Annotated in this window: 46 protein-coding genes and 1 pseudogene (1 of these 47 running past the window's edge); 30 read left to right on the top strand and 17 right to left on the bottom strand. The window is 71.9% G+C overall.

The window, feature by feature from the left end:
• Positions 1-729 carry the 5' portion of an ATP-binding protein gene (locus BUB75_RS38470; RefSeq protein WP_073264770.1) on the bottom strand. It extends 2,376 nt beyond the left edge of the window, so only the first 729 of its 3,105 coding nucleotides appear in the window; its start codon is at positions 727-729; the stop codon falls past the left edge of the window.
• 91 nt (positions 730-820) lie between these two features.
• Here BUB75_RS38470 and BUB75_RS38465 point away from each other — a divergent pair, with 91 nt between their 5' ends.
• Genes BUB75_RS38465 through BUB75_RS38455 form a run of 3 tightly spaced genes read left to right on the top strand, consistent with a single transcriptional unit; the run spans position 821 to position 6,476 of the window.
• Entirely contained in the window at positions 821-1,615 is a 795-nt protein-coding gene (locus BUB75_RS38465) for an SDR family oxidoreductase (RefSeq protein ID WP_073264768.1), read from the top strand.
• Positions 1,616-1,663: 48 nt separating this feature from the next.
• On the top strand, positions 1,664-4,459 hold the full coding sequence (locus BUB75_RS38460) for a DUF4062 domain-containing protein (protein ID WP_073264721.1): 2,796 nt from the start codon (positions 1,664-1,666) through the stop codon (positions 4,457-4,459).
• A 4-nt stretch (positions 4,460-4,463) separates the two neighbouring features.
• Complete coding sequence (locus tag BUB75_RS38455; RefSeq protein WP_073264719.1) at positions 4,464-6,476, top strand: 5'-methylthioadenosine/S-adenosylhomocysteine nucleosidase family protein; 2,013 nt, start codon at positions 4,464-4,466, stop codon at positions 6,474-6,476.
• Here the strand turns inward: BUB75_RS38455 and BUB75_RS38450 are convergent.
• Together BUB75_RS38450 and BUB75_RS38445 are read right to left on the bottom strand one after the other, a co-directional pair.
• Complete coding sequence (locus BUB75_RS38450; RefSeq protein WP_073264717.1) at positions 6,473-7,549, bottom strand: enoyl-CoA hydratase/isomerase family protein; 1,077 nt, start codon at positions 7,547-7,549, stop codon at positions 6,473-6,475. The two genes, BUB75_RS38455 and BUB75_RS38450, sit on opposite strands and share 4 nt — an antisense overlap.
• The gene (locus BUB75_RS38445) at positions 7,546-7,995 is read right to left on the bottom strand and encodes a MarR family winged helix-turn-helix transcriptional regulator (RefSeq protein ID WP_073264766.1); all 450 of its coding nucleotides are present in this window, start codon (positions 7,993-7,995) and stop codon (positions 7,546-7,548) included. Before BUB75_RS38445 ends, BUB75_RS38450 begins: the two co-directional genes overlap by 4 nt.
• A 141-nt stretch (positions 7,996-8,136) precedes the next feature.
• Here BUB75_RS38445 and BUB75_RS38440 point away from each other — a divergent pair, with 141 nt between their 5' ends.
• On the top strand, positions 8,137-9,051 hold the full coding sequence (locus BUB75_RS38440) for an NADP-dependent oxidoreductase (protein ID WP_073264715.1): 915 nt from the start codon (positions 8,137-8,139) through the stop codon (positions 9,049-9,051).
• A 75-nt stretch (positions 9,052-9,126) separates the two neighbouring features.
• Here the strand turns inward: BUB75_RS38440 and BUB75_RS38435 are convergent, their stop codons facing one another.
• The 3 genes from BUB75_RS38435 to BUB75_RS38425 all read right to left on the bottom strand — a co-directional run bounded on the left by BUB75_RS38435 (position 9,127) and on the right by BUB75_RS38425 (position 13,426).
• Positions 9,127-10,605 (bottom strand): amidohydrolase family protein, encoded by a 1,479-nt coding sequence (locus BUB75_RS38435; RefSeq protein WP_073264764.1) that lies wholly within the window; start codon positions 10,603-10,605, stop codon positions 9,127-9,129.
• A 139-nt stretch (positions 10,606-10,744) separates the two neighbouring features.
• Positions 10,745-11,941, bottom strand: coding sequence for a CoA transferase (locus BUB75_RS38430; RefSeq protein WP_073264713.1), 1,197 nt, complete (start codon positions 11,939-11,941; stop codon positions 10,745-10,747).
• An 81-nt stretch (positions 11,942-12,022) separates the two neighbouring features.
• Positions 12,023-13,426, bottom strand: coding sequence for a cation:dicarboxylate symporter family transporter (locus BUB75_RS38425; RefSeq protein WP_084742222.1), 1,404 nt, complete (start codon positions 13,424-13,426; stop codon positions 12,023-12,025).
• Positions 13,427-13,553: 127 nt separating this feature from the next.
• Here BUB75_RS38425 and BUB75_RS38420 point away from each other — a divergent pair, with 127 nt between their 5' ends.
• Positions 13,554-15,128 carry a sensor histidine kinase gene (locus tag BUB75_RS38420; protein ID WP_218618023.1) on the top strand — a complete coding sequence of 525 codons (1,575 nt, stop codon included), beginning with the start codon at positions 13,554-13,556 and terminating at the stop codon, positions 15,126-15,128.
• The gene (locus tag BUB75_RS38415) at positions 15,125-15,799 is read left to right on the top strand and encodes a response regulator (RefSeq protein ID WP_073264711.1); all 675 of its coding nucleotides are present in this window, start codon (positions 15,125-15,127) and stop codon (positions 15,797-15,799) included. The genes BUB75_RS38420 and BUB75_RS38415 overlap by 4 nt, the downstream gene beginning before the upstream one ends.
• Before the next feature lie 7 nt (positions 15,800-15,806).
• On the opposite strand, the gene BUB75_RS38410 is transcribed toward BUB75_RS38415, so the two are convergent.
• Positions 15,807-16,898 (bottom strand): CaiB/BaiF CoA transferase family protein, encoded by a 1,092-nt coding sequence (locus tag BUB75_RS38410; RefSeq protein ID WP_073264709.1) that lies wholly within the window; start codon positions 16,896-16,898, stop codon positions 15,807-15,809.
• A complete protein-coding gene (locus BUB75_RS38405; RefSeq protein WP_073264707.1) occupies positions 16,899-17,663 on the bottom strand; it encodes a crotonase/enoyl-CoA hydratase family protein in 765 nt (254 codons plus the stop codon).
• Between the two features lie 169 nt (positions 17,664-17,832).
• Between BUB75_RS38405 and BUB75_RS38400 the strand changes: the two genes are divergently transcribed.
• Complete coding sequence (locus tag BUB75_RS38400) at positions 17,833-18,648, top strand: acyl-CoA thioesterase (RefSeq protein ID WP_073264705.1); 816 nt, start codon at positions 17,833-17,835, stop codon at positions 18,646-18,648.
• Here the strand turns inward: BUB75_RS38400 and BUB75_RS38395 are convergent.
• Positions 18,645-19,616, bottom strand: coding sequence for an alpha/beta hydrolase (locus BUB75_RS38395; protein WP_073264703.1), 972 nt, complete (start codon positions 19,614-19,616; stop codon positions 18,645-18,647). The two genes, BUB75_RS38400 and BUB75_RS38395, sit on opposite strands and share 4 nt — an antisense overlap.
• A 141-nt stretch (positions 19,617-19,757) precedes the next feature.
• Between BUB75_RS38395 and BUB75_RS38390 the strand changes: the two genes are divergently transcribed.
• From BUB75_RS38390 to BUB75_RS38380, 3 genes are all read left to right on the top strand, one after another.
• Positions 19,758-20,489 carry a beta-phosphoglucomutase family hydrolase gene (locus BUB75_RS38390; RefSeq protein ID WP_073264756.1) on the top strand — a complete coding sequence of 244 codons (732 nt, stop codon included), beginning with the start codon at positions 19,758-19,760 and terminating at the stop codon, positions 20,487-20,489.
• Positions 20,486-22,837: a glycoside hydrolase family 65 protein gene (locus tag BUB75_RS38385; RefSeq protein ID WP_218618021.1), complete on the top strand. Its 2,352-nt coding sequence runs from the start codon at positions 20,486-20,488 to the stop codon at positions 22,835-22,837. Before BUB75_RS38390 ends, BUB75_RS38385 begins: the two co-directional genes overlap by 4 nt.
• 76 nt (positions 22,838-22,913) lie before the next feature.
• Entirely contained in the window at positions 22,914-23,900 is a 987-nt protein-coding gene (locus BUB75_RS38380; protein WP_073264701.1) for a DUF4231 domain-containing protein, read from the top strand.
• 56 nt (positions 23,901-23,956) lie between these two features.
• Here BUB75_RS38380 and BUB75_RS38375 read toward each other — a convergent pair whose 3' ends face one another.
• Genes BUB75_RS38375 through BUB75_RS38365 form a run of 3 tightly spaced genes read right to left on the bottom strand, consistent with a single transcriptional unit; the run spans position 23,957 to position 25,822 of the window.
• The gene (locus BUB75_RS38375) at positions 23,957-24,268 is read right to left on the bottom strand and encodes a DUF3349 domain-containing protein (protein ID WP_073264699.1); all 312 of its coding nucleotides are present in this window, start codon (positions 24,266-24,268) and stop codon (positions 23,957-23,959) included.
• Between the two features lie 4 nt (positions 24,269-24,272).
• Positions 24,273-24,587, bottom strand: coding sequence for a hypothetical protein (locus BUB75_RS38370; RefSeq protein WP_073264697.1), 315 nt, complete (start codon positions 24,585-24,587; stop codon positions 24,273-24,275).
• Positions 24,588-24,601: 14 nt separating this feature from the next.
• Positions 24,602-25,822, bottom strand: a complete 1,221-nt coding sequence (locus BUB75_RS38365) for an inorganic phosphate transporter (RefSeq protein ID WP_073264754.1) — start codon at positions 25,820-25,822, stop codon at positions 24,602-24,604.
• Positions 25,823-26,019: 197 nt separating this feature from the next.
• On the opposite strand from BUB75_RS38365, the gene BUB75_RS38360 reads away from it, so the two are divergent.
• The 6 genes from BUB75_RS38360 to BUB75_RS47930 all read left to right on the top strand — a co-directional run bounded on the left by BUB75_RS38360 (position 26,020) and on the right by BUB75_RS47930 (position 33,879).
• Positions 26,020-27,423, top strand: a complete 1,404-nt coding sequence (locus BUB75_RS38360; RefSeq protein ID WP_073264695.1) for an MFS transporter — start codon at positions 26,020-26,022, stop codon at positions 27,421-27,423.
• Positions 27,424-27,544: 121 nt separating this feature from the next.
• Positions 27,545-28,489: a TIR domain-containing protein gene (locus BUB75_RS38355; RefSeq protein WP_073264693.1), complete on the top strand. Its 945-nt coding sequence runs from the start codon at positions 27,545-27,547 to the stop codon at positions 28,487-28,489.
• Positions 28,486-30,708: an SPFH domain-containing protein gene (locus BUB75_RS38350; RefSeq protein ID WP_143175685.1), complete on the top strand. Its 2,223-nt coding sequence runs from the start codon at positions 28,486-28,488 to the stop codon at positions 30,706-30,708. The genes BUB75_RS38355 and BUB75_RS38350 overlap by 4 nt, the downstream gene beginning before the upstream one ends.
• A gap of 5 nt (positions 30,709-30,713) precedes the next feature.
• Positions 30,714-31,403: a vWA domain-containing protein gene (locus BUB75_RS38345; RefSeq protein WP_073264689.1), complete on the top strand. Its 690-nt coding sequence runs from the start codon at positions 30,714-30,716 to the stop codon at positions 31,401-31,403.
• Positions 31,400-32,299 (top strand): protein phosphatase 2C domain-containing protein, encoded by a 900-nt coding sequence (locus BUB75_RS38340; RefSeq protein ID WP_073264687.1) that lies wholly within the window; start codon positions 31,400-31,402, stop codon positions 32,297-32,299. Before BUB75_RS38345 ends, BUB75_RS38340 begins: the two co-directional genes overlap by 4 nt.
• A complete protein-coding gene (locus tag BUB75_RS47930) occupies positions 32,293-33,879 on the top strand; it encodes a hypothetical protein (protein ID WP_073264685.1) in 1,587 nt (528 codons plus the stop codon). Before BUB75_RS38340 ends, BUB75_RS47930 begins: the two co-directional genes overlap by 7 nt.
• Before the next feature lie 299 nt (positions 33,880-34,178).
• On the opposite strand, the pseudogene BUB75_RS48675 reads toward BUB75_RS47930, so the two are convergent.
• The 5 genes and pseudogenes from BUB75_RS48675 to BUB75_RS38310 all read right to left on the bottom strand — a co-directional run.
• A pseudogene (locus BUB75_RS48675) lies at positions 34,179-34,451 on the bottom strand (RNA polymerase sigma factor); the annotation flags it as partial.
• 50 nt (positions 34,452-34,501) lie between these two features.
• Positions 34,502-35,659, bottom strand: a complete 1,158-nt coding sequence (locus tag BUB75_RS38325) for a sulfotransferase family protein (protein ID WP_073264683.1) — start codon at positions 35,657-35,659, stop codon at positions 34,502-34,504.
• A gap of 61 nt (positions 35,660-35,720) precedes the next feature.
• Positions 35,721-36,503 carry an SDR family oxidoreductase gene (locus tag BUB75_RS38320; protein ID WP_073264681.1) on the bottom strand — a complete coding sequence of 261 codons (783 nt, stop codon included), beginning with the start codon at positions 36,501-36,503 and terminating at the stop codon, positions 35,721-35,723.
• The gene (locus BUB75_RS38315; RefSeq protein ID WP_073264679.1) at positions 36,500-37,669 is read right to left on the bottom strand and encodes a hypothetical protein; all 1,170 of its coding nucleotides are present in this window, start codon (positions 37,667-37,669) and stop codon (positions 36,500-36,502) included. The genes BUB75_RS38320 and BUB75_RS38315 overlap by 4 nt, the downstream gene beginning before the upstream one ends.
• A gap of 57 nt (positions 37,670-37,726) precedes the next feature.
• Positions 37,727-38,230: a nuclear transport factor 2 family protein gene (locus BUB75_RS38310; protein ID WP_073264677.1), complete on the bottom strand. Its 504-nt coding sequence runs from the start codon at positions 38,228-38,230 to the stop codon at positions 37,727-37,729.
• Positions 38,231-38,287: 57 nt separating this feature from the next.
• Between BUB75_RS38310 and cysD the strand changes: the two genes are divergently transcribed.
• The 14 genes from cysD to BUB75_RS45825 all read left to right on the top strand — a co-directional run bounded on the left by cysD (position 38,288) and on the right by BUB75_RS45825 (position 57,664).
• On the top strand, positions 38,288-39,202 hold the full coding sequence (cysD, locus tag BUB75_RS38305; RefSeq protein ID WP_073264675.1) for a sulfate adenylyltransferase subunit CysD: 915 nt from the start codon (positions 38,288-38,290) through the stop codon (positions 39,200-39,202).
• The gene (cysC, locus tag BUB75_RS38300) at positions 39,202-41,025 is read left to right on the top strand and encodes an adenylyl-sulfate kinase (RefSeq protein ID WP_073264673.1); all 1,824 of its coding nucleotides are present in this window, start codon (positions 39,202-39,204) and stop codon (positions 41,023-41,025) included. Before cysD ends, cysC begins: the two co-directional genes overlap by 1 nt.
• A 769-nt stretch (positions 41,026-41,794) precedes the next feature.
• Positions 41,795-42,973: a prenyltransferase/squalene oxidase repeat-containing protein gene (locus BUB75_RS38295; RefSeq protein WP_073264671.1), complete on the top strand. Its 1,179-nt coding sequence runs from the start codon at positions 41,795-41,797 to the stop codon at positions 42,971-42,973.
• Between the two features lie 289 nt (positions 42,974-43,262).
• Positions 43,263-44,546 carry an MFS transporter gene (locus tag BUB75_RS38290; RefSeq protein WP_073264669.1) on the top strand — a complete coding sequence of 428 codons (1,284 nt, stop codon included), beginning with the start codon at positions 43,263-43,265 and terminating at the stop codon, positions 44,544-44,546.
• 108 nt (positions 44,547-44,654) lie between these two features.
• Positions 44,655-45,881, top strand: coding sequence for a formyl-CoA transferase (gene frc / locus BUB75_RS38285; protein WP_073264667.1), 1,227 nt, complete (start codon positions 44,655-44,657; stop codon positions 45,879-45,881).
• Between the two features lie 9 nt (positions 45,882-45,890).
• A complete protein-coding gene (locus BUB75_RS38280; protein WP_073264665.1) occupies positions 45,891-48,029 on the top strand; it encodes an acetate--CoA ligase family protein in 2,139 nt (712 codons plus the stop codon).
• 144 nt (positions 48,030-48,173) lie between these two features.
• Complete coding sequence (locus tag BUB75_RS38275) at positions 48,174-49,550, top strand: MFS transporter (RefSeq protein WP_073264752.1); 1,377 nt, start codon at positions 48,174-48,176, stop codon at positions 49,548-49,550.
• 94 nt (positions 49,551-49,644) lie between these two features.
• On the top strand, positions 49,645-50,625 hold the full coding sequence (locus tag BUB75_RS38270) for a 2-dehydropantoate 2-reductase (protein ID WP_073264663.1): 981 nt from the start codon (positions 49,645-49,647) through the stop codon (positions 50,623-50,625).
• A gap of 8 nt (positions 50,626-50,633) precedes the next feature.
• A complete protein-coding gene (locus tag BUB75_RS38265; RefSeq protein WP_084742219.1) occupies positions 50,634-51,122 on the top strand; it encodes an NAD(P)H-dependent oxidoreductase subunit E in 489 nt (162 codons plus the stop codon).
• The gene (locus tag BUB75_RS38260) at positions 51,119-52,624 is read left to right on the top strand and encodes a formate dehydrogenase beta subunit (RefSeq protein WP_073264661.1); all 1,506 of its coding nucleotides are present in this window, start codon (positions 51,119-51,121) and stop codon (positions 52,622-52,624) included. The genes BUB75_RS38265 and BUB75_RS38260 overlap by 4 nt, the downstream gene beginning before the upstream one ends.
• Positions 52,621-55,401 carry a formate dehydrogenase subunit alpha gene (fdhF, locus tag BUB75_RS38255; RefSeq protein ID WP_073264659.1) on the top strand — a complete coding sequence of 927 codons (2,781 nt, stop codon included), beginning with the start codon at positions 52,621-52,623 and terminating at the stop codon, positions 55,399-55,401. Before BUB75_RS38260 ends, fdhF begins: the two co-directional genes overlap by 4 nt.
• Before the next feature lies 1 nt (position 55,402).
• A complete protein-coding gene (locus BUB75_RS44645; RefSeq protein ID WP_084742218.1) occupies positions 55,403-55,738 on the top strand; it encodes a formate dehydrogenase subunit delta in 336 nt (111 codons plus the stop codon).
• Positions 55,739-55,854: 116 nt separating this feature from the next.
• Positions 55,855-56,583 (top strand): GntR family transcriptional regulator, encoded by a 729-nt coding sequence (locus tag BUB75_RS38245; protein ID WP_073264657.1) that lies wholly within the window; start codon positions 55,855-55,857, stop codon positions 56,581-56,583.
• A 97-nt stretch (positions 56,584-56,680) separates the two neighbouring features.
• Complete coding sequence (locus tag BUB75_RS45825) at positions 56,681-57,664, top strand: hypothetical protein (protein ID WP_143175684.1); 984 nt, start codon at positions 56,681-56,683, stop codon at positions 57,662-57,664.
• Positions 57,665-57,671 lie beyond the last annotated feature (7 nt).

Here is a 57,671-nt window from a genome sequence, read left to right as displayed (position 1 = left end):
CAGCGGGATGCCCCGCCTGACCGTGCCGCGCAGCGTCTGCTGGTGCCAGCGGGTGAGCGCGGGGCCCGGGTTGATGCCCAGCCGGTCCCGGAGCGCCCGGCGGTACGCGTCGTAGCGGGCGAGCGCCGCCGGGACCGGTTCGGTCCGCAGCACCTCCAGCAGCAGTTCCTCGTCCCGGGGCAGCTCGGCGGCGAGCGCGGCCAGCATCGGAGCGGCCTCGGCGGTCCGGCCGAGGCGGGCCAGCGCGAGCGCGCGGGCCCGGGTCAGCACGCGGTACGTGGACGCGCCGGTGGCCCGGAGCGCGTCCAGCGGATCGTGGCCGGCCGGGTGGCGGTCGGGCGCGGCGTCCCAGAGGGCGAGGCCCGCCTCGGCGGCCGCGAGCGCCGCCGCGTGGTCTCCCGCGTCCGCGTGGCGGTCGGCCGCGGTCGCGTGCAGTACGACGGCGGACGCGTCGACGCGCTCCGGAGCGAGCGCCAGCCGGTAGCCGCTCGGGGTGTTGACCAGCACGTCCGGCCCGAGAACCGTCCGGGCCCTGGCGACGAGGACCTGGAGCGCCTTCGCCGGGTGCTCGGGCTGCTCGTCCGGCCACAGACCGTCGACCAGCCGGGCCGTGCTCGCACCGGCACGCAGGTCTGCGGCGAGCACCGCGAGCAGCGTCCGCAGCCGGGGAGCGGTGACCTCCCGGCCCTGCCACGCCACGCGTGACAGCAGCGCCAGGTCGATCGTCACGCTGGAAGCGTAGTGCTGCGTGGCGTGCCGCCCGGAAGGGAAAGACCCTCCCATGAGGGAACACCCATCGATCTTCGCGATCCGTCCGACGATCGCGATCGACCTGTCCGACCGGCGCGCGCTGGTCACCGGCTCGACCCAGGGCATCGGCTACGCGATCGCGGCGGGTCTCGCCGCCGCGGGCGCGCGGGTGCTGGTGAACGGCCGGTCCACCGAGCGGGTGGACGAGGCGGTCAAGGCGATCCGGTACGAGGTGTCCGGCGCCGACGTCCGCGGGATCGTCGCCGACGTGACGACGGCTGCGGGCGCGGACGCCGTCCACGCGGAGACGCCCGAGCTGGACATCCTGGTCAACAACCTCGGGATCTTCGGCGCCAAGCCGGTGCTGGAGATCGACGACGACGAGTGGCGCCGCTACTTCGACGTTAACGTGCTCTCCGGCATCCGGCTCACCCGCACGTACCTGCCCGGGATGATGGAGCGCGAGTGGGGCCGGGTGATGTTCATCAGCAGCGACTCGTCGGTCGTCACGCCGGTGGAGATGGTGCACTACGGGGTCACCAAGACCGCGTTGCTCGCGGTCTCGCGCGGGTTCGCGAAGGCCGCCGCCGGGACCGGCGTGACCGTGAACTCGGTGCTCGCCGGGCCGACGCACACCGGCGGCGTCGAGGACTTCGTGGCCGAGCTGATCGGCGACGACGTGCCCTGGGACGAGGCGCAGCGTCGTTTCATGGCCGAACATCGCCCGCAGTCGCTGCTCCAGCGCCTGATCGAACCGCCCGAGATCGCCCACCTCGTGACGTACCTGGCTTCGGATCTCGCGTCCGCGACGACCGGCGGCGCGGTCCGCGTCGACGGAGGTTATGTCGACGCGATCCTGCCCTAAATTTCCCGGACCGATTCCGTAGGCTGTCGGGCGACGCGGGAGGGGTCGGTGCGGGTCTTCGTCAGCAGTACCTCGGAGGAATCGGCGCGGTACCGGGGAGCCGCGCTCGCGGTCTGCCACCGGCTCGGCCTGCGGCCGGTCGACGCGGCGGGCCTACCCGACCCGGCCGTGCGCCGGGACACCCTCCGACAGTGCGACCTGTTCGTCCTGCTGCTCGGCGCCGAGTTCGGCGACGGCCCGTCCGGCACCCACGCGTCCTACCTGGAACTCGAGTACGAGTGGGCGGCCGCGCGGCAGCGGCCCCGGATCCTCGCGTTCGCGGTCGCCCCGGCCACCGACGAGTCGGTCGACCGGTTCGCGACCGTGCTGCGGACGCGACACGGCCTGACCAGGGTCGAGACCGTGCCCGAGTTCCGGGCCGCGCTGCTGCGCTCGCTCGTCCCGTACGGCGGCGACCCGACCGAGGCGACGCCGGTGGTTCCGGCCCCGCCGGCGTTCCACGCGGTGCCGCCCTACGTCGGCAGCGCGCCGTTCACCGGCCGCGCCGAGGCGCTGGACACGCTCGACGCCTGGGGCCGCTCGGACGACCCGGTGCTCGTCGTGGAGTCGCTCGGCGGCGTCGGGAAGAGCGCGCTGACCTGGGAGTGGGCGCGGAACCACGCGCCGGGCGTCGTCGACGGCCTGCACGGCAGGCTCTGGTGGAGCTTCTACGGCGGTTCCGCGTCGATCACCCGGTTCCTGCGCGAGACGCTCGTTTACGTCTCCGGCCTGCCCCGGGACGAGGTCGGGCGGCTGGGGCGCACCGAGCTCACCGACCAGGTGCTCGCCGCGTTACGCGAGCGTCCGTACCTGCTGGTGCTCGACGGGTTCGAGCGCCTGCTCGCGGCGTTCGGCCGATTCGACCCCTCGAAGCTCCGCGACGAGGACGTCGAGTCGGCACGGCGGTCGCTGATCGAGCCGCACGCGGACGAGGTGATCCGGGCACTGTGCACGGTGGAGCCGTCCAAGGTGCTGGTGAGCACCCGCCTGATGCCGGACGCGCTGGCCGGCCGGTACGGACGCCCGACGCCCGGCGTCGCGCATCTGCGGCTGCCCGGCCTCACCGACGCCGACACGCAGGCGCTGCTCGACCGGCTCGGCACCCCGGGCGACACCGACGCGGTCACCGCGTTTTTCCGGCAGGTCGAGAACCACCCGCTGCTGGTCGGCGTCGTGGCCGGCCTGGCCAGGAACCATCCCGGCGGCCTCGACGGCTGGCTCGCCGATCCCGCGGGCGGTGCCGGGGCTCCGGAGGGCGACCTCTCGTCGCGCCGCGCATACCTGCTGGACGTCGCGCTCAGCGCCACCCCGGCGCCGCACCGCCAGCTGCTCGGCTGGATCTCGGTGCTGCCCGGCGCGGTCGACCGGTCGACGATGGACGCGATCAACCCGTTCCGCCCGGCGAACGCGCGCGGCTGGGACGGGTCCGACGAGGACGTGGAGGCCCGCGTCCGGCTGGACGCCGCGCTCGCCGACCTGGAGGAGCGCGGCCTGCTCTGGTGGGATCGGTCCACCGCGGACAACGCGTATGACCTGCACCCGATCGTGCGCGCCTCAGTACACGACATGTTGGACGCCAGGGAGCGCGTCGCCGCCAACGAACGGATCCGTGACCACTTCCAGAGCCTGCCGCCGGAGGACGTGGCGAGCGCGACCAGCATCGAGGACCTCCGGCAGACGCTCACGCTGTTCTACGCGTTGATCGGTGCCGGGCAGCTCGCGGAGGCGAGCGCGGTCTGGAGCCGGGCGCTCGGCGACCCGCTGCTGATGAACCTCGGCGCCGCGACCACGGTCGTCGACCTGCTGGAACCGCTCGCCGCGGACGGCAGCCGGGCGGTCCGCGCGGACCTCGCGATCGCGTACTTCCTGCTCGGCCAGTACACGGTCGCGGTCGCGCAGGACACCAGCTTGCTCGCGGACGCACTGGTCGCCCAGGACGTCGAGGCGGTGACTCGGAGCCTGGGGCGCCTCGCGGTCGGGTTGGCGGCCACCGGGCGGGAGATCGCGGCCGCGTGGACGATCGACCTGTACGCGATGCTGCGCGACGCGGCAGGCGCCCCCGCGAAAGAGGACCCCTGGCTGCTCGGCGAGCGGGGAATCGGCGCGATCCGGCGCGGACACCTCGACGAAGGACTGGCGCTGCTCGACGAGTCCGCCGCCGCGGCCGCCGCACGGCGGACCGCGCCGCCGCCCGGATTCGAGGCCGACCTCGCGTACTGGCGGTGCATGGCCGGGTTGGCCGCCGGTGACCTGAGCGAGGCCGAGGTAGATGCCGCCGCGGCGCACCCCGGGGACTGGCGGCACCGCCGCCGGGTGGCCGAGCTGCGCGCGGAACGGTTGCTCCGGGCGCAGCGGTACGCGGACGCGCTGACCGCGCAGCACGACGTGGAGCGCGTCGACCGGGACGCCGGCCGGGAGACGATGCCGGCGACCACCGCCTACCTGCTGGCGCGGCTCGACCGGCGCGACGAGGCGTCCGAGGCCCTGGACGACGCCCTCGGCCGGCTCGCGGCGCTGCACCCGGCCGCGCGTCCGCACCACCGGATCGGGCAGGCGCTGCTGGCGCTCGACCGGCGCGACGAAGCGATCGAGCAGGCGCTGCTCGCCTACCGGCGGGCCTGGCGGGACGGGCCACCGTACGCGGCCGCGCTCGACCTGACCGACGCGCGCGAACTGCTGACGGAGCTCGGTGTTCCGGAGCCCTCGCTCGAGGTGACGGACCCGGAGTCCGTCCGGCTTCCGCTCGACCGCGACGTCCGCGCGTTCGTCAGCCGGTGCGAGGAGAACGCCGCACGGACCGGCTGATCTGATGGCCGAGATGTTTTCCCTGCCGGGCGGCGCACTGAGCTTCGCCGAGTGCCGAGCGATCGCGACAGCGGTCCGCGCCTCGCAGCACGGCCGCGAGGCGATCCGTTCGGCCCGCGGCACAGGGACGGGCCGACTGTTCCGGGATCGGGGTCCGCTGCCGCTCATGCTCTACGTGGCGGGGCGGGACGGCTACCTCGCCCGGACCGGCGAGCAGGACGTCGCGCTCGTCCGACCGCCGCTGGGCGCACGCGGGTACCGACTCGGAGGGGGGCCCTGGCTTGCGGTCCTTCGCTTCGCCGACGCGCAGTGGAACCACCTGGCTTCTGGGGGGCCTCCGGCCGTCTTGCTGCTCCTCGCGTTGGCGGCCGGTCTCACCGGCTCGCTACTGGCGACGCTGCTCCTCGTTCTTCTCGCACTCGCCTGGTCGCTCACGAGCATGCTCTCGTTCCTGCTGCCGCAGCTCGGTGGACTCACCCGACGTCTGCCGTTCTGGCGCTCGCCCCCGGGCCCTGACCTCTCCGGTCCCCGTGGCGACAACTGGGTGATGGTCTTGGGACACACGCGGGATCAGGATGCGGAGGACGCGCAGCGCCTCCTGCGGGCCGCCCAGCAGAGGGCCGAGATGCTCGTCGCGGCCTCGATTCAGCGGGCCGCGAGGAGGCAAGGCGGCCGGGTGACCAAGGGGGCCGTCGGTGTTTACCTCGACGTACTCCGCGCCGGTCTCACCAACGACGCTCTGCGCGAAGCGGTGGGCGCGCAGGCGAACCGTGTCGACACGGACGGCACCGACGACTCGATGCACGTGCTGGGCCCCCGTGATCACGGGCCGGGGAAGCCGCACCGGGTCGTCGACGCGGGCGGGTTCTTCTTCCTCTATCTGGCGGCGTGCGTGGTCGCGATCGCGGTTCTCGCGACTCAGATCGCTGAGTTCGAGCGGGCGGCCTGCGGGCAGAGCTGCGCCGACCGGCCCGCGACGTACGGCTCCGCCGTCGAGTGGTCGATCCAGATGTTCCTCGGCTACCCGATGACCGACGTGTCAGCGGCCACCCTACGGGTGCAGGTCTACGGCTATCTCCTCCGCGTGATGTTCCTGGTCGGGATCGCCGTGGCCGTGGCCGCGATCCTCCAAGCGGTCAGGGCCGTCCGGTTTCGACGCGAGGTCAGGGAGACGCAGGAAGCCGTGGCACGTACCCGAAAGCGCGCGTTGCTGCTCGTGACGTCCGACGTCGAGCACAGGGCGGTGCTGGCCGCCGTCCACGCGCGCAACCACCACCGGGGCCAGCTGATCCCGGCCGAACAGGAGGTCCTCGTCGGACTCGGCCACGTCGGGAACATCGAGGTCGTGCTCGGTCGCACCGGCCAGTCGGACGTCGGTGTGCACGGTGCCGGCCTGGTCACCGCGTCGCTGATCGGGAACGTCACCGCCGACTACGTCATCGCGGTCGGGATCTGTTACGGCCTGCGGCCGGATCCGGACGTGTATGCCGACGCGGACCTGGGGGTCACGTCGTACTCCGGCTGGCAGCGCATCGGCGACGTGTGCGTCTCCCAGCAGATCGCGCTGATCGACCATCTCGTTCGTTACCGCGAGGCCGACGGCACGCTCCGGACGCTGAGGCGTGGTGACACGGTGAGTGCCTCGGCCGGATCGCGTCTGCTCTCCGCGGCCAACGCTCTCGGGCCGACGTGGACGCGTGCGGACGTCCGGCCCGGCTTGCTGCTCTCCTCCAGCACGCTGCGAAACGATCCCGAGCAGATCCGGGAACTGCGAAACGAGTTCCCGGACGCGATCGGCGGCGAGATGGAGGCGGCGGGCGTCTACGCCGCAGCGGCCCGGCGGCAGATCGGCTGGCTCGTGGTCAAGGCGATCAGCGACTGGGGATTCGGGCGGGGCCGGGACGAGAAACAGCTCCAGGAGGACCGGCGGCTGGCGGCCGGCAACGCTGCGGAATTCGTCGTCCACCTGCTCGACAGCGGCGCGCTGGATGCTCTGCACTTCGAAAGCAGCGGTTAGCTGGTCTCTCCGGCGGGCCCGATCGCGTCCACCAGGCCCCAGCGCAGAGCGGTGTCGGCGTTGACGCGCTGACCGGACAGGCCGATCCAGGCGGTGCGCTGGCGGCCGATCCGGCGGGGCATGCTCACGGTGCCGCCGGCCCCGGGCACCAGCCCGAGCGACACCTCCGGCAGGCCGATCGACGTGTCCGGCGCGGCGATCACGCGCCCGGCGAACGCCGGCAGCTCGATGCCCGCGCCGAGGCAGGCGCCGTGCAGGTGTGCGGTGGCGCGACCGGCGACGGTGTGCAGCAGCCGGGCGGGGCTGCGCGTGAGGCGGGTGAGGTGCGCCAGTGCGGGGTCGGGCCGGCTGCCGAACTCGTCCAGGTCACCGCCCGCGCAGAATTCCGGGCCCTCGCCGCGGAACTCCAGCGTGGCGTCCGGATCGGCGATCGCCAGCGTGAACGCCTCCGCGAGCGCGTCCCGCATCGCCGCGTCGAGCGCGTTGCGCCGCTGGGGCCGGGTCATCGTGACCCGCAGCGCGTGGCCGTCGCGTTCGACGCGGACTCGGCCGGTGCTCGGGTCGGCGGGCTTGACGGGCCGCCCGGCGCGCCAGCGGACGAACTCCTCGCCCGCCTGCAACGTCGAGTATGTGGCCGACTCGGCCACCAGCCCGGCCGGGACGTCGAGCCCCTCCGCCGAGCGCAGCAGTAACGCGAGTGCGGTGGCCGCGACCGGGTTCGCGGTGGCGATCACGGCCAGCGCGTCCACTCCGGCCGTGCTGCCGCCGGCGGGGGCGACGTACGGGCGGGGTGCGTCCGGGTCGTCGGTGAGCAGGACGTCCCCGAGCATCAGCGGCACGTGCCCGGCTCCGGTGAACACCGCCGGATCCGGCACCACCAGCGCAACGACGCAGGGCAGCGCCCGCACGTCGGCCGCCCACCGTCCGGGGCCCAGCAGCGCGGCGAGCCCCGCCGCCGACGCAGCGTCCGGGACCTCCACCGCGACCAGCGGCACCCCGAGCACCGCGGAGAACGACTCGGCGGCCTTCGGGTCGCCGAGCGCGTCCAGCAACGTCGGCACGTCGAGGTTCACTGCTCGGCCTTCCGCCGGGCCCGCGGCGCCGCCGAGCGGGGCGGGGCCTCACGCATGTGGTCCCGGACGCGACTCAACAGCGCGGTGAGCGCACCCAGGTCGTCCCGGGTGAGCGGGTCCAGCAGCAATCGCCGAACGACGTCCACGTGGCCGGGCAGCACTGCCGCGATCCGTTCCCGGCCCGCGGCGGTGAGGCCGAGCGTCGTGCTGCGCTCGTCGTCGGGGGAGGGGGTGCGGGTGATCAGCCCGGCCTTCTCCAGCAGCCCCGCCTGATAGGTGAGCCCGCTGCGGCTGACGACCAGGCTGTCGGCGAGGTCGGTCATCCGCAGTTGCCCTTCCGGTGCCTCCAGCAGGCTCATCAGGACCTTGAACTGGATGTTCGTGAGCCCGCCCGCGCTGCGGAGCTGCTGCTCGACCGCGTGCTGGAGCAGGCTCGAGACCTCCATCAGCGCGAAGAAGCCACCGAGCTCTGCCGCGTCGAGGCCACCGGGTTGCGTCACCCCGTGAATTCTACTTGCTTCAAATTCAAAGCATGCTACGGTCTAGACGTGCTTCAAGTTCGAAGCAAATTCCAGGAGGAGTGTGTCATGAAGGCTCTGCGGTACGCCGAGTACGGAGACCCGTCGGTGCTGACTCTCGTGGACGTCGAGCGTCCGGTCCCCGGCCCCGGCCAGGTGCTGGTCGAGACCGCGGCGGCGGCGTTCAATCCGGTGGACGCCGCGATCCGCGCCGGGTACCTCCAGCCGATGTTCCCGGGGGCGTTCCCGTACGTCCCGGGCATCGAGCTGGCGGGGCGGGTCGCGGAGATCGGCCCGGACGTCGTCCGCCTCGCCCCCGGCGACGCGGTGATCGGGTTCTTACCGCCGGACGTCGCCGGTGCGTCGGCCGAGTACGTGGTGGCTCCGGCGTCCGCCCTCGCCGCCGCGCCCCGGGGCGTCCCGCTCGCGGACGCCGCCGCGCTCCCGGTCGGCGGTCTCACCGCGTGGCAGGCGCTGTTCGAGCACGCGAAGCTGCGTGCCGGCCAGCGGCTCCTGATCAACGGCGCCGGGGGATCGGTGGGTGGCTACGCGATCCAACTGGCCGCCCGCGCCGGGGCACACGTCATCGCCACCGCGAGCCCACGCACCGCCGACCGCGCCCGCCGGTACGGTGCGGCCGAGGTCATCGACCACACGGTCACTCCGGTTCTGGAAGCTGTCACGGAGCCCGTCGACGTCGTCCTCAACCTCGTGTCGGAGCCGGGCGACCCGCTGCTCGGGCTGGTCGCGTCCGACGGCGTCTACGTCTCGACGATCACCGATCCGCCGACCGACGGCCCGGTGCGGGCGCTGCGCATGTTCGTCCGTCCCGACGCGGAGCAGCTGGCCACGCTGGGAGCGCAGGTCGACGCCGGGGAGCTGGAGATCGACGTCGCCGAGCGGCTGCCGCTGCGCGAGCTGCCGTCGGTGCACGAGCGTGCCGAAGCCGGAACCCTGGCCGGCAAGGTCGTACTGATTCCGTAGTGCGGTGTTCCCTCACGGAACGCCCCGGCGGGCGCGTTGCGCGGCCCGGCGTACCCCACCCCTGTGCCGTTCGGCTCAGGAGAGCACCGCCCGCACGTAGTCGGACGATGGAGCCGCCAACGCAGGAGCCAGCGGGGTGTGCAACAGACACAGGTCGGCCGGGTGGCCGGGGGCGATCCGGCGCCGGCGGCCGGGGCGATCGGGGTCGGCGAGGAACAGGTCCAGCGCCTCGGTGGCGGTGACCCGCTCGTCCGGGCCGAGGACCGCGCCGTCGGGCGTCCGGCGGTCGACCGCAGCGGCGATCGCCACCCACGGGTCGGCCGGTCCGAACGGTGCGTCGGTCGCCGCGGCCACCGGGACACCGGCGGCCCGCAGCGACCGCACCGGGTAGAGCCAGTCCCGTTCCGGCTCCGGGACGTCCCGGCGGTACGCGTCGCCCCGGTCGGCGAGGAAACCCGGGTTCGTCACGACCGCGAGGCCGAGTGCGGCGAGCCGGGCCGCGTACCCGGGCGGCACGATGCCGGCATGTTCGACGCGGTCGCCGGGGGTGCTGTCCGCCTCCTCGATCGCCGCGACGAGCGTCACCAGCTGCTCGGCGGTGACGCAGTGCACGGCGACCGGGGACCCGGCGGCATGGCTCTCCCGAATCGTGGCGGCGAGCTCGGCCACCGGCGGCAGCGTCGCATCGTCGAGCACGAGCTTCTGCGGGCCGAGCGTCACCCGCACGGCGTCGTCGGGCAGGGACAGCCCGGGCGGTGACATCAACACCAGCCGAGGCAGCCCGCCCTCGGCGTGGTCACCCGCGGCGCCCCCGGCCTGGCCCGCGTCGCCTCGGTCCGGACCGAGGCGAGCCGCGTCGGCCCGGTGTGGTTCGGCGGACGGAAGGCCGGTGGTCCAGAGCGCGGCCAGTGCGTTGGTCTCCGTCTGGTCGCGGTCCGGGGTGGCGTCGGTCCAGCGGGTGACGCCCCACTGGGCCGCCTGCCGGGCCAGGTCCGCCAGCGCCACCGGGAACGGGTCGCGGACGGTGGCGGTCCGGTCCCGCAGCCAGTCGTCCGCGCGCCAGAGCCGCCCGGTCGGCTCGCCGGAGGCGTCCCGTTCGATCCCGGCGACCGTGCTGCCCGCGGCCCCGGTGAGGAGGAGCGCCGCGCTGTTCAGGATCCACAGGGCGCCGGTGCGGTGCTGGATCCGGGTCGGACGCCCGCCGGTCAGCGCGTCCAGGCGGTGCCGGTCGAGCGGGCCGCCGGTGCTCTCGTGCCAGCCGACCCCGCGCAGCCAGACATCCGGCGGTGCCACGGCGGCGGCCTCTCGGACGCGGCGGTCGAAGTCGTCCGGACCGTCGGCCCCGGCCAGCCGGACCGACCATCGCGTCGCCGCCCAGGCGCGCAGGTGGACGTGGTGGTCGTGCAGGCCGGGAAGCAGCGCGCCGCCGTGGGCGTCCAGGGCCGGCTCGCCCGGGGAACGGTCGAGCCCGGCTCCGACCGCGACGATCAGCCCGCCCGCGATCCGGACGTCGACCCCGCCGGCGCCGTCGACCTCCGCGCCCCGAATCAGCACGACGCGCTCCAGATCGACCTGCGGCGGTTCTGGGTTGACCTGCGGTGGTCCCGGGCCGACGCGCGGCGGCCCTGGGCCGTGATGCGGCCGCTCGGGGTCGACCTGCGGGCGTTGCGGAACGCCGCCGGGTCGGACCTGGTCATCGCGCGGTGTCCGGATCAGCCGCGGCACCCTCGGGCACGTGGCGCAGTGTGCCGTCGGCACCCCGTCGGTGCAGGTAGGCCGGGCCGTCAGCCGGCCGGTTCACGGCTGCGCAGACGCCGGCCATCGCGACGTCGAGCAGGTGGCCGCCGCCGCTCCGCCGCGACGCCAGCCCGGCCGCCGCCGCGTACAACCCGGTCAGCGGATCGGCGATCGCGTCGCCGCAGAACACCGGCGAGCCGTCCGGTGCGGTGGCGACCAGGCCGCCGGCCACCGCGGCGTCGTCGCCGAACGCCACCCGCTGCGCCGGGTCGTCGCGGCCGTACCCGGTGATCGAGATCCAGGTGCGGCCAGCGCGGGCGGCGAGCCAGTCCTCGGCGACGAGCCCGAGCCGGCGCAGGGCCCGCGGACGGCTGCTCTCCACGACGACGTCCGCCTCGGCGGCGAGCGCGGCCAGCGCGGCGCGCCCCGCCGGCGTGCCGAAGTCGAGGACGACGCTCGCGTGCCCGGCGTGCAGTTCGGCGTAGAACTCCGGCGGACCGAACCGCGCGCCGTCCGGGCGGCGCACGTCCTCGACCTTTACGACATGCGCACCGGCCCGGCCGAGCAAGTGGACGCAGAGCGGTCCGGCCCACATCGCGGACAGGTCCAACACGACGCACGACCCGAGCCGCCCGGCGTCGCCGAGCCGCGGGCCCGGCTCGCCGAGGCGGTGGGTGCGCAGTGGCGCCAACCCGGCCGCGCTTCCGAGCACCGCGGCCGGGATGCCGAGCAACTGCGCGCGGTCGGCGAGCACTTCGGCCGGGCGGGACGCGGCCGCAGCGGCCACCGACCCCCAGTGATCGGAAGAGACCTCGGCCTCGAGCAGCGCGGGCAGCAGGTCCAGATCGGTCGGCCGGGACAGGTTGACCGCGAGCCAGCCGTCCGCGGCCCGCAGCAGCCGGCAACTCCCGTTCGCCGACGTTCGCCCGGCCCGCTTCCAGCCGTGCAGCGCGGCCCGCCCGGCCAGGACGTGGGCCGCGTCGACGTCGAGCGGCGCCAGCGCGGCGACCAGCGCCTCCACCCGCGCGGCCACCGGCGCCGAAGGAGCCCCGGGCGGATCGTCCGGAGCCCCGGTCAAGTCGGCCAGCCCCCACGCGAACCAGGTCTCGACCGCGCACCGCCCCGGGACGTCGCAGCACCGCACGGCGAACACACCCCGAGCCTAGGCCACGAGCGAACCGGACCCACTCGGGCGAGCTATGGCCCGCCCAAGGGGGTCCGGTTCGGGGATGGGTCAGGCTCGGCGTTCGGCTCCGACCAGCTCGGGCTCGGCGGACGGGGCGCCGTGGTCGTCGTCGAGCATCGTGGCCTCGTCGAACGGGGACCGGCCGGCGAGCACCTCGGTGGCGCGCTCCCGGTCGAAACCGTCGGTCCAGACGCCGACCAGCACGGTCGCGACCGCGTTGCCGGCGAAGTTCGTCAGCGCGCGGGCCTCGGACATGAACCGGTCGATGCCGACGATCAGGCCGACGCCGTCGAGCAGCGCGGGCTTGTGCGACTGCAGACCGGCGGCCAGCGTCGCCAGACCCGCGCCGGTCACCCCGGCCGCGCCCTTCGACGCGATGATCATGAACAGCAGCAACCCGATCTGCTCGCCGATCGACAGCGGCTGGTCCAGCGCGTCCGCGATGAACAGCGACGCCATCGTCAGGTAGATCGCGGTGCCGTCGAGGTTGAACGAGTACCCGGTCGGCACCGTGATGCCCACGACCGGACGCGAGACGCCGAAGTGCTCCATCTTCGCGATCAGCCGCGGCAGCGCCGACTCCGAGGACGACGTCGACAGGATCAGCAGGAACTCACGGGCCAGGTACCGGAACAGCGAGAGGATGTTGATCCGCGCGATCGTCCAGAGCAGCAGCCCCAGGATGCCGAACACGAAGATCGCGCACGTGAGGTAGAAGCCGAGCATCACCTGGAGCAGCGCGCTCAACGCGTCCCAGCCGGTCTCGCCGACCACCGCGGCGATCGCACCGAACGCACCGATCGGCGCCAGCCACATGATCATCGCCAGCACCCGGAAGACCAGCTTCTGCAGGTAGCCGACGCCGCGGAGGACCGGTTCGCCGCTCCGCCCCATCGCCTGCAGCGCGAAGCCGACCAGCAGCGCGACGAACAGCGTCTGCAGGACCTTGCCCTCGGTCAGCGACGAGACCAGCGTGGTCGGGATGATGCCGAGCAGGAAGTCGACGGTGCCACCCTCACCCTCGGCGGCCAGCTCCTTGCCGGCGTCGGCGGTGCCTTCCAGGTCGAGCCCGGATCCGGGGTGGATCAGGTTGCCGACGACCAGGCCGATCGCCAGCGCGAACGTCGACATGACCAGGAAGTAGCCGAGCGCGAGGCCGCCGACCTTGCCGACCTTGGCAGCGCTGCGGATCGACCCGATACCCAGGACGATCGTGCAGAAGATGACCGGGCTGATCATCATCTTGATCAGGTCGACGAAGCCGGTGCCCAGCGGTTTCAGCGCCACGCCCCAGTCGGGTTTGACCAGTCCGAGCGTGGCGCCGAGAACAACCGCGACGATGACCGCGATGTAGAGGTAATGGGTCCGATCGCGGCGCGGCGGGGGGTTCTCCGGCGTGGTCTCGTCCGGCGGCGGGGTGGTGTTGCCCGGCGGTGCGGCAGTACTGGACATGAGGGGACGCCTTCTTTCTGCGCGATGTCGTCAACGGCACGGCAGTAACTTGATGCCCAGAATCTCGGCGACAGTGACCTCGGTCACCGTTCTGTACATAACGATCCCCGAGAGGGAGGCCGCCCCGGTGTTACGTCCGCGGGACTGGAGCCTGGCCCGCCAGCTGCTCGCACTGCAGATCGCGGTGGTGACGGTGGTCGTCGCCGCCGGGCTGGGCGCCGCGATCGCGCAGGCAGAGCAGGCCACCGAGGAGAGCGCGGCCACCCGCGCGCTGGCGATCGCCCGCTCCGTCGCCGCGACGCCCGACGTCCGGGCCGCGCTGGAGCTGCCCGACCCCAGCCCGGTGCTGCAACCGCACGCGGAGAACGTGCGCCGGGCCACCGGCACTGACTTCGTCGTCGTGATGAGCGCGGCCGGGATCCGCTACACCCACCCGGACGAGACCCAGATCGGAAAGAAGTTCCTCGGCCACATCGACCGGGCCGTTCGCGGTGAGGCGTTCACCGAGACCTACACCGGGACGCTGGGGCCGTCGGTGCGTGCGGTGGTGCCGGTGATCGCCGACGGCACGGTGCGGGCCCTGGTGTCGGTGGGCATCAAACGCAGCGCGGTCGACCGCACGCTGCAGGGTCAGCTGCCGACGCTCGCGCTGGCCGGTGTCCTCGCGCTGCTGCTGGCCGCGGCCGGGACCTGGCTGGTCAACCGGCGGCTGCGCCGCCAGACCCACGACCTCGGCCCGCGTGAGCTGAGCCGGATGTACGCGTACTACGACGCGGTGCTGCACGCGGTCGGGGAAGGTTTGCTGCTGCTCGACCGGGACGGCCGGGTGCAGCTGGTCAACGACGAGGCCCGCCGGTTGCTCGGACTGCCTTCCGACGCCGCCGGCCAACACGTGGACGCCCTGCCGGTGCCGACGACGCTCGGCGCCGCGCTGGCCGCCGGTGAGCAGCGGGTGGACGAGATCCACCTGACCGGCGACCGCGTCCTGGTCGTGAACCAGCGGCCGGCCGGTGGCGGCAGCGTCGTCACGCTGCGGGACCACACCGACCTGCAGGCGCTCACCGGCGAACTGGACTCGGTGCGCGGCTTCGCCGAGTCGCTCCGCTCGGCGGCGCACGAGGCGTCGAACCGCCTGCACACGGTCGTGTCGCTGATCGGCCTCGGCCGGGTGAGCGAGGCGGTGGAGTTCGCGACCGGCGAGCTCGCGCTGAGCCAGCGGCTGGCCGACCGCGTCGTCGAGGCGGTGGAGGAGCCGGTCCTGGTCGCGTTGCTGCTGGGTAAGGTGGCGCAGGCCGCCGAGCGGGGCGTCGAGCTGGTGCTGGAGCCGGACGCGCAGGTGCCGCCCGGCGTCGCCGACCCGCGGGACCTGGTGACGATCGTCGGCAACCTGATCGACAACGCGGTGGACGCGGCGGTCGCGGCGCCACCGCCGCGCCGGGTCGAGGTGGGTGCGTGGGTCGACGACGACACCCTGGTGTTCCAGGTGACGGACTCCGGGACGGGGCTGGAGGCCGGGCAGGTGGAGCAGGCGTTCGCCCGCGGCTGGTCGACGAAGACCGACGGGCGGCTGATCGGCCGTGGCCTCGGGCTGGCGCTGGTCGGTCAGGCCGTGCACCGGCACGGCGGGCGGATCGACGTCGCCGGTGACGGTGGCGCGGTGTTCACGGTCCGGCTCCCGATGCGGGCCCGGGTGTCGTCATGATCAGGGTTCTGGTCGTGGAGGACGATCCGATCGCCGCGGACGCGCACGCCGCGTACGTCGGGCGGGTGCCGGGGTTCACGGTGGCCGGGGTGGCGCTCAACGCCGCCGACGCGCTCCGCCGGATGAGCCGGACCGACGTCGACCTGGTGCTGCTCGACATGCACCTGCCGGACCTGCACGGCCTGGACGTCTGCCGCCGGATGCGGGCGCACGGCCATCATGCGGACGTCGTCGCGGTGACCTCCGCCCGTGACCTGAACACCGTCCGGTCGGCGGTCTCGCTCGGCATCGTCCAGTACCTGATCAAGCCGTTCGTGTTCGCGACGTTCGCGGAGAAGCTGGAGCAGTACGCCGCCTACCGGTCGCGGGTCGCCGGCGGTGGCGTGATGAGCGGCCAGCACGAGGTCGACCGGGCCCTCGCGGTGCTGCACGGCCGGGGCCAGACCGGCCTGCCGAAGGGCATGAGCCCGGAGTCGCTGGACGCGGTGACGGCGGCGCTGCGCGACACGGCCGCCGCGGTGTCGGCGAGCGAGCTGGCCGAGGACCTGGGCATGTCGCGGATCACCGCCCGGCGGTACCTCGAACACCTCACCGACGCCGGGCTGGCGTCCCGCGCGGCCCGCTACGGCCGCGCGGGACGTCCCGAGCTCGAGTACCGCTGGGTCGGCTGACCCAGGATCAGCCCAGCCAGTCCTTCAGCACCTCGGCGGTGTGCTGACCGGACCCGGGGGGCGGCGTCGGCGTGCCGGGCGGCGTCCGGGAGAACCGGGGTGCCGGTGCGGCCTGCGGGACGCCGTTCTGGTCGACGACCGTGTTCCGGGCGGCGACGTGCGGGTGGTCGGCGGCCTCGGCGAACGTCAGCACCGGCGTGACGCACGCGTCGGTGCCGTCGAAGACCGCGGCCCACTCGTCCCGGGTCTTGGTGGCGAACACCTCGGTGAAGCGTTTGCGGATCGCCGGCCAGTTGCCCCGGTCGTCGCGCGACGGGAGGTCGTCGACGGCGAGGCCGGTCAGCAGCGCGGCCCAGAACTGCGGCTCCAGCGCACCCACGGCCACGTACTGCCCGTCGGCGCACTCGTAGGTGTCGTACCAGGGCGCGCCGCCGTCGAGCAGGTTGACGCCGCGCTCGTCGCTCCAGGCGCCGGCGCCCCGGAACGACCAGAACATCTGGGAGAGCAGCGTGGCGCCGTCGACCATCGCGGCGTCGACGACCTGGCCCCGCCCGGACCGCTCGCGCTCGAACAGCGCGGACAGGATCCCGACCAGCACCAGCATCGAGCCGCCGCCGAAGTCACCGACGTAGTTCAGCGGCGGGACCGGACGCTCACCGGCGCGGCCGATCGCGTGCAGTGCGCCGGTGATCGAGATGTAGTTGATGTCGTGCCCGGCGGTGCGAGCCCACGGGCCGTCCTGGCCCCAGCCGGTCATCCGGGCGTAGATCAGCCGGGGGTTGACCGCGACGCAGTCGTCCGGCCCGAGCCCGAGCCGTTCGGTGACGCCCGGCCGGTAGCCCTCGAGCAGGACGTCCGCCTTCTCGACGAGCGCGAGGAGCTGCGCCTTCTCGTCCGGATCCTTGAGGTTGAGCGCGACCGAGCGGCGTCCGCGCACCAGCTGGTCGGCGGAGCCCGCGGTCGGGTCCAGCCCGGGCACCGGGCGGTCGACCCGGACGACGTCGGCGCCGAGGTCGGCGAGGATCATCGCGGCGTGCGGGCCGGGGCCGATGCCCGCCAGCTCGAGGACTTTCAGCCCGGCGAGTGGTCCGGCGCCCATTCAGCGTCCCTTCCAGACCGGTGCGCGCTTCTCGGCGAACGCCCGAGAGCCTTCCTGGGCGTCCTCGGACCCGAGCACCGGCCCGACGATCGAGCCCTGCTTCTTCCACAGGTCGGCGTCGGCCCAGTCCTGCGACTGCACGATCAGCTGCTTGGACGCCGCGACCGCGAGCGGCCCGTTGGCGGCGACCCGGGCGGCCAGCGCCTTCGCGCCGTCCAGTGCCCCGCCGCTCGGCGTCAGCGTGTTGACCAGGCCGAAGCGGTGGGCGTCGGCGGCCGGGAGCGGATCACCGGTCAGCGCCAGCTCCATCGCGATCGCGGGCGGGATCCGGCGGGGGAGCCGCACCAGCCCACCGGCCGCCGCGACCAGGCCGCGCTTGACCTCGGGAATGCCGAACTTCGCGTCCTCGGCGGCGACGATCAGGTCGCAGGCCAGCGCGATCTCGCAGCCGCCGGCCAGCGCCCAGCCCTCCACCGCGGCGATGACCGGCTTGCGCGGCGGCAGCATCGTGATGCCGCCGAAACCCCGCCGGTCGTCGTTGGGGTTCTCGCCCGCGACGAACGCCTTGAGGTCCATGCCCGCGCAGAACGTGCCGCCGGCCCCGGTGATGATGCCCAGCGTCAGGTCGTCTCGCTCGTCCAGTTCGTCGAGCGCGGCGGCGATGCCCACCGACACCGCGTTGTTCACCGCGTTGCGCGCTTTCGGCCGGTTGATCGTGATGACCGATACGCCGTCGGCGTGCTCGACCTGCACCTCGTCGCTCACGTGAGCAGCCTCCCGCCGTTGGAATCCGCGTTCGTTCGCAACGTATCGGAGCGGCGTCCCCGCGGGAGGAGTTTTTCGGTCAGTCCTGACCGGAAATGTGCTGAGAGAGCGATCACATCACACTCGTCGGACGCCCGGTGGCGCGTCGGGGCCGGGCTACCGTTCGGTCGTGCAGACGACCACGGGCGCTCCGACGATCCTCGATCTCTTCACGTTGGAAGAGGTCGAGCGTGACCTCTACCGGGCGAACACCGTCTTCGACGACCCGTTCCCGCTCTACGGGGGCCAGGTGGCCGGGCAGGCGCTGGCCGCGGCCGGAGCGACGGTTCCCGAGGGGCGTCCGCCGCACTCGCTGCACGGTTACTACCTGCGCGGCGGCGACTCCGCCCAGCCGACGCTGTTCCGCGTCGACCGTGACCGGGACGGCCGCTCGTACTCCGCCCGCCGGGTCACCGCGCTGCAGGGCGACCGCGTGGTGTCCACGATGTCGTGCTCGTTCTCGGTGGAGGAGGACGGTCCGGACGCGGAGGCGTCCGGGATGCCGGACGTCCCGGACCCGACGACGCTCCCGGCGGCGCCGATGCCCCGGCTGTTCTCGATGGAGGGCTCGCTGCCGCCGGCGCCGTACCCGGGCAGCGAGTGGCCGACCCGGTTCTGGGCCCGCTGCACCGTCGACCTGCCCGAGGATCCGCTGATCCACGCGTGCGTGCTGACGTACCTCTCGGACATCTCGACCGGCCTCGCGCCGTACCACGACGAGACGTCCGCGTCCGGATCGAGCCTCGACCACGCGATCTGGTTCCACCGCCCGATCCCGATGGACGAGTGGGTGCTGATGGACCTGGTGCCGCACTCGGTGGCCCGTGGGCGCGGTTTCTACCACGGCATGATCCGCACCGCCGGTGGCACGCTCGGCGCGACGATCGCCCAGGAAGCGCTGTTCCGCGCCCGCGGCAGCAGCGTCTTCCACCAGCCGCGGCGCTAACCGGCCACCGACTCCAGGAACCGCAGGCGGTCGGCGGTCGCTCGTTGAGTGACCGCCGCATCCGGGGCGAGCAGGTCGAACGCGTGCGGCGCCCCGGCGTGCATGTGCATCTCGACCGGGATGCCGACGCGGGCCAGGCGCGCGCCGAACGTCAGGCCCTCGTCCCGGACGATGTCCAGGCTGCCCACCTCCAGGTAGGTCGGCGGCAGCCCGGCGACGTCGCTGGCGCGCGCCGGGGCCGCGTAGGCCGGGGCGTGCGCGGGCTCGGCGTCCACCGGGCGGTCGAGCACGGCCGCCCAGGCGGCCCGGTTGTCCTCGTAGCGCCAGAGCGCGCCCCGACCCAGCAGCGGGTCCGGCGTCACCGTGCGGTCGTCGAGCATCGGGTAGACGAGCAGCTGCCCGGCGAGCGTCGGACCACCGCGGTCCCGGCCGAGCAACACGGCGCCGGCGGCGATCGCCGCTCCGCCGCCGTCGCCGGCCACCGCGATCCGGGTGGGGTCCGAACCCAGCTCGCCGGCCTTCTTCGCGGCCCAGACGATCGCCGCGTATCCGTCCTCGACCCCGGCCGGGTACGGGTGCTCCGGCGCGAGGCGGTAGTCGACGGCGAGCATCGGGATGCCGCCCGCACCGACGTACCGGCGCATCACCGGGTCGTAGATGTCCAGGTCGCCCGCGACCATGCCGCCGCCGTGGAAGTAGACGACGAGCCCGGTCTCCGGCGTGCCGGGGCTGCGGTAGAGCCGCATCGGGACCTGGGTGCCGTCGGCGGAGGTCGCGGCGTGCCGGGTGACCTCGATACCGGGCGGAACCGGCGGTTCGGCCGCGAGCGCGCGCAGCACCGGATCGAGCGAGGCCCGCACCGCTGTGACGTCACCGCCGCTCGGTGGCCGGTCGGCCGCCCCGCGACGGCCGTTCCCTAGCCGGGCGTCGAGCGCCGCGCTGATCTCCGGGTCGAGGCCGAGCGCCATCCGCCACCTCCGTGCTTGAGGACGTCTTTGACCGCAGGTTACCCAAGTTGACCCTGTATGTTCTATTTCGGGGTGGTTGAGGGCCGCCGTTCACCATGCCTTCTGCTGCCGGTTTGGCGACCCCCCTAGCCTGACGGGATGGTGCTGGGATTACCTGCCGAGATCCAGGGATGCCTCTTCGACCTGGACGGCGTTGTGACACGAACAGCCGCGCAGCACGCGAAGGCGTGGAAGACGATGTTCGACCAGTTTCTGGCCGAGTACGCGCAGGGCCAGGCGCCGTTCGACGTCGATACCGACTACCTCCGTTACGTCGACGGACGGAAACGTTTGGACGGGACGCGGGCGTTCCTCGCGTCCCGCGGAATCACGCTCCCCGAGGGAACACCGTCCGACACCGCGGCCGACCACACCGTCCTCGGCCTCTCGAACGCGAAGAACGCGCTCGTCCTGGACCTGATCGCCGCCGAGGGCGTCGAGGTGTTCGACGACGCGGTCACGTACCTGACCGCGGTCCGCGACGCGGGGCTGGCCCGTGCGGTGGTGACGTCGTCCGCGAACGCCGAGCAGGTCCTCACCGTGACCGGGCTGGCCGGGCTGTTCGACTACCGGGTCGACGCGCTGGTCGCGGCCGAGCGTCATCTCGCGGGCAAACCGGCGCCGGACACGTTCCTGGCCGGTGCCGAACTGCTCGGTTTGCGTCCGCACCAGGCGGCGGTATTCGAGGACGCGCTGGCCGGCGTGGAGGCCGGGCGAGCCGGGGGCTTCGGGCTGGTGGTGGGCGTCGACCGGATCGGACATCCGGACGGGCTGAAGACCGCGGGCGCCGACGTCGTCGTCTCCGCGCTGACCGAGCTGCTGGAGGTGCCGTGATCGTCAACGGCCCGTTCGCGATCGACCCGTGGTCGATCCGTGAGGACAGCGTCGACCTGGACCGGCTGGAGGCCAGCGAGTCGGTCTTCACGCTCGCCAACGGCCACATCGGACTCCGTGGCAACCTCGACGAGGGAGAGCCGCACGGTCTGCCCGGTACCTATCTCAACTCGTTCTGCGAGCTGCGGCCGCTGCCGTACGCCGAGGGCGGGTACGGCTATCCGGAGTCCGGGCAGGCCGTCGTCAACGTCACCAACGGGAAGCTGATCCGGCTGCTGGTCGACGACGAGCCGCTCGACGTCCGCTACGGCGAGGTACGCGCGCACGAGCGGGAGCTGGACTTCCGCACCGGGCTCCTGACCCGCCGGCTGGACTGGGTCTCGCCGGCCGGTAAGTCGGTCACGCTCCGGACCGAGCGGCTGGTCTCGCTGGTCCAGCGATCGGTCGCGGCGATCAACTACACGGTGACCGCGGGCGACGAGCCGGTGCAGCTCGTCGTGCAGTCCGAGCTGTTCGCCAACGAGGAGTTACCACCGACCGGAAAGGATCCGCGGATCGAGGCGGCGCTGGCCAGGCCGCTGCAGCCGGAGGTTCAGACCGCCGAGGCGAGCTGCGCCGCGCTGCTGCACAGCCTGCGCGGCAACGGCCTGCGGATGGCAGCCGCGATGGACCACGACGTGCACGGCCCGGCCGGGACCCAGACCCACTCCGACGCCAGGGACAACATCGGCCGGACCACGGTGATCTGCCGCCTGGCCCCGCGCCGCTCGCTCCGGATCGTGAAGTACCTCGCGTACGGCTGGTCGTCCCGCCGGTCGCTGCCCGCGCTCAACGACCAGGTCCGTGCGGCGCTCACCGCGGCCCGGTACCAGGGCTGGGACGGGCTCTGCGACGATCAGCGCGGCTACCTGGACGCGTTCTGGCAGAGCGCGGACGTCGAGATCGACGGGGACGCCCAGCTCCAGCAGGCCGTCCGGTTCGGGCTGTTCCACGTCCTGCAGGCCGGTGCCCGCGCCGAGGGGCGCGCGATCCCGGCGAAGGGCCTCACCGGACCGGGATACGACGGCCACACGTTCTGGGACACCGAGACGTTCGTCCTGCCGATGCTGAGCCACACGCTGCCGGACGCCGCCGCGCACGCGCTGCGCTGGCGCCGGACGACGCTCCCGCTCGCGATCGAACGCGCCCAGACGCTGGGGCTGGAGGGCGCGGCGTTCCCGTGGCGGACGATCCGCGGCCAGGAGTGCTCCGGCTACTGGCCCGCCGGGACCGCGGCGCTGCACGTCAACGCCGACATCGCGGACGCCGTGCTCCGGCACGTCGCCGCCACCGGCGACGAGGAGTTCGAGCGGACGGTCGGCATCGAACTGCTGGCCGCGACCGCCCGGCTGTGGCGCTCGGTCGGGCACCACGACTCCGACGGCGGCTTCCGGATCGACGGTGTCACCGGGCCGGACGAGTACAGCGCGCTGGCTGACAACAACGTCTTCACGAACCTGATGGCCCAGCGGAACCTCCGTGGGGCCGCCAACGCGTGCGAACGCCATCCCCAACGCGCCATGGAGCTGGACGTCGACAGCGAGGAGATCGCGTCCTGGCGTGACGCGGCCGCCGCGATGGTGGTGCCGTACGACGCCAAGCGCGGCGTCCACAAACAAGCCGAGAACTTCACCGACCACGCGATGTGGAACTTCGCCGGCACCCACGCCGACGAGTACCCGCTGCTGCTGCACTTTCCCTACCTCGAGCTGTACCGCAAGCAGGTGGTCAAACAGGCCGACCTAGTGCTCGCGATGCAGCTCTGCCCGGAGGCGTTCACCCCCGAGGAGAAGCAGCGGAACTTCGCGTACTACGAGCAGATCACCGTGCGGGACTCCTCGCTCTCGGCGGCCACCCAGGCCGTCCTCGCCGCGGAGACCGGGCACCTCCGGCTGGCCTACGAGTACCTGTGCGAGACCGCGATGCTCGACCTGCACGACCTGGCCGGCAACACCGGCCACGGCCTGCACATCGCCGCGCTGGCCGGGGTCTGGTCCGGCGTCGTGGTCGGCTTCGGCGGCATGCGGCACCTGTCGGCGGGGCTGGCGTTCGCGCCGCGATTGCCCCCGGAGCTGTCCCGGATCGCGTTCCGGCTGCGGTGGCGGGGCCGCCGGTTGCGGGTCGAGATCACGCCGACCGAGGCGCGGTACCTGCTCCTCGAGGGGGCCGAGCTGACGCTCCTGCACCACGGTGACGAACTGCGGCTGCCGACGTCCGGCGTGGTGACGGCGGAGATCCCGCCGGCCCCGCCGGTGGAGCCGGTACGGCAGCCGGTCGGACGGGAGCCGCTGGTGCGTCGCTTGCGGTGATCCCGCCCGCGCGGGCCGTTCCCGCCCTCGGCCGGGTGTGCCACTGTGGAACAGGGTGCACCAGGGGGAGGACGATGTGGGCGGGAACGACCCGGGGACGCGACTGTCCCTGACCAGCGACGAACTGCCGGTCCTGTTCGAGGCCGCCGACAACGCGGCCTTACGCGGCCAGCGGCGGACGCTGCACTGCAACCGTGCCCGGTTGTTGGGCGCGGTGGTCGCGGCGCTCGGCGGCGGGCTGACGCTCACCGTGGACGGGAAGGACCTCTGGGCGTTCGTCGCGCTGATCGGTTTTGTCGTCGCGCTGGTGGCCGAGCTGACGCTGTTCGTCCAGCAGCCGGAGCGGGACTGGTACCACGGCCGTGCGGTGGCCGAGTCGGTCAAGACGCTCGCCTGGAAGTACGCGGTCGGCGGCTCGCCGTTCCCGCCGACCCTGCCCGAGGCCGACGCCAAGCGGCTGCTGCGCGACCGGGTGCGGGCGGTGGTGATCAAGGGCAGCGACCGGATCGTGGTCTCCGAGCACGGGCCGCTGATCACCGAGAGCATGGCCGCGCTGCGCCAGGGCTCGCGGGAGGAGCGCCTCGCGGTCTACCTGCGTGACCGGATCAGCGATCAGCAGCACTGGTACGCGAGCGCGGCCGGGCGGAACCGGGTGCGCGCGCAGTTCTGGCGGCTGGTGCTGGTTCTCGGGGAGGTCGCGGCGATCATCGCGGCCGCAGGGCGGGCGTTCAGCGGGTGGGAGGGCGACTGGTCGGGGATCCTCGCCGCGGTGGTGGCGTCCGCGGCGGCCTGGCTCGGGATCAAACGGCACGACGAGTTGGCCGCCGCGTACTCGGTGGCCGCGACCGAGCTGGCGATCGCCGCCGACCGGCTGGCGGACGCCACCGAGGAGGACTGGCCGGGGATCGTCGCGGACGCCGAGGAGGCGATCAGCCGCGAGCACACGCTCTGGCTGGCGTCCCGGTCGGATCCGGGGACCACGCTGACGGTCGACGACGTCCGCAAGGCAGTTCCGGCCCCCGCGGAGGAAGTCCGCAAACCCACCCCCGCCGCCGAGTCCTGACGCGAGTCGCCCGCGCGCGACCCCTGGGGGTTCGGGGCCGCGCGCGGCCTCCTCGCTCAGGCCGGGGCGTCGGCGAGGGGCCAGCCGCCCGCGGCGAGCCGGGCCGAGACCCGCGCCACGTCCTCGACCGACGCTTCGTCCAGCGTGGCCTCGTTGATCAGCTGCTCGACGGCTGCCGTCGTGATCTCCGTACCGTTCATCGCGAGCACCGCGAGATCGGACGCGATCGCGTGCACCTCCTGATCGGTCAGCTTTCGCCGGAGCAGACCGAGCAGCACGACGTAGTCCTGGCGGGGCACCCCGGAGGGGTACCCGGCCCGCAGCCACTCCAGCGCACGGGCGACAAAACTGGCGCGCGGTTCGCTCATCGCTTTAGTCCTTGCTCTGGATGGTCGGGTAGATGTGCTCGAAGCTCAGCTCTTTCCCGAGTCCGAACAGGACGATGTACGCGATGCCCAGGGCGACGGCGGCTACCACCAGCGCGAAACACAGGATGCCGATCGCGCGCCCGCCGGGGTGCGGCGGCGGCGCCGAGGTCCCGGCGGCGTGAACCTCGGCCTCGCCGCCCTGTCCCCAGGCCATCGTCCGGATCCCGAACGCGAACAGCGTCGGCAGGCCGGCGCCGAGGACGAGACCGATCAGCAGGACCTTCCAGGCCGCCTCGAAGGCGAGTGACACGTTGTGCACGAGTTCTCTCCGATCTAGACGGACGCGGGGGTGCGGGCGGGCCGCGCCGGGGCGTCGTCCCACTCGTCGTTGACGTTGCCCGCATGGACCGGAGCCAGCCGCGAGCGCAGGTACATCGCGCCGGCCGCGGCGCAGAGCAGCGCGAACACCACCAGCGCGCCGGTCAGGCCGCCGCCGAGCAGATCCCCGACGAACCAGAGCAGCGCGCCGACCAGCGCGGCGCTCGGGATCGTGATCAGCCAGGCGGTGACCATCCGTCCGGCCACGCGCCACCGCACGGCGGCGCCGCGCTTGCCGATCCCGGTGCCGAGGATCGAGCCGGTCGCGACGTGCGTGGTGGACAGCGCGAACCCGAGGTGGCTCGACGTCAGGATCACCGCGGCCGAGGCGCTCTCGGCGGCCATGCCCTGCGGCGACGTGATCTCGACCAGGCCCTTGCCGAGCGTCCGGATGATGCGCCAGCCGCCGAGGTACGTCCCGGCCGCGATCGTGATCGCGCAGGAGGCCTTGACCCAGAACGGGATCGCTTCGGTGTCGGTCCAGTGCCCGCTGGCGATCAGTGCCAGCGTGATGACGCCCATCGTCTTCTGTGCGTCGTTGGTGCCGTGGGCGAGCGAGACCAGCGACGCCGATCCGATCTGACCCCAGCGGAAGCCGGTCTCGGTGTAACGCTGGGTCACGCCGCGGACAACGGCGTAGATCAGGAACGTCCCGGCGGCGGCGATCGCGCAGGCGATCAGCGGCGACAGGATCGCGGGCAGGATCACCTTCCCGACGACGCCGTCGAGCTTGCTGCCGTCGCCGTTCCAGTTGACGCCGCTCCAGCCGAGGCCGGCGATCGTCGCGCCGATCAGGCCGCCGAACAGCGCGTGCGAGGAACTGGACGGCAGTCCGAGTAACCAGGTGAGCAGGTTCCAGATGATCGCGCCGGCCAGCCCGGCCAGCACGATGAGCAGGAGCGCCTGACCGCCGTCGGCGGCGAGCGACTCCTTGGGTGCACCGTCGGAGTTCTGGATCTTCACCACGGCGTTCGTCACCGTGAGCGCGACCTCGACGGAGAGGAACGCGCCGATCAGGTTGAGGATCCCGGACAGGGCGACGGCGGTCTTCGGCCGGAGCGCCCCGGTGGCGATGGACGTGGCCATCGCGTTCGCGGTGTCGTGGAAACCGTTGGTGAAGTCGAACGTCAGCGCGGTAATCACGACGAGTACCAGAATTACCGTTGCAGCGGTCACGCCGTAGGGGTGCACGTCGCAACCAATCGCCGAAACGACACGTGCCCGAAGTCCACCCACTGTTCGCGCGCGGTTTACCTGGTTCTGCCGGGGCGGCAGGGCTTGCGGAAAGGCTTTCGGTACCGCGGGGCCCATGTTAGCGTGTTGTTGCTTTCAACAACCAAAGCTCGTGGGGGACGCCGACCGTGGTGAACGAAATGCTGCGGCCGACCACCCCGCCGCAGGCCCCAGCGACCCCGCGGTTCATCGTCCCGGTGCTGGCCAGCGGCGGCCTGGTCGCCGCGGTGATGCAGACGATCGTCGTGCCGCTCATCCCGAGCCTGCCCCGGCTGCTGAACGCCGCACCGGACGACGCGACCTGGGTGATCACCGCGACGCTGCTCTCCGCCTCGATCGCGACCCCGGTGGCCGGACGGCTCGGCGACATGTTCGGCAAACGCCGGATGATGATGATCTCGCTCGGACTGCTCGCCGTCGGCGCGGTGTTCTCGGCGCTGAGCAGCTCGCTCGCGCTGATGGTCGTCGGCCGGGTGCTGCAGGGCGCCGGCTCCGGCGCGATCCCGCTGGGCATCAGCCTGATGAAGGACATTCTGCCGCCGGACAAGCAGGGTTCGGCGATCGCGTTCATGAGCTCGACGATGGGCACCGGCGCCGCGATCGGGCTGCCCGCGTCCGCGCTCGTCGCCGAACACCTCGACTGGCACGTGCTGTTCTGGGGCGCCGCCGCGATCGGGCTGCTGGCGCTGGTGGCGGTGGCGGTCACCGTGCCGGAGTCCGGGCTCCGGCCCGGCGGCCGGTTCGACGCGTTCGGCGCGCTCGGGCTCGCGGTCTGGCTCACCGCGTTGCTGCTGGTCATCTCGAAGGGCAACTCCTGGGGTTGGACCAGCCCGGTGATCGGGCTCCTCGCCGCGGTGGTGGCCGTGGTCGTGCCGCTCTGGACGCTGTACGAGCTGCGGCGCCCCGGACCGCTCGTCGACCTCCGCACCACCGTCCGGCGGCCGGTGCTGGTCACCAACGTCGCCTCGGTGCTGATCGGGTTCTCGATGTACGGCAGCGTGATGATCCTGCCCCAGCTGCTGCAGGCACCCACCAGCACCGGCGTCGGCCTGGGGCAGTCGATGCTCGCCGCCGGCCTGTGCATGGCGCCGAGCGGCCTGGTCATGCTGTTCGCGTCACCGCTGTCCGCCCGGCTGTCCGCGGCCCGGGGCGCCCGGACGACGCTGATGGTGGGCGCCCTGGTGCTGGGCACGGCGTTCGCGACCGCCACGTTCCTCATGCAGGCGGTCTGGCAGGTCGTCCTGATCGGCATCTTCACCGGTCTCGGCATCGCGCTCGCCTACGCGGCGATGCCGACGCTGATCATGCAGAACGTCCCGCTGGGGGAGACCGCCGCGGCCAACGGCCTCAACACGCTGATGCGCTCACTCGGCACCTCGCTGTCCAGCGCGGTGATGGCCGTACTGCTCGCCGACACGTTCGTGACCGACGGCGAGGGTCTCCTGCCGACCGGACTCGGGGCGTTCCGGCTCGCGTATCTGGTCGCGGCCGTCGCCGCGGTGACCGGAGCGCTGCTCTGCCTGCTGTTGCCCCGACGATCCTGAGCCGATTTCCGCGCGGGCCCCGATGACTTCGCCCGGCTCACTATAGTGAGGGCGCCGTACCATTCTTCGACCGCGGCCCTCCGCGTTTCAGCCGCCGTCGAAATGCACGGGGGGGAAATAGTTGAGCCGGGCATTCGTCGTCTCTTACGCGCGCTCCGACGCGGAGTACGCGATGCGCCTCGCGCACCATCTTCGCGTGCACGACTTATCGGTGTGGATCGATGCCGATATCCGCTGGGGAACGAGTTTCACTCGCGCCATCAATAGTCACATTCGACAGGCGCTCGCAATTCTTGTCGTTATGTCTCCAGAGGCCGAAAAGTCCGAGTGGGTCGAGCGGGAAATCCTCGAGGGACAGCGGTCCGACCGACAGTTTCTTCCCATTCTCCTGCGCGGTGACCGGTTCTTCCTGTTAGCGGCCACGCACTATTTCGACGCCCGTGGTGACCGGCTTCCCGGCCGGGCCGAGGTCGAGCAGCTGCGTGAGCTCTCCGAGAAGGCCCTGACCGGCGCGAACGACGCCCCGACGATCGTGTTGCCGCAAGCCCCGGCGGACGACCTGGTGCGGACACCGGCGTCCGGCGCCGCGCTGCGCCGGATCGAAGCCCACCTCGCCGGCGGCGAGACCGCGCACGCCGACATCCTCACCACGGCGCTGCTCCTGGACTCGGTGGGCCGCCTATCCCACGGATGGCTACGCCAGGACGACGGGGACGCGCTGCCGCGTGCCCTGCTGGACGAGGTTGACGCGCTGTGGGCGCGGCACTCGTCGGGTGGCTTCGGTTTCCGGGCGCAGGCGCGGTGGCGGGTGAGCCGGCCGCCCGACGCCGGCGACGAGCTCACCGTCCGCGATTTCAGCCGGATGGCAACGGCGCTGGGCTGGCGCACCGGCGGCGGCGCCACTCCGCGGTACGGGCTGTTCGTCGAGCGGGGCCAAGGCCGTCCCGGCTTCTTCCCGACGCTGCGCAACCCGCAGCTCGAGCGGTACCCGTCCTGGCACGACCAGTGGATGCGCACGGTGCTCGCCGTTCACCGCCACCTGCCGGCCGGAGGCGCGCGGTGGTGACGGACTGGGTGCTGCCGGTCCTCGGCGTCGCGATCCTCGTGGGCTGCGCCTACGTCGCGTCGGCGTCGGCGGTCCGGGTGCCCGGCGATCACGTCGGCGTCGTCTACCGCCGTTACGGCGGGCATCCGGGAGCGGACTTCAAGGTCCGCACCCGCGGCGGCGCCGGTCCGCAGGCCGCCACGCTGAACGCCGACCGGGTCTATCTCCGGCCGCGCTGGCTCTACGACGTCGAGTTCGTCCCGCGCGTGACCGTGCCCACCGGGACGATCGGCGTGGTGGTCGCCAAGCATGGCGCTCCACCGGAGCCCGATCGGACGCTCGCCAGGCACGTCGAGTGCGATTCGTTCCAGGACGGACGAGCGTTCCTGCTCGGCGGCGGTCAGGTCGGACGTCAGCAGGCGGTCCTGCTCGGTGGCGGCTCCTACGACGTCAACCCGCACCTGTTCGAGGTGGTCACCGTCGACACGGTCGGCGCCGGACGCTACGGGCTCACCGCCGCCGACCTGCACGAGATCAGCGTGCCGATGGGTGCGACCGGGGTCGTCGTCGTCCAGGAAGGGGCACCGGCGCTCGAGCAGCACGGCGTCGTCGCGCCGGTTGTCGAGGGTCACGCGAGCTTCCAGCGTCCGGAGGTCTTCCTCGCCCGCGGCGGGCGTCGCGGCGCGCAGGCCGAGACGCTGAGCCGGGGCGGCGTGTACCGGATCAACCCGTGGTTCGCCCGGGTCGTGCTCATTCCCACGCGCGACCTCACGCTGGAATGGGCGAAGCGTACTAAACCCGACGACAATTTCGACGTCGCGCTGGACCAGATCCGGATCAACGTCGAAGGTCATTGGTTGCGTTTCGACATGTCGCAGACGATTCGCATTCCGCCGTCCGCCGCTCCGTACCTGATCGGGCGATTCGGGGAACAGGAGACCGTCGCCCACCCCAGCCCCAGCCCGACGACGTCACGCGCGCCGGTTCAGCGTTTTGTCGAGCGGGTGATCGGCCGGACGGTGGAAAGCTATTTCCACGCGACCGCCGCCGCGCACCGGGTCCTCGTCTTCATGTGCCGCCATGACGAAGTCCGTCTGGAATTGGAAGGGCGAGTTCGGGAAGCGATCAGCGAATACGGCGTCGAAGCGGTCAAAACGACGCTTAACGAATTCGAATCCGAAACCCCGGAACTCGACGTTTTGCGCCGGTATCTCGCCGCCGTGCGCGACCGGGGCGCGGCGCTGGACTACGAGCGGCAGATCGCGGAGAAGGAAGAGGAGATCCGCACTATCCGCCGGGCCGGGGACAGGGAGGACCGCAGCTTGGAATCGGTGGCGCTGGAGGACCGGCTGCGCCTGTTGGGCAAGGACGTCGTCACCACCCAGATCTTCCTCGCCGAACTCGCCGCGATGCAGATGCCGAGCGTGATCGCCGGGGACGGCGACGCGCTGCTCCGGGAGTTGCCGGTGAACCGGATGTACTCGCTGATCGACCGGGTGCTCGGCACCGACGGCCCGCGCGTGGTCGAGGCGCCAGTCCCGTCGGCGCCCCCGCCGGGTCTGTCGACGTCGACGGCCGAGGACACGTGTGTACCGCTCTATCTCGTCGTCGACGAGTCCGCCGAGCGGCTGGGCGCCGTGGAGCGCGGCGTCCGGGCGCTGTGCCGCAACCTGATCGAGGCGCCGGCCGTGGGTGCCGTGCTGCGGCTCGCGGTCGTCGGGCTCGGCGACACCGCCGACGAGCGGTTGCCGCTGCGCCGCGTCGCGGGAGCGCTGCCGGAGTTCGGGCTGGTCGCTCGCGGGCGCCCGTCGCTGCGTGCGCTGTTCGCCCGGCTGGGCGACCGCATCCCCGGCGACGTCACGATGCTCAAGGACCAGGGCCTGCGGGTCCGTCGGCCCCAGGTGATCGTGCTGACCGCGCGACCACCGACGGCCGACGATGAGTGGCGGCCGCTGCGTGACCGGCTGGTCGACCGGGACCGGACCCGGTACGCGCCGGAGATCCTGGCCTGCGGCATCGGGACCGCGGACCCGGCGACCGTGGCGGCGCTGGCGACCGGGCCCGGCCTCGCGCTGGTCGCGGCCGACCCGGCGTCGCCTGAGACCGAGGAGCGGGTCGGCGAGCTGCTCCGGTCCTGGGTCGAGCAGCTCGCGCGCGCGGTGCTCGACGGCCGGGAGATGGAGGCGCGGTGTCCGTCGGGGTTCGTGCCTGCCGGCCGGGCCGATTCGAGAGAGCGGTGAGGACGATGACGCAGTCCCCAGCAGAGGTGGCCGGGCAGCTCTGGCCGGTGTACGTGGTGGCCGACGAGTCCGACTCGATGAGCCCCTACCTGGACCAGCTGAACGACGGGCTGGACTCGATCCGGCAGCGACTCGGCGGGCAGCCGATGGCCGCGGCCAAGGTCCGATTCAGCGTGCTCGGCTTCGCCACCGACGCCACGCTGCGCAGCCACCTCGTGGACCTCCGCTCGGCAGTGGAGTTCGCGCCGCTGCGGACCGGTGGCGCGACCGAGTACGGCGAGGCGTTCCGGCTGCTGGCCGACCAGATCCCCCGGGACGTCGCACGGCTCAAGAGCGAGGGCTACCGGGTGTACCGGCCGGCGGTGTTCTTCCTCAGCGACGGCAACCCCACCGACGAACCGGGGTGGTCGCCGGTACGCGACCGGCTCGTCGACCGGATGCTCACTCCGGCGGCGCCGAATATCATCGCGTTCGGGATCGGCGCGGTCGACGGCGACGTGATCCGGCGGGTCGCCACCCAGCCGACGTTCGCGTTCGTTTCCACCGAACCGGCCCAGATCGGTGCGGCCATCCAGGAGTTCTTCAGCAGCCTCCTGCGCAGCCTGGTGGCCTCCACGAGCGCGCCAGCGGACGCACCGCAGGAACTGATCGTCGAACCGCCGCGCCGGTTCCGCGTCGAGTTGGACGTCGTGTGACCGGCGGGCCGTCCGACGAGGGTGACGTCCTCGCGCTGCCCGCCGTCGTCGGGGTCCCGACCGTGGACTTCGCACCACGTCCTCCGTGTCCGCCGGAACCCGGCGACTACCGGCCGGACACCGTGTGCGACGCGTGGTCGGCCGGCCGCCTGACCGTGCGAATGGCGTCGGTGCGCGGGTACGCCCACCGCTACGACGGCACACCCCGTCAGGACGACGCCGTGGCCGTCGCGCATCCCGGGAGCGGCGCGGTCGTGTTCGCGGTCGCCGACGGGGTCTCGGCAGCCGGGGAAGCGCACGTCGGGGCCGCGCTCGCGTGCCGCGCCGCGGTGCGGGTTGTTCTCCGGTCGTTGGATGACGCGCAGGGCGACGGGGACGCGATCGATTGGGACGCCGTCGATTGGGACGCGGTCGTCGGGGCCGCCGCCGCCGCGCTGGTCCGGGACGCCGGGGACGATAAGGGTGCGGCCGCCGCGCGCTTCGCGACCACGCTGGTGACCGGTCTCGTCCGACCCGAGCCGCCCGCCGCGACGCTGGTGCGGGTCGGCGACACCGCCGCGTGGCGGCTACGGGGCGGTGCGTTCGAGGCGCTCACCTCGGCTCCGGGTGACCCCGTCGTGGTGCGGTCGGCCACCGCTGCGCTGCCGGTGGTCCCGGACGTGGTGCGGCCCCAGAGCGTCGATCTGGCGCCCGGGGACGTCGTGCTGGTCGGCACCGACGGGTTCGGCGACCCTCTCGGGGACGGCACCGGTCAGGTCGGCCGGTTGGTCGCGGAGGTCCTGGCGACGCCGCCCTCGGCGTTGCGCTTCGCGCACGTGCTCGATTTCTCCCGGGAGACGTTCGACGACGACCGGACGCTGCTCGCGATCTGGTCGGACCCCGATCCGCCGTGCTGACCACCGGTCTCGGCGAGCGAGTCGTCGCCGACGTGCTCACGCTCGCGCCCGACCTGCTGGGGGACGGCGGGCAGGGACTGGTGTACGAGGTCACCGCCGTGCACGGCCGCGTGTTGCCGAATGCCGTCGTGTACAAGGAGTACCGGCCGGAGTGGCGCGACCGGGTGGATGCGGGCGTCCTCCGCGACCTGGTGCGCTTCCGCCGCACGGCGGGGTCGGTGACCCGGCAGTTCCTGGACGAGCGGACGGCCTGGCCGGAAACCGTGGTCGAGCGGGACGGGCGCGCGGTCGGCTTCCTGATGCAGCGGGTGCCCGCGGCGTTCCTCCGGCCGCTGGCGCTGCCCGGCACCGGCCAGCCGTGCCAGGTGCAGCACCTGCTCAACGACGAGGACTATCTGCGCCGGGCCGGTGTCGAGGTCGACGACCTGTGGCGGCTGGCGTTCCTCCGCGACGTCGCCGAGACGCTGAGCGTCCTGCACCGATTCGGGGTGGCGGTCGGCGACCTGTCGCCGCTGAACGTCTACCCGAACCTGGACGGCACACCACGCTGCTTCTTCGTCGACTGCGACGCGATGGCGCTGCGCGGCCGCTCGGTGCTCCCGCAGGCGCAGACCGGCGGCTGGGCGGCTCCGCCCGGCGCGGCACTGGCGACCGAACAGAGCGACGCGTACAAGCTCGCGTTGCTCGCGGTGCGGTTGTTCGCCGGCGACCAGCAGACCCAGGACCCGGCCGCGCTGAGCCGTGCGTCGGCCCGGCTGGGCGCGCTGGCCCGGACCGGTCTGACCGCGGACGTGGGCACCAGACCGGCACCGGTGGACTGGCTGCAGGCGCTGACCGTGATCTCCACCGAACCCGGAGCCGGAAGCGCGACCCCGCTGCCGAACCGGAGCCGGGCGGCGCTCGGGGCGGGAAACGTCACCCGGACCGCGGGTCGAGGAACCTGGCGGGTGGCCCGGTGGATCGGGTCGGCGCTCTGGTGGGTGCTGCGCCGGGTCGGACGGTGGATCGCGGCGTGGCGCGGCTGGGAGGTCGTCCGGAACGCGCTCCTGGCCGCGCTGGTGCTCTCCGTCCTGTTCCTCGTGGGGTACGCGGGCGTGAAGTTCGTCGGCCATCTCCGCGCCAACGAGGCGAAGGAGGTGGCGGCGATCCTGGCGAAGTCGGAAGAGGACTACGGCCGGATGGTGGCCCTGTTGCCGGCCGAGAAATGGTCCTGTGAATCGGGGCCCAGGCCGACGATTGGGGCGGGTGACGACCAGCTGGACGTCATCGACGCGCTGACCGAGGTCACGAAGAGCCGCGCCGACCTCCGCCGGGACGTGCAGGAGCTCGATCTCCGCTGGGTCGCCGACGAGGACGAACTCACGGAGCAGTTGTCCATCGCGATGACCGAGTCCTACCTCGCCGACGAGTCGTTCACCGAGGCGGCGCGGCGATGGTGCCCCGATCCGAAGCGGGCGAAGGACGCTAGAGACCGGGGCCATGAGCACTCCACGACCGCGAACCTCGCCAAGGATGAAGTCTTGCGTCTGTGGGCGGACATCGCCCCGGACCACGGCCTCCGGGTCCCCGAGAACATCTGACGTCTCACGTCACGGGTGCGAAACCCGTGCCGCTGCGCACGTACCGCTGCGGGTTGGCCTTGGCGTTCGGCGTCAGCGTCAGCGTCTCGCCGTTCGGCGGCGCGGTCCGGCAGGACCGTCGCGATGCCGGCGGTCACGGCCACGGTGGCGGCCAGCGCGCCCGCGGCCAGCGCCGGCGCGGGGAAGCGAAACCGGAAGCGGCGTCGGGAACTCGCGCGGGACAGCTCGCGGACCAGCGCGTCCCGGTGGAGGGACCGGTGGGGCAGCGGTACCTCGTCGTGCGGGGGCGGGAGCAGCGTTCGGGCCATCGCGGCCGTGTGCCTGCGCCGGGCCCTGGCGGTGTTCCGCGCCGTGTTCGTCGCGATGCCCAGCAACCAGGGGAGCAGCGGACCGCCCTCGGCGTCCAGCCGGCCGCGGCACCGCCAGGCTTCCAGGAACGTCAGCGAGACCGCGTCCTCGGCCGCCGACCAGTCACCGAGCAGCCGGTAGACATGGTTGTAGACGCGGCGGGCGGCCTGGTCGAACAGCTCGCCGAAAGCGGCGGGATCCCCCGCGCGCACGCGTTCCCGCAGAGTGGTCGTCACGTTCCTGTCCTGTCCACAGGGACAGGACAGGTTCCCGGTCAGCGGCCGTGCGTGGACAGATAATCGGTGAAACGCTCGTCGACCTGTTCCGGGGTGAGACCGAACTCCTCGAGCGTGTACCGGTGCGCGGGTTTGCGGTCGCCGGTCTTGCTCTCCGCGTGCAGCGTCGCCATCGCGGTGCGGGCCTCGTCGGTCAGCTCCAGGTCGAAGTGCGCGTACACCCGCTCGGCGGTGCCGACCGGGTCGGCGACGAACTCCGAGTACTCGACGTCGAAGAACTGCGCCTGGTCGTACCGCGCCCGGTCGGCGCGGAACCGGTCGAGCCCGCGCGCCCAGAGCTCGAGCTGGTCCTGGCCGACGACCTCACCCCGGAACACCGTCGACCAACCCTCGGTGGCCGCCTGCGCGAGGCTGCACATCGACGCCATCCCGGTCCGCGGCGGTCGGTGGGTCTGGATGACCAGCGCGTCGGGGTAGGCGGCGAACAGCGCGTCGAGCGCGAACAGGTGGCTCGGGTTCTTCAGCACCCAGCGTTTGCCGGCGTCGGGCAGCCCGATCAGCTGCAGGTTGCGCCGGTGCCGCTGGTAGGCGCCGACCCAGTCGCGTTCGGCGAGCCAGGCCGAGTACCGCGGGAGGTGCGCCAGGCACTCGAACGAGATCGACTCCATCGACTGCCGGAGCAGCTGCCAGCACTCCTCGACCTGGTCGGCCGACATGTAGTGCAGGCCCATGAACTCGGGGTGCTCGATGTGGTGCTGCTCGAACGCGCCCTGGATCCGCTGGTAGACCGGGTCGCGTTCCCAGGTGTCGCGGGGTGGCCGGGGCTGGGGGACCTCGGTCAGCCACATCTCCAAGCCCTGGTGGGCGGGGTCGGCGGTGAGCAGCCGGTGGAGTGCGGTGGTGCCGGTGCGGGGGAGACCGGTGACGAAGATCGGCCGCTCGATCGGCACGCTCGCGTACTCGGGGTACTGCTTCCACGCCGCTTCGCTCAGCAACCGGGCGACCAGCGCGCCCCGGAGGAACGCCCGCTTCACCGCGTTGCCGAACGGCGTCAGCGCGGCGTCGGCCTCGTACGACTCCAGCAGGACGGCGAGCCCCTCGCGGTAGTCGTCGTCACCGAAGTCGGTCAGCCCGGTGATCTTCGTGGCCGAGGCGTGCAGGTCCTCGACGGTGCCGACCCGATCGCGCCCTACCATCGGTTCTCCTTGAAGCGCTGTTGGAATTCCCCGCAGTTGGCGCCTGGCCGACGGTGGGCTTTTAGTGATGGAATTCCCCGCAGTTGACGTCGAGGCACTGGCCGGTGATGCCGCGGGCCAGCGACGACGCGAGGAACACGACCGCGTCCGCGATCTCGTCCGGCTCGGGCAGCCGACGCAGGTCCAGGTCGGCCGCGGTCTCGTCGTAGATGTCCTGCTGGGTGACGCCGCGCTCTTCGGCGAGGTAGTTGAAGTACCACTTCAGGTTGTCGGCCCAGATGTAACCGGGGGCGACCGAGTTGACCCGGACGCCGTGTGGGCCGACCTCCGTGGCCAGGTTCTGCGCCAGCGCCAGCAGGCTCGCCTTGGCCATCTTGTAGGGGCCGAACGTGCGCCGGGAGTGGCGCAGCACGGCCGAGTTGATCATGACGACCGCGCCCGCGCTGTCCTGCAGCGCTGGGAGGAACCGCCGGGTGAGCGCGAGCGCGGCCAGCACATTGGTCTCGAAGCCCCGCCGGATCCCATCCAGATCAACGGTGCGCAGGTCTTCGAGCGGCGGAATCGCGAACGCGTTGTTCACCAGCGCGTCCACCCGGCCGAACGCGGCGAGGGTGCCCTCGACGAGCGCCGCGGTGTCCTCGTCCTTCCGGACGTCGGTGCGGAACGTCACCGCGCGACGCCCGAGCGCGGTGACCTCCTTCGCGACCTCGGCCAGGCGCGCCTCGGTGCGCGCGGCCAGGACGACGTCCGCGCCGGCGGCGGCGCTGCGCACCGCGATCGCCCGGCCCAGGCCCGGCCCCACCCCGGAGACCACCACGACCTTGTCGGTCAGGAGCCCGCTCATCCCAGCATCCTTCCGGCGAAGGCGGACTGACGCGCCGCGATCCGGGCGGCCCAGTCCTCCGGCGTGATCCGCTGCTCGGCGTGGTACGGCAGCCGGTCGGGCAGCTCGTCCACCGGCACCAGGTCGACGGTCGGCCCGTCCTCGGCGGTCATCGCCCGAGCGACCCGCTGCCAGCGGATCTGGACGAACCCCCGGTCGTGGCCGGTGCGTTCCACCCAGTTCGTCAGCCCGGGGTTGCGCTCGCTGATCACGAACCGGATCCGGCCGTCCGGGTCGGCCTTCGCCTGGTCGGCGGTGAGGCTGGTCTGGTGGTTGACGTAGTCCAGCGAGATGTACCAGCGGCTCCCGAGCTGCAAGCCCTGGTACGGCGCGTCGGACTTCGGCACGGTGACGACCATCGCGACGTCGTCGTTGAGTTCGTAGTGACCGACCGAGGAGTACTGGGTGGACAGCCCGCCCGGCGTGAGCCGGGGCTCGGTCAACGTGTTGACCGGCAGGTTCAGGTAGAACCACTCGGGGAACTGCAGCCAGGTCCGTAACCGGGACAGCAGCATCTTGCCGGCCGCCGCGTACCGTTTGGCCAGCTGCTCGGTGGTGGGCGGAACGGGGGCGGAACCGGCCGTGTCGGCGCGGCGGATGCTCAGCAGCCCCCGCTCTTCGGCGCCCCAGTCGCTGTAGACCTCGCGTACCGCGAGCATCGACGCGCCCTTGGCCAGCGTCACGTAGTTGCGCCGCCCGGCCGCGGGCTCCGGGCCGAACCGCAGCTCGAACGTCCCGTCGTCGGCGATGTCGATCGACCGGTCGTCGAACGCGGCCGGGCTGTCGGGCACCTCGGCCGGCGAGTAGTCGCCGGCCAGCACCTGGAAGCTCAGGTCACGGGTGGTGCCCCGCCGCCCGGTGACGATGTACTCGGCGTCGTCCCGGAGGTTCGCGTGGAAGTAGAGGGTGTCCGGGTTGTCCAGCGCCATCTTGTGGTACGGCCCGGTCGACTCCGCGAAGAACGGAAAGTCCCGGTCGTAGGCCCAGGCCATGTGCAGCGACGCCTTGATGCTGCCGGCCAGGTACTCGTACCCCTCCGCCAGATCCTGCGCGGTGCGGATGTGCGGAGCGTCGGCGATGATCTTCTCCGCCTCGGCGATGGCATCAGCAAACGGCTGGGTCAGCACCGGGCGGCCTCCTTGCGCAACGGGTGGACAGACACTAGAACGCGTTCTGATCTGACGTCAATGAGTCGTCGGCGCGCCGGCCCAGCGGTTCGCGGTCAGCCGGTAGCTCGGCAGATCGTCGAGCGACATCGACGACTCGAAGAGGCGGTCGTAGCCGGTGCGGCTGATCCGCCAGACGCCGTCCTCGCCGCGGGCGTAGGTGTCCTCGTAGAACGCGGCGCCCTCGATCACGACCTTGTACTCCGGCGCGATGATCAGGTCGGAGAACGCCCAGGTTCCGGTCGCGTGGTCGCCGTTCACCTGGATTTCCGGCTGCCCGGCGAGGTGAACGCTGATCAATCCGGGACCGAGGTTCTCGCGCATGAACGACACGATCGCCTCCCGGCCGGTCAGCACCAGCCGGTCGCCCATCGCGGGCGTCCCGTAGTCGGCGACCGCGTCCTCGGTCAGCGTGTCGGCTAGCTGGTCCCACAGCTTCTGGTCGACGCTGCGGAGGTAGCGGTACTTGAGCTGGCGGATGTCCTCCAGCGTCAGCAGGTGTTCGAGGGTGCGACTCTCCATACCGTCAGCGTGCCGCTTCCTTGGCCGAGACACAAGAACCTGTTCTAATTCTGGGCTATGACGACCGGAACCTACGAGATGACGCACCTGCAGGCGCTGGAGGCCGAGGCGGTCCACATCCTCCGCGAGGTCGCGGCGACGTTCGAGCGTCCGGTGCTGCTGTTCTCCGGAGGCAAGGACTCGGTGGTGATGCTGCACCTGGCGGTGAAGGCGTTCTGGCCTGCGCCGCTGCCGTTCGGGGTGCTGCACGTCGACACCGGCCACAACTTCGACGAGGTGCTCGCGTTCCGGGACGAGACCGTCCGCAGGCTCGGCATCCGGCTGATCGTCGGAAACGTGCAGGACGACATCGACAGCGGAGCCGTGGTCGAGGAGCGCGGCCCGCGGGCCAGCCGCAACCGCCTGCAGACGACGACGCTGCTGCGGACGATCGACGAGCACAAGTTCGACGCGGTGTTCGGCGGCGCCCGGCGGGACGAGGAGAAAGCACGGGCGAAAGAGCGGGTGTTCAGCTTCCGGGACCGGTTCGGCCAGTGGGACCCGCGCGGACAGCGTCCGGAGCTGTGGAACCTCTACAACGGCAGGCACCGGCCCGGCGAGCACATCCGGGTGTTCCCGCTCTCGAACTGGACCGAGCTCGACGTCTGGCGCTACATCCGGGACGAGCGGATCGAGCTGCCGTCGCTGTACTACGCCCATCGCCGACCGGTCGTCGCCAGGGACGGCATGCTGCTCGCCCACACCTGGCACCTCGCGCTTCTCGACGGTGAGGAACCGGTCGAGGCGCTGGTGCGGTTCCGCACGGTCGGCGACGCGACCTGCACCGGCTGCGTCGAGTCGACCGCGGCCACTCCGGACGAGGTGGTGAGCGAGGTCGCGGCGACCCGGGTCACCGAGCGCGGTGCCACCCGGGCCGACGACCGGATCTCCGCCGCAGGCATGGAAGACCGCAAGCGAGAGGGTTACTTCTGATGCGCGCGCCCAAGACCCTTCGCCTCGCCACCGCGGGCAGCGTCGACGACGGGAAGTCCACGCTGGTCGGACGCCTGCTCTACGACTCCAAGGCGACGTTCACCGACCAGCTGGCCGCGGTGGAGCAGGCCAGCCGCGACCGCGGTGAGGAACTGAACCTCGCGCTGCTCACCGACGGGCTGCGGGCCGAGCGGGAACAGGGCATCACGATCGACGTCGCCTACCGGTACTTCGCGACGCCGAAGCGCTCGTTCGTCATCGCCGACACGCCGGGGCACATCCAGTACACCCGGAACATGGTCACCGGTGCGTCCACCGCCGACCTCGCGCTGATCCTCGTCGACGCGGTGAACGGGCTGACCGAGCAGTCGCGGCGGCACGCGTTCCTGGCCAGCCTGCTCGGCGTCCCGCACGTGGTGCTCTGCGTCAACAAGATGGACCTGGTCGACTGGTCGGCCGAACGGTTCGAGGAGATCAGCGCGGACTTCGAGCGGTTCGCCGCCCGGCTGGACGTGCACGACCTGAGCGTCATCCCGGTCTCGGCGCTGCACGGCGACAACGTTGTCCACCGCAGCGCGTCGATGCCGTGGTACGAGGGGCTACCGCTGCTGCACCATCTGGAGCAGGTGCACGTCGCCTCCGACCGGAACCTGATCGACGTCCGGTTCCCGGTGCAGTACGTCGTGCGGTCGCCTGGGTTCCGCGGGTACGCCGGGACGATCGGGGGTGGGGTGTTGCGCCCCGGAGACGAGGTCGTCGCACTGCCGGGCGGGTTCACGACCACCGTCCGGGCGATCTGGGCGCCGGGCGGCGTCCGCCTGGAAGAAGCGTTCGCGCCGCAGGCGGTCACCCTCCAGCTCGCCGACGACATCGACGTCGGCAGGGGAGACCTGCTGTGCCGGCCGGGGAACCGGCCGCACGTCGGGACCGACCTGGACGCGCTGCTCTGCTGGTTCAGCGAGCGGAGCACGCTCGCGGCGGGCGGCCGGTACGTGCTCCGGCACACGACCAGGGAGACGAGGGCGCGGGTCAGCGCGCTGGAGTACCGCTTGGACGTGAACACGCTGCACCGGGACCCGGACGCGAAGGAGCTCGCGCTCAACCAGATCGGCCGGGTCCGGCTGCACGCCCAGCAGCCGGTGCTGTTCGACGCCTACCGCCGGAACCGCGCGACCGGCGGGTTCATCCTGGTGGACGAGGTGACGAACGAGACCGTCGCGGCGGGCATGATCACCGGGCCGGCGGTGCGGTCCTCGTCGGTGTCCTGGCACTCGTCCGGCGTGACGCGCGACGATCGGGCGTCGCGCGGTGCCACGATCTGGCTGACCGGGCTGCCGGCGTCCGGGAAATCGTCGGTGGCGGTAGAACTGGAGCGGCGCCTGGTCGCGGCCGGGCGTCCGGCCTATCTGCTGGACGGCGACAACCTCCGGCACGGGCTCTGCGCCGACCTGGGCTTCACCGCGGCCGACCGGGCCGAGAACGTCCGCCGGGTGGGCGAGGTCGCGAAGCTGTTCGCGGACGCCGGGACGGTCGCGGTGGTGTCGCTGGTCAGCCCCTACCGCGCCGACCGGGACGCGGTCCGGGCCGCGCACCGGGACGCCGGGCTGCCGTTCGTCGAGGTGTTCGTCGACACTCCGGTGGACGTCTGCGCGGCGCGCGATCCGAAGGGGTTGTACGCCAAGGCGGCGGCGGGGGAGATCACCGGCATGACCGGCGTGGACGACCCGTATGAGCCGCCGCGCACCCCCGAGCTGGTGCTGCGCCCGGACGACGGCGACCCGACCACGATGGCCGCCCTCATCGCGGATCTGACGGAGAACTGACACGGGCCTGCCGAAAAAGGCGTGAGTGCAGTGCGGATAAGTATGCGCTGTGAAAGCGGCACGTCTTTGTGTTGATGCGCTCGATTTCACGTGCAGTCCTCCACGAATATTGCGTGCGGCAACCGGCCTGATACTCTCGGTGGAGTTCCGGGAAATGCCCACGCGGATTCGTGGGTGGACTGCCGTAGAGATGCTCGTCGCACGGTGGGGGCCGCTGTGATGGAGTTCGACTCGCGCGCTACTTTGGACGACTGCCCGTTCTGCGCGGCCAATTTCGGGTCGGGGGAGGCGCTTCCCTGGTACGACACACCGCTATTCCGTCATGCCGGTACCGCGGTGGCGATTGCGGCCGTGGGGTCGATCGGCCTGTCTGGTGCACTCTCACGTCCACATAGTTCCCGGCCACTACTCGTTCACGACGCGCGATCTTCCTGTGGATAATTACCCGACCTTCGCTGAGGCGGTGCATACTGCGCCGGGTGATACCGCCGATGGTTATCTCCTGTATCAGGAGCCCGGCGGAGCCGTCTGTCTCGCTTCAGATCCCGGGGTCTCCCAGTTCTTCCGTCGTCGCATTGCTTATGTTCTGGGTCGGCCCCACGAATGGGACTACGCCGTGTGCCCCGGATGGGAGAACGTGCGCATGACCCACAAGTGGCTCCGATGCGAACAGTACGGTGCCCCGCGTTCGTCCCCGCCGCCGCTCGCGTCGAGCGCCTGATCGATTGAGGAACATGCGGAACACCTCGGTCCAGTTTCCGGATGTGGGGTGAGCGATCGCCGAGGCACGTCCTCCCTCGACTTCGGCGAGATCGACGCCTGCGTAGAACGCGCGCTCGAGTTGCTCCGGCACACCTATCGGAGCGGTCCCGGAGGTGCCGGTTGGTACCACCGGCTCGACGTCGACCAGCCAGGACCCTCAGCCACCGCGGCCGGGCTCGCCGCATTCCTCGTGTTCGGCCGGGAGTTCGACGCGCTCCCGGCAGCGCTCGCGTTCCTCAGCCGACGCCAGATCACCGCCGCGGACGCCGTGCTCGACGGCGGCTGGGCGGTGAACACCAGCGTAGGGCGTCCGGTCACCGAGGCGACATCGCTCGTCACGTGGCTGCTGCACCGGGCCCGCCTCGATTTCACGCCGGACGGCCCGGACCTGCGCCGCGCCTGTCGCTGGCTGATCGCCAACCAGAACTCCGACGGTGGCTGGGGCTCGTTTCGCGGCCAGCCGTCGCGTATCTGGTTGACAGCTATGGCGATCCGCGCGCTGACATCACTGGAGCCGTTCGAATCGGGGGTGCAGTCGGGTGTCGAGTGGCTACTCCGGAACCGGGATCCTCTGACCAGGGCCTGGGGCGAGGTACCGGGTGGGCCACCGACCGTGACCCATACCGCGATCGTGGTCACCACGCTCGCCGACGTTCAGTCAGGAGGTCGGCGCGGCGACGTGACCGATGCGCTCGCCGCCGGGTACGCCTGGCTCGCCGGGAACGTGAGAACCAGCCGCATTGACGACGAGGATGCGCGGACGGAGGAGTACAACGTGTCGTGGGCCGGGGAGGGAAGCACCGGTTTTACCTGGCAGAGCACGGTGTGGCACCCCAGCCTCCCGTACGCGCTCTCCGCGCTGACCCGCGCGCCCGACGGCGTGCGCCTCGACCTGGTCGCGCAGAGCGTTCGGACGATCCTTGCTCACGCCTCGGGCCAGAACCGCCGGCCGGTTCAGCTCGTCGACCGCGCGCGCGAAGTAGACCCGATAGGGGTGAGGCACTGTATGGTCTCCTTCCGGCCGGACCGCGCCGACCGGGTACTGGTACCGGGCAGCTCCGCCGTCGCGCGCCGGCCGAGTTCCTCGTTCCCCTCCGCGAACTCGAGGATGGCCTCCCGCCCGTCGACCGTGAGCAGCCGGCCGACCTTCGGCATGGAATCGGGACGGAGCCTCCGGGGAGCATGAGGCGGTCGACCTCCGCCCACGTCGCGGCTTCGATGCGGCGATTGTGCGTCCAGACCAGGCTGGTAGGAACCGAGGCCGCGTTCCGCGGCCAGGCGTTCGGCATCCTCCGGTAACGGTATCGGCTCGGCGGCGGCGGCCTGCTCGGGCGGTGCGGCGTCGGGATCCATCACCCAGTCCGATCATCGGCGTCGAAGCGGGCGCGATGTTACCGACGGCTCTGGACAGGATGGCCGGCGATGCGCCAAACTCAGTCGCGGCATACTGCATACAGTAGCCCGGAGGTGTCTCGATGGAGTACACGCTCGTTTCCGACTTCCACGGCAGGCAGTACCGGGTGGGAGAGAACTCCACCGAGCTGATCGGACGATCCCGGGCCTGGATGCTCCGCGCACCGTGGGCCGCGATGGCCGCGGCCGGGCTACTGCAGTACGGCATCGCCGCGACGCTGCCCGCGCTGGCGCGGACGAACGGCTGGAGCAGCACCGAGACGCTGTGCGTGCTCGGGGTATGGGTCGCGTGCCAGGCGGGCGTCGCGGTCCCGGCCACCTGGCTGTACCGCCGGGGCGCCCCGCGACGGTTGTTGGCTTTTGCTGCGGTGCTGTGCGGGATCGGGCTCGCGACACCGGCGCACACCGGGAACGTGGCGGGCGTGCTGCTGGGCTACTCGGTCCTCGGCGGGCTCGGCGCCGGCCTGGTCTACGTCGTGTGCATCGGGGTGGCGACCGAGTGGTTCCCGGAGCGCATCGCGAGCGTCACCGGCGCGGTGAGCGGGGCGTTCGGGTACGGGGCGGTGCCGTTCGTCCTGGTCGCGTCCGGAGTGGACGCCCGGCCGGTGGTGTTCGACGTGGCGGCCGTGCTGGTCTTCGGTGCGGTGGTGAGTGCGGCGCTGGTGGTGCGCCGCCCGCCGGAGCACTGGTGGCCGGCCCAGCTCGATCCCCGGCTCTGGGCACTCGACCGCCGCCTCAACCGGAGCATCCCGAACAACGCCCCGGCGATCCGCGCGCACGGACCGGCCGACGCGCTGCGCAGCGGGATGCTGCCGCTGATGTGGGCGCTGGTGGGCATCCTCGCGGCGATGGCGCTGTTCGACCTCGCGTACCTCGGCACCTCCGGGAGTGGCGTCGCCGTGCCGGTGGCGGTGCTCGCGTTCGCCACCGGCCTGGCGCGGGTGGTGACCGGGCGGCTCTCCGACCGGGTCGGCCGCCGCCGGATGCTGATGGCCGCGCTCCTGCTCGGCGGCCTCGCGCAGTTCGGCCTGCTGGCCGGCGTCAGCGGGGACCGGCCGGTCGCGGTGCTCCTGTCGGCGGCGGTCGCCGGCGCCGGGACCGGTGCCGGGTACTCGCTGCTGGTCGGCCTGGTCCGCGACTGGTTCGGCGACGAGGCGACGCTGCCCAACTACGGGCTCGTCTACACCGGCAAGGCGGTCGGCGGGGTGGCCGGCCTGCTGCTGGTCGCCGCACCGGGCAACCATGTCGCGTTCGCCGTGGCCGGTCTGCTCGGAATCGGCGGTGCGCTCGCCGCGACCGTGCTGCGCCGACCGGGCCGCCCCGGGCTGCCGCTACCCGGCCGCTGACCAGCCACTTAGGGCATTCGGCGGACAGCGCAGTGTGAAGTGCGACACCATACTGATCACGTCATACGGTATGCAATATGCAAGCACCGACGACGCAGGAGGACGACGATGGGGAAGGCACTCGAGGGCATCCGAATCCTCGACATGACACACGTCCAGTCCGGACCTTCCGCCACCCAGTTACTGGCGTGGCTCGGGGCGGACGTCATCAAGCTCGAAGCGCCCGGCAAGGGCGACATCACCCGTAGCCAACTCCGCGACCTGCCCGACGTCGACAGCCTGTATTTCACGATGCTCAACTGCAACAAGCGCAGCATCACCGTGAACATGAAGAGCGACGAGGGGAAGGAGATCTTCACCCGGCTGGCCGGCGAGGCCGACGTGCTGGTGGAGAACTTCGGCCCGGGCGTCGTCGACCGGTTCGGCTTCTCGTGGGAGCGGCTCCAGGAGCTCAACCCCCGGCTGATCTACGCGTCGATCAAGGGCTTCGGTCCGGGCCGGTACGCCGGGTTCAAGGCCTACGAGGTCGTCGCCCAGGCGATGGGCGGCTCGATGAGCACGACCGGCTTCGACGACGGCCCGCCGACCGCGACCGGCGCGCAGATCGGCGACTCCGGCACCGGCGTCCACCTGGTCGCGGGCATCCTCGCCGCCCTGCTCCAGCGCACCACCACCGGCCGCGGCCAGCGCGTCCAGGTCGCGATGCAGGACGCGGTGCTCAACCTCTGCCGGGTCAAGCTCCGCGACCAGCAGCGCCTGGCGCACGGCCCGCTCGGCGAATACCCGAACGACCGCTTCGGCGACGAGGTGCCGCGGTCGGGCAACGCGTCCGGCGGCGGCCAGCCCGGCTGGGCCGTGAAGTGCGCGCCCGGCGGCCCCAACGACTACATCTACGTCATCGTCCAGCCGACCGGGTGGGGGCCGATCGCGAAGCTGATCGGGCGGCCGGAGCTCGCCGACGACCCGCAGTGGAGCACGCCGAAAGCGCGGCTGAACAAGCTCGACAAGATGTTCGCGCTGATCGAAGAGTGGACCGAGAAACACACCAAGTGGGCCGTGATGGAGGACCTGAACGCCCACGACATCCCGTGCGGGCCGATCCTCTCCACCCGCGAGCTGATCGAGGACGACACACTCGCGCAGCTCGGCTCGGTCGTCGAGGTCGACCACCCGGAGCGCGGCGCGTTCAAGACCGTGGGCTGCCCGATCAAGCTGTCCGATTCGCCGATCGACGTCGAGCGCTCGCCGCTGCTCGGCGAGCACACCGATCAGGTTCTGGCCGAGCTCGGACTGGGCGACCGGGCCGACGCGTTCCGCGCTGCCGGCGCGATCTGAGGAGGCACCGTGTCCTACGACAAGGCCGCAGTACGGGCCGTCCTCGACAAGCTCGCCGCCGACGGGCGGGACGCGCTGACCGCGCCCGAAGGCAGGGCGGTGGTCGAGGCCTACGGCATTCGCACCCCCGGCGAGGGCCTGGCCACCAATCCCGAGGACGCCGCGGGCGTCGCGTCCGCCCTGGGTTTTCCGGTCGTGATGAAGATCGTGTCACCGGACATCCTGCACAAGACCGACGCCGGGGGCGTGATCGTCGGCGTCGCCGACGCGGCGGCGGCCGCCGAGGCGTACCGCACGATCGTCCGCAACGCCCGCGCGTACAACCCGGACGCCCGGATCGTCGGCGTGCAGGTCCAGGAGCAGCTCACCGGTGGACACGAGGTGATCGTCGGCGCGGTCACCGACCCGACGTTCGGCAAGATCGTCGCGTTCGGGCTCGGCGGCGTGCTGGTCGAGGTCCTCAGGGACGTGACGTTCCGCCTGGCCCCGACGTCACCCGCGACCGCCCGCTCGATGATCGACGGGATCAAGGCGGCCGAGATCCTGCGTGGCGTCCGGGGCGCGGAGCCCGCCGACACCGAGGCGCTGGCCGACCTGATCCGCCGGGTGTCCGACCTGGTCACCGACTTCCCGGAGCTCGCCGAGGTGGACCTCAACCCGGTGCTGGCCACCGCCACGTCGGTGACGGCCGTCGACGTCCGCATCCTGGTGGATCCCGACGCCGGGAAGACCCCGCAGAGGTTCACCCGCGCGGAGATCCTCGCGTCGATGAACCGGATCATGCGGCCCGCGTCGGTCGCGGTGATCGGCGCGTCGGCCGAGGACGGCAAGATCGGCAACTCGGTGATGAAGAACCTGGTCAACGGGGGTTTCGCAGGGGCGATCCACCCGGTGAACCCGAAGGCGTCGGAGATCCTCGGGCTGCCCGCGGTGCAATCCGTCGGGGACATCCCCGGCGACGTCGACGTGGCGATCTTCGCGATCCCGGCGAAGTTCGTGCCGGCCGCGCTGGAGGAGGCCGGAGCCAAGGGTGTGGCGGGCGCGATCCTCATCCCGTCCGGCTTCGGCGAGACCGGCAACCACGAGCTGCAGGACGAGGTCGTCGCGATCGCCCGGAAACACGGCGTCCGGATCCTCGGGCCGAACATCTACGGCTACTACTACACCCCGCAGCACCTGTCGGCGACGTTCTGCACGCCGTACGACGTGCAGGGAGGCGTCGCGCTGTCCTCGCAGAGCGGCGGCATCGGGATGGCGATCCTCGGGTTCAGCCGCTCGGCCCGGATGGGTGTCTCGGCGATCGTCGGCGTCGGCAACAAGGCCGACATCGACGAGGACGACCTGCTGACGTTCTTCGAGGACGACGACCACACGCAGCTCATCGCGATGCACCTGGAGGACCTCAAGGACGGCAGGGCGTTCGCCGAGACCGCGCAGCGGGTGTCGAAGCGCAAGCCGGTGATCGTGCTGAAGGCCGGACGCACGGCGCAGGGGGCCCGTGCGGCGAGTTCGCACACCGGCGCGCTGGCCGGCGACGACGCGGTCTACGACGACATCCTGCGGGAGAGCGGCGTGATCCGGGCGCCGGGCCTCAACGACATGCTGGAGTACGCGCGGGGCGTGCCGCTGCTACCCACGCCGAAGGGCGAGAACGTCGTCATCATCACCGGCGCCGGAGGCTCCGGGGTGCTGCTGAGCGACGCCTGCGTGGACCATCAGCTGTCGCTGATGCGAATCCCGCACGACCTGGACGAGGCGTTCCGCGCCTACATCCCGCCGTTCGGCGCGGCGGGCAACCCCGTCGACATCACCGGCGGCGAACCACCGTCCACCTACCGCAACACGATCGCGCTCGGGCTTTCCGACCCCCGGATCCACGCGTTGATCCTGGGCTACTGGCACACGATCGTGACGCCGCCGATGACGTTCGCCGAATTGGTCGTGGACGTCGTCGAGGAGTTCCGCGCGAAGGGCGTCCACAAGCCCGTCGTCGCGTCGCTCTCCGGAGACGTCGAGGTCGAAGAGGCGAGCGAATACCTGTACCGGCACGGCGTCGTGGCCTATCCGTACACCACCGAGAAGCCGGTCGCCGTGCTCGGCGCGAAGTACCGGTGGGCCCGCGCGGCCGGGCTCCTGACCGATTCCTGACACACCAACCCAGATCGACGAAGCGCGGCGGTGAAGAGCGGCACCCATAGCGAGCAGGAACGGGCCGGCACGCCCGTTCCTGACCACCTGCCCAGGAGGTCCAGCGTGAGTACTTCCGAACAGTCCGACGCGACGAGCGCCACCGTGGCGCCACCGGAACCCGGTCCGGCCGGGTACCGCGAAGTGACCGACGTGAACGGCCGGACGTACCGGGTCGGCGAGACCGACAAGGCTCTGATGGGCCGCTCCCGCCGGTGGATGGTGATCCTGCCCTGGTTCGCGATGATGGCGATCAGCTCCTCGGAGTACGCGTTCACGTCCGCCGAGGAGACGCTGTCGACCGCGCACGGCTGGCACGGCTCGCACATCTTCTGGCTGCTCGGCGTCTGGGTGTTCTTCCAGGCGGCGGTGGCGTTCCCGGTCGGCAAACTCCGGGAGAGCGGTGTACTTCCGGTGCGCGCGGCGATGGCGCTCGGCGCCGTGGGCACGGTGCTGGGTTACCTCGCGCTCGCTTACGCGCCGAACGTCTTCCTGGCCTACCTGGGCTTCGGCTTCTTCGGTGGCACCGGCGCCGGAATGGTGTACGCGACGTGCGTCAACATCGTCGGCAAGTGGTACCCCGAGCGGAAGGGCGGCAAGACCGGGTTCGTCAACGGCGGGTTCGCGTACGGCTCGGTGCCGTTCATCTTCCTGTTCAAGTCGTACATGGACACCAGCAACTACAGCGGCGTCCTGCTCGTCGTCGGGCTGTTCCTGGCCGCCGCGGTGGCGATCAGCGGCTTCTTCATGGTCGACCCGCCGAAGAACTGGTGGCCGCCGCACGTCGACCCGCTGCGCGCCTCCGCCGACGACCCGCGGATCCGCCGCGCGCTGCTGAAGAACCCGCCCGCGGTGAAGCAGTACACGCCGATGGAGGCCGTCCGGACCGGCATCCTGCCGCTGATGTGGTTCTGCCTGCTCTGCACCGCGGGTATCAACATCTTCGGCATCGCGTTCCAAGTGCCGTTCGGTGACGAGATGGGCTTCGCCGGCGGGATCGTGGCGCTGGCGATGAGCCTCAAGGCGATCGTCAACGGCACCGGCCGCGGCGTGATCGGCTGGATCTCCGACCGGTACGGGCGGCGCCAGACGCTGATCTTCGTCTGCATCGTGCTGGGGCTCTCGCAGTACGCGGTCTACTTCTCCGGCTCGATCGGCAGCCTGCCGCTGTTCCTGCTGGCGTCGATGGTCTCCGGCTTCGGCGGCGGCGCGATCTTCCCGCTGTTCGCGGCGATGACCGCGGACTACTTCGGGGAGAACAACAACGCGTCGAACTACGGGCTGGTCTACAGCTCGAAGCTGGTGTCCGGGCTGGTCGGCTCCGGACTCGGCGCGGTCGTCGTCGCCGCCTGGGGTTACGGCGGTGCGTTCATCCTGGCCGGGACGATCGGCATCATCACCGCCGGGCTCGCCACGCTGCTGCGGCAGCCAGGGCGGAACCTCCGCAACATCAGCCGGGATTCCGTCGCCCTCTCCGCCTGACCCCGTGGCCGCGCCCGCTCCGGGCGCGGCCACGCCACGAATGCCGTCCGCAGAGGTCGGTCGAAAAGGAATTCCTCGAAGGGGGAAGCACCAGATGAGGATCGCGGTACTCGGCGCCGGTGCGATCGGTGCCTACGTCGGGGCGGCCCTGCACCGCGGCGGCGCCGACGTCCACCTGATCGCCCGTGGTGCGCACCTGGCCGCGCTGCGGCAGCACGGCGTGCGGGTGCGCAGCCCTCGCGGCCACTTCGTCGCCCACGCCCACGCCACCGACGACCCACGGCAGGTCGGGCCGGTCGACTACGTCTTCCTCGGGCTCAAGGCGCACCAGTACGCCGCGTGCGGTCCGCTGATCGAACCGCTGCTCGGCCCCGACACGGCGGTGATCGCCGCGCAGAACGGCATCCCGTGGTGGTACTTCCACGGCCTGGCCGGGCACCCGCTCGAGGACCGGCGGATCGAGGCCGTCGACCCGGGCGGTGCGGTCAGCGCGGTGCTGCCGGTTCGCCGGGCGATCGGCTGTGTCGTGTACTGCTCGACGGAGATCGAGGAGCCGGGCGTCATCCGACATCTGGAGGGCACCCGGTTCTCGATCGGCGAACCGTCCGGGGAGATCTCGGCGCGCTGCCTCGCGTTCAGCGACGCGATGGTCGCCGGCGGTCTCAAGTGCCCGGTCGAGCCGAACCTGCGCGACGACATCTGGATCAAGCTGATGGGCAACGTCGCGTTCAATCCGCTGTCCGCGCTGACCAGGGCCACGATGGTCGACATGTGCGGGCACCCGGGGGCCCGCGACCTGGTCGCCGCGATGATGCGGGAGACGGTGGCGGTCGCCGCCGCCACCGGCTGCCACCCGTCGGTCTCGATCGAGCGGCGGATCGCCGGCGCCGCCCGGGTCGGTCACCACAAGACCTCGACGCTGCAGGACCTGGAAGCGGGCAAGGAACTCGAGCTCGAGGCGATCATCGGCGCGGTCGTGGAGATCGCGGCGCTGACCGGGGTGCCCGCGCCGACGCTGCGGAACGTCTACGCGGCGGCCGACCTGCTGGCCCGCACCGTCGCGCTGGCCGGTTAGGGGACACGATGAGTCGAGCTGATGTGTCGCGCGTTGATCCCCGGCGACGCCGGAGAGGCCGCGGGGAGCCGACGAGCCCGCTCGCCGGCATCGATCCGGGGTTGGTGCTGACCGTGCGGCGGGTCGCGGCGGGGTTCCGTGACCACCGCGGGCCCCTGCTGCCGATCCTGCACGCGCTCCAGGACGAGCTCGGGTACGTCCCGCCGGACGCCACCCCGATCCTGGCCGACGAGTTGAACCTGTCCCGGGCCGAGATCCACGGCGTGATCACGTTCTACACCGACTTCCGGATGTCGCCGACGCCGGTTCCGCCGGTGCGGATCTGCCGGGGGGAGGCGTGCCAGGCGGTGGGCTCCGAGGAGTTGGTGGCCGCCGCCGGTGGGCGGGCGGGTCAGGTGTTCTGCCTCGGTAACTGCGCGCTCGGGCCGTCCGTCGAGGTGGCGGGACGGGTGCTGGGCCGGGTCACCCCGGAGAAACTGCGGGAGGTGCTGTCGTGACCGTTTATGTTCCGCGTGACTCCGCGGCCCGCTCGGTCGGCGCCGATGCCGTCGCGGAGGCGTTGGAGGCACGCGGTATCGACGTCGTGCGCAACGGCTCCCGGGGAATGCTCTGGCTCGAGCCGCTCGTCGAAGTCACCACCGCACGGGGGAGGGTCGGCTACGGCCCGGTCACACCGTCCGACGTGGAGGCGCTGCTGGCGGCGGGTCTCCTGGACGGCGCCCCGCACCCCCTGCGCATCGGCGTCGTCGACGACGTCCCGTGGCTGGCCAGGCAGAACCGCGTCACGTTCGCCCGGATGGGCGTCACCGACCCGCTGTCGCCCGACGACTACCTCGCGCACGGCGGCCTGGCCGGCCTGCGGCGTGCGCTGTCGCTGACCCCGGCGCAGGTCGTCGACGAAGTCACCGAATCCGGTCTGCGGGGCCGCGGCGGCGCCGGCTTCCCGGCCGGGATCAAGTGGAAGACCGTGCTCGGCTGTGAGGGTCCGCTGAAGTTCGTCTGTGCGAACGCGGACGAGGGGGACAGCGGCACGTTCGCCGACCGGATGCTGATCGAGGGCGACCCGTTCGCGCTGATCGAGGGAATGGCGATCGCGGCGCACGCGGTCGGGGCGTCCGAGGGGTACGTGTACGTGCGCTCCGAGTACCCCGATGCGGTGGTCACTCTGCGGACGGCGATCGACCGGGCACGAGGCCGCGGCTGGCTCGGCGCGAACATCCTCGGGAGCACCACAAGTTTCGACCTGCACGTCAGGGTCGGCGCCGGCGCCTACATCTGCGGTGAGGAGACCGCGATGCTGGAGAGCCTCGAGGGCAAGCGCGGCATGGTGCGTGCCAAGCCGCCACTCCCGGCGATCGAGGGCCTGTTCGGCAAGCCGACCGTCGTCAACAACGTGCTGACGCTCGCGACCGTGCCGGCGATCCTCGCCAGGGGCGCGGCGGCCTACCGGGCGCTCGGCGTGGAACGGTCGCGCGGCACGAACGTGTTCCAGCTCGGCGGCAACGTCGCCCGCGGCGGGATCGTCGAGACCGCGTTCGGGATGACGCTCGGCGAACTCGTCCACGACTACGGCGGTGGCACCCGCTCCGGACGTCCGGTGCGGTGCGTCCAGGTCGGCGGGCCGCTCGGCGCGTACGTCCCGACGTCACAGTTCGGGCTGCCGCTGGACTACGAGGCGTTCGCCGCGTCCGGGGCGATGCTCGGGCACGGGGGCGTCGTGGTGTTCGACGACACCGTGGACATGGCCGCGCAGGCCCGGTTCGCGTTCGAGTTCTGCGCCGAGGAGTCGTGCGGCAAGTGCACGCCGTGCCGGGTCGGCGCGGTGCGCGGCGTCGAGGTGATCGACCGGATCCGTACCGGCCAGGAACGCGAGAAGAACCTCGTGCTGCTCGCGGACCTGTGCGTCCTGATGACCGACGGGTCCCTCTGCGCGATGGGCGGCCTGACGCCGATGCCGGTGCGCAGCGCGCTGACCCACTTCCAGGAGGACTTCTCATGACCCTGCTCAAAGAACCCGACTTCGGGACGCCCGCGAAGCCCGGGGCGCCGACCGTAACCATCGAGGTGGACGGGTTGCCGGTGGCCGTGCCGCCGGACACTTCGGTGATGCGCGCCGCCGCGCAGGCAGGCGTCAACATCCCGAAGCTCTGCGCGACCGACAGCCTGGACGCGTTCGGCTCGTGCCGGCTCTGCGTCGTCGAGATCGACGGGCGCCGGGGCACCCCGGCGTCCTGCACCACGCCGGTCGGCGACGGGATGCGGATCCGCACCCAGTCGCCGCACCTGGAGCGGCTGCGCCGTGGCGTGATGGAGCTGTACCTCTCCGACCACCCACTGGACTGCCTCACCTGCCCCGCCAACGGCGACTGCGAGCTGCAGGACATGGCCGGCGAGGTCGGGTTGCGCGAGGTCCGCTACGGCTACGACGGCGCGAACCACCTGGACGCGCCGAAGGACACCAGCAACCCGTACTTCGACTTCGACGAGTCCAAGTGCATCGCGTGTTCCCGCTGCGTGCGCGCGTGCGACGAGATCCAGGGCACGCTCGCGCTGACGATCGCGAACCGGGGTTTCGCCTCGAAGGTCGCGCCGGGGCCGACGTCGTTCCTGGACTCCGAGTGTGTGTCCTGCGGTGCGTGCGTCCAGGCCTGCCCGACCGCCACGCTGCAGGAGAAGTCGGTGGTCGAACTGGGGATGCCGTCCCGGACCGTGATCACCACGTGCGCGTACTGCGGCGTCGGCTGCTCGTTCAAGGCCGAGCTGCGCGGCACCGAGCTGGTCCGGATGGTCCCGCACAAGGACGGCGGTGCGAACGAGGGGCACTCGTGCGTCAAGGGCCGGTTCGCGTTCGGCTACGCGACCCACCCCGATCGGGTGCTGTCGCCGATGGTCCGGGACTCGATCACCGACCCCTGGCGCGAAGTGTCCTGGGAGTTCGCCATCGAGACGGTCGCGCGCCGGTTCCGGGAGATCCAGGGCGCGCACGGCCCCGGCTCGATCGGCGCGATCTCCTCCTCGCGGTGCACGAACGAGGAGGTGTACGTCGTCCAGAAGATGGTGCGGGCGGCGTTCGGGAACAACAACGTCGACACGTGCGCGCGGGTCTGCCACTCGCCGACCGGCTACGGCCTCAAGCAGACGTTCGGCGAGTCCGCCGGCACCCAGGACTTCAAGTCGGTCGCGCTGGCCGACGTCATCCTGGTGATCGGCGCGAACCCGACCGACGGCCATCCGGTCTTCGCGTCCCGGATGAAGCGGCGGCTGCGGCAGGGCGCGCAGCTGATCGTCGTCGACCCGCGCCGCATCGACCTGGTGCGGTCCCCGCACGTCGAGGCCGCCCACCACCTGCAACTGCGGCCGGGCACGAACGTGGCCGTGGTGAACGCGCTCGCCCACGTCGTGGTGACCGAGGGTCTGGTCTCCCGCGACTTCGTGGCTTCGCGCTGCGAAGGCTACGACGAGTGGGCGACGTTCATCGCGTCGCCGGAGAACAGCCCCGAAGCGGTGGAGGGCATCACCGGCGTACCGGCCGCTACCGTACGCGCCGCCGCCCGGCTGTACGCGAACGCCGGCAACGGCACCATCTACTACGGGCTCGGCGTCACCGAGCACAGCCAGGGCTCGACGATGGTGATGGGGCTGGCGAACCTCGCGATGGCGACCGGCAACGTCGGCCGGGACGGCGTCGGGGTCAACCCGCTACGCGGGCAGAACAACGTGCAGGGCTCGTGCGACATGGGTTCGTTCCCGCACGAGCTGCCCGGGTACCGCCACGTTTCCGACGACGTCGTCCGCGAGCTGTTCTCGGCACGCTGGGGAGCTCCGATCCTCGCCGAGCCCGGGCTGCGTATCCCCAACATGTTCGACGCCGCGATCGACGGTTCGTTCCGGGGCCTGTTCGTGCACGGTGAGGACATCGCGCAGTCCGATCCGAACCTGTCGCACGTGACGGCGGCGCTGTCGGCGATTGAGCTGGTCGTCGTCCAGGACCTGTTCCTCAACGAGACCGCGAAGTTCGCCCACGTGTTCCTGCCCGGGGCGTCGTTCCTGGAGAAGGACGGCACGTTCACCAACGCCGAGCGGCGGATCAACCGGGTCCGCGCGGTGATGCCGCCGAAGACCGGGAAGAGCGAGTGGGAGATCGTCTGCGAGATCGCGACCGCGATGGGCTACCCGATGGCGTACTCCCATCCGTCCGAGATCATGGACGAGATCGCCGCGATGACCCCGACGTTCGCCGGGGTGTCGTTCGAGGCGCTGGACAAGCTCGGCAGCATCCAGTGGCCGTGCAACGCGGCGGCGCCCGCGGGTACGCCGGTCATGCACGTGGACTCGTTCGTGCGCGGTCGCGGGAAGTTCGTCCGGACCGCGTACGTGGCCACCGAGGAGCAGACGACCCGCCGGTTCCCGCTGGTGCTCACGACCGGACGGATCCTCAGCCAGTACAACGTGGGCGCGCAGACCCGGCGTACCGGGAACGTGGCGTGGCACCCGGAGGACCTGCTGGAGATCCATCCGCACGACGCGTCCGAGCGCGGGGTGTCCGAGGGAGACCTGGTGCGGCTGGCGAGCCGGGTGGGGGAGACGACGCTGCGCGCGACGATCTCCGACCGGATGCCGGTCGGGGTGGTCTACACGACGTTCCACCACCCGGTGACCGGCGCGAACGTGGTCACGACCGAGCACTCGGACTGGGCCACGAACTGCCCGGAGTACAAGGTGACCGCCGTCCAGGTCGCGCTGGTGCCGGCGAAGCTCCCGTCCGGGGTGAACTGAGATGGTCGGCGAGAAATCGGTCGCCCCCGCAGCCGAGCCCGCCAGCGCGGCCGAGCCCGCCAGCGCGGCCGAGTTCGGCAGGTCGGCCGCGCCCGGCAGGTCGGCCGCGCCCGGCAGGTCGGCCGCGCCCGGCGGGGCGCCGCCGGAGCGGCGGTTGGTGAACGACATCGCGCGGCAGTTCGCGCATCTGCCGTCCGCCGCGGCTGCGGACGCGGTCGCGGATCACGTGCGTCGCTTCTGGGACCCGCGGATGCGCGCGCGGCTGCTCACGCTGGCCGACGTCGGTGACGACGGCCTCGACCCGCTGGCCGCTGCGGCGGCCGCCCGTCTCCGGTGATTGATCCCACTGGCCCGCACGGTGGCGTGCGGGCCAGTGGCCTGCGCACTTGGTATCCGACCGACTGTATGCTGTAAACCAGCATTCGCGGCTGACCGAGCACCGCCGGAGGATCGATGAGCGAGACGGGCCCGGCGCGGGGTTCGCGCTCCCGGCGCAAGCCGCTGGAGCGTCCGGCCCCGCTGCGGCAGGTAGTCACCGACGAGATCGCGGACATGATCATCACCGGTGAGCTGCAGCCCGGTGAGCATCTCGTCGAGCAGGAGCTCGCGGCCCAGCTCGGCGTGTCCCGCCAGCCGGTGCGCGAGGCGCTGCAGCGGCTGCACTCCGAGGGCTGGGTCGATCTGCGGCCCGGTCTGGGCGCCTTCGTCCACACGCCCACCGCCGAGGAAGCCGACCAGCTGCTCGCCACCCGCACGCTGCTGGAGGCGGAGTCGGCGCGTCTCGCCGCTGCGAACGCCACGCCCGCCCAGGTGGAGCAGCTGCGCGAGCTGCAGGCGGCCGGTGAGGCGGCGGTCGCCGCGGACGACGACGCGGGCATGGTCGCGGCGAACGCGGCGCTCCACGCGCAGATCATGACGATGTCCGGCAACAAGGTGCTCACCGAGCTGATCGCGCTGGTCGACAGCCGGGTGCGCTGGTACTACCGGCCGATCGCGCGGTCGCGGGGCCGGGAGGCCTGGGACGAGCACCGCGAGCTGATCGAGGTGATCGCCGGCGGCAACGCGAAGAAGGCCGGCGACTTGATGCGCAAACACACCGAACGCACCCGCAAGACCTACCACGCTGCACGGCCCGCCCAGAACGCGCCTGACGGCCGGGCCGACGGACTTGAGACCGCGTAAAGGTCGAGGCGTCCGTCGGCCCGGACGCCAGCCACGCTCTGGACGGGCTCCAGGTCCGTAGATTCGGCAAGGGCGCCTGAGCGTTCGTCCACAGCCGATGCTTGGCCCTTACCGGGCCGAGCGACGGGCGGCGATGCTGCTCGCCATGGATTCGGACTGGGACGCGCTCCGTGTCCGGCAGCACGGCGCGGTGACGCGGAGCCAGTTGCTCGCGCACGGCGTCACGGTCAAGACAATGGTGTCGCACGTCGCCGCGGGTCGGTGGCAGCGGCCGTTGCCGGGCGTTCTGGTGACTTTCACCGGGCCGATGCCGCCGATGACGATCTGTTGGGCGGCGCTGCTGTACGCGGGTTCGGGCGCGGTGCTGAGCCACACCACGGCGGGCGTGTTGTGGCGGCTGCTTCCGGGGCCGCTGGCGCCGCCGGTGCACGTCACGGTGCCGGCCGATCGTTCTCCGCGGCCACGGCGTGGCCTGGTGGTGCACCGCTCGTCGCTGCCGCTCGAGGCTGTCGCGGATCCACCGCGGACGTCGGTGGCCACCACGATCGTGGTGCTGTGCAGCCGCGCTCGCCGACCGACCGACGTCACCGCGATCCTGGGCCGGGCCGAACAGCATCATCCCGGGGCCGTGCAGCGCGCTCGGGAGATCGCGGCGGACATCGGCAACCTGAGGTGGCGCGCCGAGCTGCTCGCGGCCGCGGACGACGTCAGCGGTGGGGCCCACTCGCCACTGGAGCGCCACTACCTCGTGGACGTGGAGCGGGCGCACGAGCTGCCGATCGGTGAAAGCCAACGCCCGGTCGGGGATACCCACCAGGACGTCTACTACCGCGAGTACCGGACCATCGCCGAGCTGGACGGCCGGGACGTGCATCGCGGCGCTGATGCCCGATTCCGCGACATGACGCGGGACAACGCTGCGCTGGTGCGCGGCGAGGTGACGCTGCGGTACGGCTGGGCGGATGTCCGGCACCGCCCCTGTGCCGTAGCGGCCGAGGTGGCCGCCGTACTCCGGACCCGTGGCTGGCGCGGCAGCCCGAAACCCTGTGGCCCGGGCTGCCGCGTCGCCGGCGCCGCGTGAGCGCTGA

The sequence above is a fragment of the Cryptosporangium aurantiacum genome, assembly GCF_900143005.1.
Classification (GTDB): Bacteria; Actinomycetota; Actinomycetes; order Mycobacteriales; family Cryptosporangiaceae; genus Cryptosporangium; species Cryptosporangium aurantiacum.
Note: the sequence above shows the minus strand (reverse complement) of the source record. Positions and strands in the feature narration are given on the sequence as shown.

Excerpts from the sequence above, each read along its gene's own strand:
- BUB75_RS38270 (WP_073264663.1), top strand. The coding sequence starts at position 49,645 with ATGAGGATCGCGGTACTCGGCGCCGGTGCGATCGGTGCCTACGTCGGG.
- BUB75_RS38320 (WP_073264681.1), bottom strand. The coding sequence starts at position 36,503 with ATGAGCGGGCTCCTGACCGACAAGGTCGTGGTGGTCTCCGGGGTGGGG.
- BUB75_RS38310 (WP_073264677.1), bottom strand. The coding sequence starts at position 38,230 with ATGGAGAGTCGCACCCTCGAACACCTGCTGACGCTGGAGGACATCCGC.
- BUB75_RS44645 (WP_084742218.1), top strand. The coding sequence starts at position 55,403 with ATGGTCGGCGAGAAATCGGTCGCCCCCGCAGCCGAGCCCGCCAGCGCG.
- BUB75_RS38410 (WP_073264709.1), bottom strand. The coding sequence starts at position 16,898 with ATGGGCGCCGGACCACTCGCCGGGCTGAAAGTCCTCGAGCTGGCGGGC.
- frc (WP_073264667.1), top strand. The coding sequence starts at position 44,655 with ATGGGGAAGGCACTCGAGGGCATCCGAATCCTCGACATGACACACGTC.
- BUB75_RS38425 (WP_084742222.1), bottom strand. The coding sequence starts at position 13,426 with ATGTCCAGTACTGCCGCACCGCCGGGCAACACCACCCCGCCGCCGGAC.
- BUB75_RS38265 (WP_084742219.1), top strand. The coding sequence starts at position 50,634 with ATGAGTCGAGCTGATGTGTCGCGCGTTGATCCCCGGCGACGCCGGAGA.
- BUB75_RS38445 (WP_073264766.1), bottom strand. The coding sequence starts at position 7,995 with ATGGAGGTCTCGAGCCTGCTCCAGCACGCGGTCGAGCAGCAGCTCCGC.
- BUB75_RS38325 (WP_073264683.1), bottom strand. The coding sequence starts at position 35,659 with ATGGTAGGGCGCGATCGGGTCGGCACCGTCGAGGACCTGCACGCCTCG.
- BUB75_RS38415 (WP_073264711.1), top strand. The coding sequence starts at position 15,125 with ATGATCAGGGTTCTGGTCGTGGAGGACGATCCGATCGCCGCGGACGCG.
- BUB75_RS45825 (WP_143175684.1), top strand. The coding sequence starts at position 56,681 with ATGCTTGGCCCTTACCGGGCCGAGCGACGGGCGGCGATGCTGCTCGCC.
- BUB75_RS38440 (WP_073264715.1), top strand. The coding sequence starts at position 8,137 with ATGAAGGCTCTGCGGTACGCCGAGTACGGAGACCCGTCGGTGCTGACT.
- BUB75_RS38375 (WP_073264699.1), bottom strand. The coding sequence starts at position 24,268 with ATGAGCGAACCGCGCGCCAGTTTTGTCGCCCGTGCGCTGGAGTGGCTG.
- BUB75_RS38245 (WP_073264657.1), top strand. The coding sequence starts at position 55,855 with ATGAGCGAGACGGGCCCGGCGCGGGGTTCGCGCTCCCGGCGCAAGCCG.
- BUB75_RS38290 (WP_073264669.1), top strand. The coding sequence starts at position 43,263 with ATGGAGTACACGCTCGTTTCCGACTTCCACGGCAGGCAGTACCGGGTG.
- BUB75_RS38395 (WP_073264703.1), bottom strand. The coding sequence starts at position 19,616 with ATGGCGCTCGGCCTCGACCCGGAGATCAGCGCGGCGCTCGACGCCCGG.
- fdhF (WP_073264659.1), top strand. The coding sequence starts at position 52,621 with ATGACCCTGCTCAAAGAACCCGACTTCGGGACGCCCGCGAAGCCCGGG.
- BUB75_RS38345 (WP_073264689.1), top strand. The coding sequence starts at position 30,714 with ATGACGCAGTCCCCAGCAGAGGTGGCCGGGCAGCTCTGGCCGGTGTAC.
- cysD (WP_073264675.1), top strand. The coding sequence starts at position 38,288 with ATGACGACCGGAACCTACGAGATGACGCACCTGCAGGCGCTGGAGGCC.
- cysC (WP_073264673.1), top strand. The coding sequence starts at position 39,202 with ATGCGCGCGCCCAAGACCCTTCGCCTCGCCACCGCGGGCAGCGTCGAC.
- BUB75_RS38360 (WP_073264695.1), top strand. The coding sequence starts at position 26,020 with ATGCTGCGGCCGACCACCCCGCCGCAGGCCCCAGCGACCCCGCGGTTC.
- BUB75_RS38455 (WP_073264719.1), top strand. The coding sequence starts at position 4,464 with ATGGCCGAGATGTTTTCCCTGCCGGGCGGCGCACTGAGCTTCGCCGAG.